This is a genomic window from Vagococcus acidifermentans (assembly GCF_003987655.1).
GTDB classification, from domain to species: domain Bacteria; phylum Bacillota; class Bacilli; order Lactobacillales; family Vagococcaceae; genus Vagococcus_B; species Vagococcus_B acidifermentans.
In genome coordinates this window covers 115,343-173,013 of sequence record NZ_NGKC01000003.1, presented here as the reverse complement: position 1 = coordinate 173,013, position 57,671 = coordinate 115,343, and the positions used below count along the sequence as shown (strand labels likewise).

The window sequence follows — 57,671 nt, the reverse complement described above, 5'->3', positions numbered from 1 at the left end:
TTATCAAAAATAAAGATAAACCAAAATCAGACCAGCGATTGCTGCAAAAATTGTTAGAATAACATATTTCTTTGTCAATTGTCTGCTAGAAATCAGACCATATTTATACCTCAACACCAAGCTAGTCAGTCCGATCAGAAACACATCAAGAATTAAGCTTTCCAATACAAAATTATCCATTGGTATGACTAGAAATCTTAAGGTTATTTTTATCCCAGACATATACATAAATGAAAATTTGTGCCCTATTAGAGCAAAAAGAAGTTGCAAAAGATGTATTAGCAATAGAATCAGCATGCTGACTCCTAAACTGTCAAATACAAGTTTCCGCTCCAATTCATCGTATTTTTTAAACGTAACTTTAAATAAAGAACTGATTAACTGAAAAAAACTAATTAACGTGAATAAGGCCAGACTGCTAAAGATAGTCGCAAAAATAAACGGTGATATCCTCATCATCACTCATCCTTTACTAATCGAAATATCTCCCCAAATTCAACATCAAAATATTCTGCAATAGCCAGAGCCAATTCCAATCTAGGATTATATTTGCCATTTTCAATAGCTGTCATTGTTTGCCTAGAAACACCCAATGACTCAGCCATATCCTCTTGTAATATATTGCGCTCCTCTCTTATTTTTTATCTGATTGTTTACAGCCAAAGTGCTCACTCCCAATTTTATCGAAACGTTAAATAAAAAATTCTTTCTACGCCCTCCCGATTCATATCCCTTATTCAACATCATTAAACGTAAAGCTATCTTTACATAAAAATCAAAAAAGAACTGATAAAGCAAAAACAGCTTTATCAGTTCACAACTTATTGATTAAATATTGTCCGCAGCTATTTCAAACACAAAAGAGTTTAAATCGCCGCGATATTTCGAAATAGAATACTCAATCGGCACCTTGTCATAGGTGAAACCTGTCGTATGGAAGTAAAACAAAGGCGACCCTTCTTCAACATCAAGTAAATCACTGGTCGTTTCATCAGCTGAAATGACATCCAGCTTCCTGATAACACTCTGAATCGGATGATTCATTTCTTTAAAGGTCTGGTAAAGAAGGTGCTGACTAAAATCTATCTCAGACAAGTGTGGAAACAAATACTCAGGGATAAACGATGTAACCAGCACCGTTGGATTCTCACCGGCATATCTCAGACGCATCATTTTGTAGACAGCATCCCCTTCTTTTATATTCAGGTTTTCCGCCACCTCTTCACTGGCAAAATCTTTTTTAAATACGAGAACTTTAGTCTTAGGGATGATGCCTTTACGTTTCATCTCAGAATCATAACTTTCGACGACGCGAGTAAATTCCTGCTGGATTTTAGGTCTTTTGACAATTGTCCCCCGCTTCTTGCGTTTTTCAAGATAGCCTTCATTGACTAATGTCTGAACAGCTTGCCTGACAGTCGGCCGGCTGACACCGTAAGCCTTTGACAGCTCCATCTCCGTGGGAATAATCTGTCCTTCTTCATACGTCCCGTTCTTTATCTTTTTTAACAAATCCTGTTCGATTTTCTTATGCAATGGCAGTTTAATACGAATCACCTCACTACATAAGATTATAGCATCATTCGAAAGCTTTCCACCAGTGAATTAACTAAAATACACCAATGACGACGCCGACTGCTGAAATAACAGTCAAAACCAGAATCACTTTGGTTGCCGACAGTTGTTTAGATGTCAATAAATACCATGCCAGCAACACCATTGCTAGTGGTAAAATTTTAGGGAAGATACCATCCAGAACCTCTTGCAGTTGTTGTGTTTCGTCCCCCATCGGAATTTTCAGCTTTGTGATTAAGGCAATATTTGACGCAGCCAATCCGCCAACTACCATTATCCCTAACACATTAAACGCATCTGTGATACGTTTAGCATTTTCACCGATAATAACATCTATTGCGTTGACCCCTAACTTATATCCGTTCATGAAACTAAAATAGGAAATCAAAGGTCCTGCCAGCCCGTAACAAATAATGTAAAAAATCGGACCGATAGCATTGCCGCCGGCTGCCAACCCCATTGCGATTGAAAGTAGAATCGGCACAATAATCCCCTGAATAATCGAATCACCAATCCCTGCTAAAGGTCCCATCAGAGTGGCTTTAATGTTGATTGGCAATTCTTCCGGTACATCTCCGCCGACAGCTATTTCTTCTTCAAGCGAAGCAACGATGCCGTTTATTACCTGTCCAGTCTGCGGTTCTGTATTATAAAACATCGAATGACGCAACAACAATCTGCGTTTTTTCTCAGGATCATTCGCGTAGTATTTGTTAGCAAACGGCAAGTAAGCAAATGCCCATGCGTGTGCCTGCAATTTTTCATAACTCATGGAAGATAAATGAGTGAATCCCCATCGTCTCCAGATTTGTCTTAATTCCTTTTTTGTTAATTTATTCTGTTCCGCCATTTTAGTACTCCCTTCTTAAAATAAGTCGTCATCTTCAAATGCCGCATTTTTTTCAGGAATCTCGGTTTGAATAGCAGAGCCGCCTGAAACTTGAATTGTGTCGGATGCAGCCAAATATACGATATAAGCGACAAGTGCTGCGATGAATACCAGTGCAATCATATTCAGACCTGCAAAAGCCATCAGTACAAAACCGGCAAAAAAGAAGATTAAGTGCATCTTTTCCTTCACCACAATCCCCATTAACATTGCGATACCAAGTGCCGGCAGCACACCGCCAAGGACAGAAATAATGTCTGTAATGACTTGCGGCACATTGGCAAGAAGCCAATCAACAAGCCCTCTACCAAAGTAAATTGCTAGAAAAATCGGCACAGCTCTTAATAAAAAGGTGGTAATCTGCGGATAAACCACATGATTGAGAACAATGCCCCGGTCATCTAAATCTTCCGCGGCTTTTTGCGCGCGGTTATTCCAGAAAGAATACAAAGCCATACGAGTATTATAAAAGATGAGTCCAAATGTCTGCCCTATCAAAATAGCCAAAGTCACTGCAATTGCCGGATCTTTCGTAGTTGCCATTGCCAAACCGATTCCGCCGTACGCTGCATAAGTTATTTCACTGTTCGTAGCACCACCGGTTGACAAATTGGCAATGAACACGCCCTGAACAGCCAGCCCGCATAAAACACCTGCACGAACATCGCCGAATGCCAATCCTACTAGCAGTCCTGCAACTAGCGGACGACCGACAACATAAAAGCCGCCGCTCATCCCGAACAGCCAGGGTGATTCAATCGCACCTAAATAACAAAATACACCTGTCAATAAAGCTGGGAAAAATAAACTAAGCTCCATATTAATTCCTCCTATCTATAGTGATTCATATTTCTTTCTCATGCTGCTCCAAGATTTGATTTCATCATCCGGCAACAATTGAAATTCAATTTCTATACCTTGACTTTCCATGTAATTGAACGCATCATAATCCTTTTCATCAATGGCAACTGTCCTCCCCAGCACTTTGGCGCCTTCTCTAGTGTTCATCGGTCCAACATTCAATTTACCGCCAAAGTCAACACCTAGTTCTGTCAAACGTGCAAAAGTTTGCGGCGAATCACTGATGAGGAAAAATTTTTTCGATGAATTGACTCCTTTAGGGATGCTTTCTACCGCTTGCTCCACCGTGTAAATACCTAATTTCAGGTTCCCGGCAGCTGCTTTCAAAACCCTTTTTCTTAAATCATCAGACGCAATATTGTCACCAACTACTAAAATCCCTTGAACCGGCCGCATCTTTGTCCATCTTGTTGTAGTTTGACCGTGAATAACGCGGTCGTCTACTCTTGCTAAACTAATTGTCATTTTGCTATCTCCTCTCCCAATTTGTTAAAAATCAATGTCGTCATCCGTGTCTTGAGAAAGTTCCTCAATGCCGGATACAGCTTCTTTCCCAACATTTATCACATCTGCGTACAATTCTGACAAACTCGTCTGACCTTCTAATTTCATACCTAACTCAATCAACATTGGCAAGTTCATGCCAGTCACGACCTTAATATCTTCCGGGTGCTGCAGCAATAGATTGTAGGCTTCATTAAATGGCGTTCCGCCCTTAATGTCCGTTAAAATAAGTGTGACGCGATCTTTTTTGTCTGCCATGTACTGCTGCAAACGTTCTCTAAATAACCCTATGCCTTCATCGGTTAGCCCGATTGCTGATACACGGTCATTTTCACCGACTATCATGTTATAACTGTCAAGCAGTCCTGCAGCCAACTTGCCATGCGATAATAACAGAATATCCAAAATAAAACCTCCTTATGTAATTACATTATACAAATATAGTAAACCCTTCCACTCTATATGTCAACATTTTTTTCTTGACAAACAGTGTAAAACGTTTTATATTCTTATTATGTAATTACAATAAGGAGTGTTACACATGAAAAATTATTCGTTACAAGAATTGGCACAACTGATTGACCACACAAATTTAAAACCGACTGCAACCAAACAAGATATGAAACAGCTGTGTCGGGAAGCTGCTGAGTATCAGTTTAAAATGGTCGCCGTCAACCAAGTCCAATCCCAATTATGCCGCGAGGAACTTAAAGACACTGGCGTCCATGTTGGTGCTGCAATCAGCTTCCCGCTAGGTCAAACAACCATTGAAGCAAAGTTATTCGAAACAGAAAACGCCATTAAATCAGGAGCGACTGAAATCGATTATGTGATTAACTTAACTGAAGTAAAAAATGGCAACTGGGACTATATTGAACAAGAAATGGCACAAATTGTTCAAGTCTGCCGAGAGCACCACGTCATTTCAAAAGTTATTTTCGAAAATGCTTATTTGACAAATGACGAAAAAATCAGTTTATGCCACATTGCGAAAAAGGTCGGGCCTGATTTCATTAAAACATCTACTGGTTTCGGACCAAGCGGTGCAACCGTTGAGGATGTAACGCTGATGAAACGTCACGTTGGTGATGACGTGAAAGTGAAAGCAGCTGGCGGCATTCGTGATGCTGACACGTTTTTAAAAATGATTGCCTCTGGCGCAGAACGAATCGGCACCAGTTCGGGCATCGCCATCATTACTGAACTGGAAAAGCGTTTGAATGAAAATGGCACAGACAATTTCACTATCTAAAAAGACACGATGACTCTGGTATAAAAACCGGTGATTTCCGTTTATCATGCCGATAACCGGAAATCGCCGGCTTTTTTAATGTTGTACATGAGCGTACAACACATAAAAAAATTCAAACATATCACACACTATTCATGCAACCGTCCGCGCCTTCCTCTTCACACGCATTTAGTTATCTTATTATCATTTAAAATATAATAAAATTAGAAAAAACGGTGATATTTTAATATTTAAAGAAAAATGTTTAGTTGAGTCAGAAAAAATATTTGTTTTTTATTGACACTTTTTTTCGAACTCGTTATACTCAGATTAACAAAAATAGAAAGGAGCATCTGATGGAAAATGGCGCTTCAAAAAATTCATTTACCTTTCAACTTCTAAGCAATCTCAAATGCCATACACCGAATACAATTTACATATTGACGTTTATTTACAGCTCTATTCTTATTCTTCTCGGTTTTATGGTCGAACGTCCTGAAAACTTACTGTCAGGACTGTATCAAATCACATTTAATCCAGGCAATCTATTAACAGATTACATTGAAATTGCAAACCTTGGCAGTGCTCTTGTTAACAGCGGATTGACGACAATCGTCAGCATCTTCATCATTTGGTTCTCCAAGGCTCCTCAGACCGGTCTTCTGACAGCTTCACTTTATACTATGTGCGGCTTTTCTTTCTTCGGGAAAAATTTATTAAACTCTCTACCGATCATTCTGGGCGTCTATCTTTTTTCTAAATACAATAAGAAACCTTTTGCCAACTATATTCTGCCAAGTCTGTTCGGCACATCGCTTGCACCTGCCGTCAGCATGCTTGCTTTCGGGTTTGATTTACCAATTGGTTTGGGCTTGTTTGTCGGGATTTTAGCAGGGCTGGCAATCGGATTCATTTTGCCGCCGCTGGCCAATCACTTTGTTGCCTTTCACCGCGGATTTAATTTATTTAATCTCGGCTTTACCGGCGGCATGGTCGGCATGCTCTATGCGGCTATACTCCGTGCCTTTAATCTTGAAATAGGAACTGTCAGCCGGATTTCTTCCGGAAACAATCTTTTTTTGGCAATGCTTTTATCCATCACTTGCCTGTTTCTTTGCCTATTGGGCTTTTATTACAATGACAAAAGTTTCCGTCACTACAACGCACTGTTTGTCAGCCACAAAAACCACATGACCGACTTTACGGTGGATGAAGGTCCCGGACTTGCACTCTTCAATATGGGGACTGTCGGATTGATCGGGATTGCCTATATTTTTCTCGTTGGAGGAAATCTGGATGGTCCTGTCGTCGGTGCACTTTTTACATTAATCGGATTCAGTGCTTATCGTGTGCAGCCATTCAATTATCTGCCCGTCTTGGCTGGTGTCTTTCTCGCATCGCTATTTACCAACGTGGAAACCAGCAGTACCGGTGTGCTGGTAGCCGCCCTGTTCAGCTCGACCCTTGCGCCTATTTCAAGTTATTACGGGATTTTTGCCGGCATCATAGCGGGCGCCTTGAATCTGGTACTTGTCAATAACGTCGGCATTCTCCACGGCGGGGTCAATTTATACAACAACGGTTTTTCCGGAGGGTTCGTCGCTGCCTTTCTCGTACCTGTGCTTGATAAACTGCAGCATAAAAACTGGCGCAAACAGCTTTTCTAACTTAAAAACATCTGCCTAAAGCCAGCAACTGTTACTGGCTTTAGGTAGATGTTTTTGTAAAAGCGCAGCCGTTTCTTCGCTACGTCGGAACATCGCATATTTTTTGGGAGGCAGTACATGAACAAACCATCAACACATCCGATTGCTGACAAATGCCGGTTAATCTGCCGGTTGCAAATAGGCTGTTACACGAGTGCTTTGCTGGCCGGGCTCGCCGGCGGTTTACTAGTTAATTATCTACTGACTGCCGGGGCATTTATTTTGATTGCAGCTGGGCTAGGCGTGCTATTTGCCGCATCGCATCAAGCAAAAAAGAAGCACTAAATAAACTGAAAAAAGCTGCCGCTTGCGTCTTAACGACTCGCGGCAGCTTTTTCTATAAATAACCAGCTTGTTCCAGCAGCGTACGGGCAGATTCATAATGAGCCTCATTTACCAGCACGATTGGCCCGGTACAGCCCATGCCGCTCTCTGCATAGATGTTTTCTTTCCATAAAACCGCCACCGCATCATCCAGTTCCATCACGTCAATACCGGAAATTTCTGAAGTCACTACTTCTTTTTCCGGTGCAGCCGCTTTTGCTTGATGTTCAATAACAACTGGTTGCAAACTTTCACAAATTTGTTTGAGTTTGGCACTATTTGCCTGTTGATACTCAGCTTGACTGATCTTTGGCAACTGCCCCCTTGCCAGTTCATACGCATACATCAATGCACCTGTGATAACCGGCGCACCACTCGCACGGGAAATGATACAAATATTGGCTGAATGATTTTCCCCGATACCCGGACCATAGCCCGAGCCGAGCACTTCGTAGCTGCCGCCGCTATTGAAAGAAGAAAACAGCTTCATGAGAAGATTGCCTGTCAAACTGTCGCAAACCACCACATCAACAGCGCCAGTCAGCAAGTCATTCCCCCGCAAAACGGCACCGCCATCAGCACGGCGGCTTTCCCCGAATATGATGTCATACCCGTTCTTTTTAAGCGTCACTAATGCCCGTTCAACAGTTCTTGCTCCGTCCACATTCAAGATGCCGACGGTCGGATGCGTGATGCCTGTAGCTTTAGCCGCGATGATGCCGTTGACGGCATTCAGTACCATCGCTTCATTACGATTCGCGCTGGCAGTACCTGTTGTGGTCGCAATCAGCACTTCTTTCCCGAAAGCCGGAGTCACGATTCTGCCGACTGTGGACACACCAATCGGAAAATTATAGTGCAGTGTGACACAGCCTTGAATCTCCCCAGTTTCCAGAAGCTCTTCCATCTTACTGTAAGCATCTTTTTGACAATCGGTCGTGGACACATGAATAAACTCATCCGTCCAGTCCGCATCGTCCCCGATAAGGACCAGGTCAAACAAATTCTTTTTCCGGATGGCATACGCCGCCTCTTTCATGACATCCGGCCCCAGTTCGCTGCCGTCAATTGTCAGGCCGATTTTCAGTCTCTTTTCCATGCTGCCCGTATCGATGGCATCTGCTAAATCTTCGAATACTTTTTTAACCGTGTTCTTTACATGATTAGACATGACAGCTCACCCCTAATCTACAGCAAGACTGTCGGCAAATCGTCTCAGTGCTTGAGACACTTCTGCTTTGACAAGTGCTTCCAAATCAGCCTGACTGCTTTGCACTGCCTGGCCGGTATTCCGTTCAATAATTATCGACACCCCGTCAAACAAGTTGGTCATTCTGCCGAGAAACAGCGACCCCTTGCCGACAATCATCGCCCGGTGTTTATTGCCGGCAGTTAAGTCATCTACGGCAAATCCGAGATAAGGCACTCCGCTTGGAATATGTCCTTGAGTCGGCGCCCAGCCGACAAGCGCTTTGTCGTTGACAAAAGCCATCAGCTCTTTTTTCTCAAGTTCTTTTCGCAAAACGCCGATAGCTCCAATCATTTTTAAATTGGAAATCGGTACATCGCCGGCACCGGCGGGTTTGGTGATATCAGGATTTTGCATCTCGACGGAATAGGCATCAATATCGTTGACTGTCAGTCCTGCTTTGTCCAGTGCATCTGCAATCAAAGCTGTCGTTACCGCTTGAGGACTGGAGCCGCTGGATACTTTGTGCATCCCGGTCAAATCATGTCTAAGCAGCGGATGGATACCGTCATTTTCACTGACAAGTGCAGCAAATCCCCCAAGAACGTCCTCTAAAATCGGAAACCCTTTGGCAACATGCGACTTGCCGTTCATGCCTAGTTTTGCTGTTGCACCGCCGGCAACGATTACAACGTTCTTATGCGTCCCCGCCGCCACCAGTGAAGCAGCAGAAATCAGCGCATGCGTCGGTCCTGCACAAAAACTGCGCAAATCACTGCCGGTCGCGTTGACACAGCCGCACAATTCAGCAATTGACTTGGCAAAGTTGCCGCCGCCGCGCTGGTTCATATCACCGCATGCTTCTTCGCTGCATTCGATGACGTAGTCGACATCTGCCGGATTGATGCGGTGTTTAGCCAGCAGATGCCGCAGCGCCAGTATCCCGCTGGCCTTAACAACCAGGTTTTCCAGCATGATATGGGCATTCAGATTGGGGTCAAGCTGGTGTGCGCGGCTGACGCATCCCACCAGTTGTCTGTCGAAGTACAGCCCTTCCCCGTCGTTATCGGCAAGCTCTTTTTCCAGCCATTCAAGCGGTTTAGTATGTTTGATTTTAGCAACATCCTGTTTAAAGAGAGGATGTGCCGCCAGTGCATCACGCACCTGTTCGGCAAACTGCTCTTCCAGATGCACCAACTCAAACACATCTGCGATTTGCAGCAACCCGTAAAATTCAAGTTCCGGCATGATTTCGCCAAAACGACCGTCCCGTACACCGCTGTTCTGCTGATTGACCCACGGCTGGGGAATCTGCTTCAGCTCGTCATAAGTCATATTGCCGATATATGTTTGGTTCGGTGCATAATCGACGACCTCTTCATAGGTTCTGATATGTTGGTACAAATCTTTCAGGTAACTGCTCTCAGGCGTGGTGATTTTTTCGGTTGTCTGTGTTGTCCCGTTATGTTCAATCATATCCGGTGTGTGGACAAGGACATAGCTCGCCCCGCGTAAGATTGAATAATTCATTGACATCCTCCTTTATTGAATAGTTGAGACTTTTGGCGCTGCGGTTTTACAAATGGGTTTTAATCATTGCCTCTATCGCCTCTTTATTGCAGTCGTCTTGACTGAGTTCAGCGACTTTTTCACCATTTTTGTATAGAGAAATAACCGGCAGTCCGAGGATTTTATGCTTGATGCAAAAACGGCGCACCTTTTTTTGCGACGTGTTGAATTTAGTGAAATGAACTGAATCGCCATATTCAGCGGCCAATTCCTCCACAACCGGCATGAGAGCCAGACAATTCTCGCAGGACTCACCCCACCAATCCACCAAAACAGGCAAGGAGTTGTCTGTCACCTCTTCATCAAAATTTTCCAGCGTTAATTCTATCATCCGTGTTGCCTCCTTATTTGATTTTCTCAACATATTTCTGCGCAGAAAAAGCGGCGACAGCACCATCTCCGGCGGCTGTCACGACCTGTCTCAGCACTTTCGGGCGGATATCGCCGGCGGCAAAGACACCGGGAACACTGGTCTTCATCGCCTCGTCGGTCTTCATATACCCATACTCATCCAGTGCAATAAGTCCTTCATACACGCTGGTATTCGGAACAGCTCCGATAAAGACAAAAATGCCGAACAGCCCGTCGTCTTCATCCGCCTCAATTCGAGTCAATGCACCGGTTTGGGTATTTCTGATTGTCATTGCTTCAACCATGCCGTCGCCTTCAATACATTCAACCACAGAGTTGAAGACATACTCGATTTTATCGTTGGCTTTAGCCTGCTCAACGGCTATTGCATCAGCTGTCAAATGGGGAAGATTTTGAATGAGCGTCACTTTTCTGGCAAAGCTGGTAATAAACATAGCTTCTTCTACAGCTGAATTGCCTCCGCCAATGACATAAACTTCCAATTCCTCAAAGAACGCCCCGTCGCACGTCGCACAGTAAGAAACACCTTTGCCGCGGAGTTCACGTTCACCGGGGCAGCCGATTTCTCGCGGGTATGCGCCATTAGCACAGATGACGGCGTAAGTTTCATAAACAGTGCCGTCAGTACAAGTGACCCGTTTGATTGTATCTGACAGCTCTAATGATGACACTTCTTTCCGCAAGGCTATTTCAGCCCCAAATTCTTTGGCTTGCTCGGTCATTCTAGCAATTAGTTCCGGTCCGCTTGTCTCGGTTTCCGGTGTCCTGATTGAACCGGGGAAGTTGGCAATCTCGTGCGTGGAAACAATCTGACCTCCCAGTTTGGTTTGTTCCAGTACGATGACCTTCATTCTTGCCCGTGCATTATACAAAGCAGCTGTCAACCCTGCAGGTCCGCCGCCAATAATCACTACATCATAAATACTCACTTATTCAGCTCCTTTCTTAAACTGCCTGAATGAAACATTCAGGCAGTTCAACTGGTTGTTATTCAAAAACTGTCTGCTCGGCAACTGCTGTTGTCAGAGCAAGCAAGGCTTTTTCGATGATTGTGCGCCGAAGCTTTTTCTCTTCTGCTTTGTCCAGAGCCGGATTGCCCAGCGGATGAGGAATAGCTACTGCAGGGACGATTCGGTTCGCGCCGACTGTCAATGAAATCGGTACGACTGTACAAATATGAACGACAGGGATGCCTGTTTTTTCTATTTCTTTCACCATCGTTGCACCGCAACGTGTGCATGTGCCTCAGGTGGAAGTCAAGATCACCGCATCGACGCCGTCAGCTTGCAGTTTTTTAGAAATTTCTGCTGCATAGGCTCGTGCATTGGCGACCGAGGTGCCGTTGCCGACCGTTGTATAAAAATAGTCATGCAGGCTGCCTATTTCTCCTTCTTTTTCCATGTCGCGCAACACATCTAGCGGAAGCACCCGATTCGGATCTTGATTGGCATAGACCGGGTCATAGCCGCCATGGGCTGTTTCATGCGTAGCCGCACTTAACGCTCCGTATTCAGCAATCGAGTACGTCCCGTATTTGGATGCACTGCTTGATTCAATATGATCCGGATTGCCTTTTGGCACGATACCGCCGGAAGTCACTAACGCAATCTTAGCTTCCGCAAGGTGCGTCAACGCTTCAGACGGCTGGACATTATCAAATTCAGGCATCGGGTATTCGGTAACAAACTGTTCCCCTTTTATTTTTTTAATCAACATGTCTACAGCTCTTTCCGAGCCGCGTTTTGCCGTCATATGGTTCATTCGGTGTCTGACAAAATAAGTGTCAGTTTCCGGTGAGACTTCTTCCTTATTCAGAAGTTTTAATGCTAGTTTTGCCATAACGGGCACAGCTTTTCTCATGCCGGCCGCATTGTTGCGGGTAGGCACGATGTACGCATCCTTTTTGTACATGTCAGCGCCCGGATTCTCTTCATACATCCCGGTAACAGCCGGAATGTTCAATTTCTGCATGACCGCCTTGGCCACAGCGCCGCAAGCCATTCCATACCTGCCCGCATTAAAAGCCGGACCGGCAATCACTAAATCAGGACGATAAGACTCGATGAAGGCAAGGACTTCCTGCTCCGCCGTCTCCAGATTTTCATTAAAATAACTGTCGCCGCAGACCACTGTGCCGACAATCTCAACAGTATCTCCCAGCGCCTCGCTGAATGCCATCCCCGGACCAATAATCTCTGATTTGGCAAACGGTTTTGTGTCGGCTTTTTCTTCACCGCCAATCCCTGCATAGAACTGGTTGATGTAGTGAACCACTCTAAACCTATTTGTCATAGTACGCCTCCTTACTTGAATATACCGCTTGGGTCATCAGTATTTAGAATAGTCATTCCGGATATCGGTCATTTCTGCTGTGATATCGTCCACATCCAATATCATCTCCATCATCCCGACCTGTTCGTCATATACTGTATCATCGACAAGCTCTTTAAATTCTGGTTCAACAACATGGTATACAGCTAAACCTAGCTGCACGTTCGTCAATGGACCTGCATACGTTGGATCACCGTTCGTTACCGTTTCGGCAGCTAAACCTGCGGCTTCGCCTTCTGCTGCACCAATTAGTACAACAACGTTCTCAGCACCGTAAGTTTCTGCTGCTTCTTTCACTCTACGTTGATTTTCCAAATCCATTGCGCCGGCAGCCGTTCAAACAAAGCATTCTGTTGACGAAAAAATCACTTCTGCTCCGGTATTCGCCAGACAAGCTTCAATCGCCTGTCCCGGAACACCGTCACGGTCACCGATAACTAACACTTTTTTATTAGCAAGTTGTAATGTCATCATTCGTTTCCTCCTTATCGTTTGTAAGCGCACTCATTTCTATGCCCTATGCTAAACGCCTCTAGCGGACATATAGTTAAAGCCAAGTTCATTGGTTGAACCGGTAATAGCTTGAATTTCGACTTCGATGGAACCGTCAGCATTCAAACTGCCGTCAAATCCTCCGGCGATAACATCGACATAATCCAGCTGGCCGATAACTTTTGCCATCTTAGGCAGCGTAATCAGCTCATTCGCGTTGCCGCCTGTTACCACGGCGGTTGCCAGTTTGTCAGCATCTGCTAAAGACTGACTGGCGCCATCCCTGCCAGCGTATTCATCGGTCACGATGACTGTTTTAATCCCTTTTTCTTCCACTTTTTTACAGTTCATAATCAAATCTGTATCAGGGTTGCCAAATCCTTCTTGAGAGATGATGACACCATCCAAACCGAGAAATTCCGCCAGTTTTGCCACAAAGTCGCTCGAACGTTGTTTGTCTTTAAGGTAAACAGTCTCATTGGTGATGATAACACCGACAAAGTTGATTTCCTTGCCGTGCTGCTGATACAAGTCTTCTATAATCGGGTTGTTCTGGTGGTGATATGTCGTGTTTTTATCGCAGGCAGAGACACAATTCCCGCTGATAACCGCACCGTCCATGACTTCCGTCGGGTACAGCACTGTCGGGATAATGTGTTTTGCATCCGTGCCGTAAACATACGTATCGTGCAGCAGTCCTTGCGTCTGAAGCATATACACGTAACCGACTTTAGGAAGATCAGGGTACTGCTCGACCTGTTCAAGAAACGGCAGTGTTTCATAAGTTTCCAGTTCGTCAGGAGTGACTGATTGCCCCAGCTTGCCTAGATAATCCGCAACTTTCAGTCCTGCCAGACGGACAGCTTCTTCATATTGATGCGGTTCCACTCCGTCACGGGGCGATATCACCAGACAAATATTGATTAATTTGGAAAAAGGGGTCAGCTCGGCACCAGGTCCGGTCATATCCACAATCCCTTCCTGAAAGCCGACAATTTTCCCGACAGTCATCACACTGCATCCCTTCAAGACATGCGTCCGACCGCTGCCGACTGTATCCACCCGGTTAATGACACCCGGAAATATGCCGCCGGCTGAAGCCACTTTGCATCTTGGCTCAATGACATCTTTCACAGGTGTGATTCTAGTACTGTCACCAGGTTTAGCAATAACTACTTGACAAGAAATCAGACGATCGTCCGCTAAAACCAGATTGCTGATTTCCTCATCATTGATATACAATGTCTGGTTCTCAATTTTTTCATCCCTGCCAACGATGACATCTTGGATTAAAATTTTCCCAAGCTCTAACTTCATTCCTTCACCTCAATTCTTATTTAAACAAACCGTATGAATCATAAACCTCCTTTACCGAATTTGTATCTATATAAACTTTTTTAGACACCTAAGTTTGGACCCCCATCCGTTGAAGCGTATCCGCCATGATACGGTAATCAATTTTAGCAAAATCCAGCAAGACTGAATCAGTCCAGTTTGGACGGGGTTGATTTTTATAAAACGCCTCATACACATCAAGCGCTCTTTCGATGTATGTTAAACTCTCAAGATCAATCCAGTCGCGTGCTTCTTCTGACAGACAGATGGATTTATAATACGTTTCATTCGGCTTGATGCTGCCGCTCAAAGGATGCGTCAGCAAAACCAATTGCTCATCCACGATATACCGCCGTGTTTGCAGGAGAACATCTTTGTATTCCCCATCCACAAACACAATAGATGTTTTTTTAATCGCTTTCATTTTGTCTGGAACTTCCGGATTATTCGTTACGATAATCATAAACTACACCTCTTTTTCAGAAAATAATAAAATGATGTGAAACACAATCCAAAATGTTACTATTTTCACATATTCAAGCAACTGATAACTTAATAGTCAAAACGATTATATATCTCTCTAATAATAAGGTCAATAACTTTTTTTTATGAATGACAGTATTTTTTTTAAAGTAAAAATAACAAGAATATTCTAGCGTCATTTCTATACCGTTTAAACACAATTCAGCATTTTCAACATATTTTCATTTTAACCACGGTTTTTAAAAAGTAAGCGTCAAGTTATTTTAAATTATTTTTATTTTTGTTTTATATGTTATTTTACAACCGTCTTCAGACTTTAACATCTACCTCTCCCACTTCTTCTGTCTCCATCAATATCATTTTCTATTTTGCTGTCTGAAGTCATCAAACGGCCTCTGTGGTACAATGACAGTAAAGCATTGATTTAAGAAAGGCGGAATGGACAATGAAGAAATTTTCAAAAAATAATGTCATTTATACCTTCGAACACGGTTTGACCGAACAATACCGCATGGCTTCCGGGGAAACAGTCATCGTTGAAACAAATGATTGTTTCCATCAGCAAATCACAAGCGATACACAATTGCTGATGGAAATCGACATGGATATCGTGAATCCAGCGACAGGACCGATCTATGTTGAAGGAGCAGAAGCAGGAGATGTGCTGAAAATTGATATTTTGGATATTAGCGTCCCGAATCAGAGCGTCGCAGCTGCTGTCCCGAATGAAGGCGGGTTGCCGGAAGAAGCGACAGCTCCTATCGTCAGCATCATTCCGATTGAGGACGGTTTTGCACATTATCTCGGCAAAAAAATTCCCGTGCGGCCGATGATTGGAGTCATTGGGGTTGCTCCCGCAAAGGCAGACGGCAGCTGGGGCACGCACACACCGTGGAAGCACGGCGGCAATATGGATTCAAAAGTCATCACGAACAATACCACACTTTACTTCCAAGTTAACCAAGAGGGCGCTCAACTGGCACTTGGGGACTGCCACGCCGCGATGGCTGATGGCGAATTGTGCTTTACCGGTCTGGAAATTGCCAGCGAGGTGACTTTACGAGTGACAGTGCTGAAACAGCCGCGGCAACACTTGGCCTGGCCAGTACTGGAATCAGACACAGGGATTAGTGTCATTGCCTCAGGCGACACCTTGGAAGCCGCGATGACGGCAGCCGCCAGTACAGCTGTCGCTTACATCGAAAAGGCCCTTGATGTCAAATGGGAGGAAGCATACGTCCTGGCCAGTCAAGTCATGGATTTACACATCTCGCAAGTCGTCAATCCGATGAAAACCATCCGGGCAGAAATACCGCGTGAGATTCTGTCCATGTCGGATATTCTCTCGCATCCGTAAATAGCTTACCTGATGACTTTCCGGTCAGACAGATGTTTTTGTCTGACCGAGACAAACAAAAAAATCCTCTGCAAAACATTCTTTGTTACACTTAACTGGCAGTTTTAATCTGCCAGTTTTTAGTTAACAGGAGGAGAATTATGAAAGTTATCACACACATGTCGCTTATTAAAAAAATCAGTATCGGCGTTGTTTTAGGAACCGTTCTCGGACTTGTTGCGCCAACATGGACAGCAATTGGCATTTTAGGAAATTTATTTATCGGCGGACTGAAAGCCATCGCCCCGCTGCTGGTGTTTTTATTAATTATTGATTCACTCGGCAAACATCAACACGGCAACAAAACACATCTTAAAACAGTGATTGTGCTATATCTGCTGGCTACCTTTGTTGCGGCACTGGCAGCCGTTTTTGCCAGCTACCTGTTCCCTGTTGCGTTGGCGCTTCCCAATCCTGTCACAGGACATGACGCACCCAGCAATATTCAGGATATTTTAACCGGTATTTTGATGAACGCGGTGATGAATCCTATCGAAGCGGTCACCACCGGCAATTACCTCGCCATCCTAATGTGGGGCTGCCTTCTAGGCATCAGCTTGAGAGTATGTAGTGAAACGACCAAGCAGTTTTTTTCCGACGTTTCCGGTATGGTGACACATGTCGTCCAGTTGGTGATTGAGTTAGCGCCTGTCGGTATCACGGGACTCGTCTTTTCTTCTGTCGCGGAAATCGGACTGGATGGACTGGTAAGTTACGGGCGTCTGATTTTGCTGGTTGTCGGTACAATGCTGTTTGTTTCTTTTATTGTTTATCCGCTCATGATTTTTCTGCTGATTCGGCAAAATCCGTTTCCTTTAACGTTTTGGTGCATGAAAGAAAGCGGCATTCCAGCATTTTTCACAAGAAGCTCGGCAGTCAATATTCCTATCAATATGGCCTTGGCAAAAGAGCTGGGGTTGGACAAAGAATCATATGCGATCTCCATTCCCCTTGGTGCTACGGCCAACAGCGGCGGCGCTGCTATTACGATATCGATTATGACTCTTGCTGCTGCTCAAACACTAGAAATAGCGACACCTTTCTTCCTTGCTTTCCTGTTGTGCCTGCTTGCTGCGATTTCTTCCACCGGTGTGTCCGGTATTGCTGGGGGCAGTCTGCTCCTGATTCCGCTCGCCTGCAGTTTGTTCAATATTTCAAATGACATTGCGATGCAAGTAGTCGCAATCGGATTTATCATCGGTGTGATTCAAGACTCGGTGGAAACGGCGGTCAACTCGGCGAGTGACTTGCTGTTTACCGCGGCAGCAGAATTTTATGATCTGAAACGCGAAGGTGTATCGGTAAATATCACAGAGCGGGTTAAAAACGCCAAACAACTTCATCCGTAATAAAAATAAAAACACTTCGCAAAGACATTGGTACTTGTCTTTACGAAGTGTTTTTGGTTCAGTTCAATTATGATTGGGCTTTTAATGAAGCTAAATCGGATTCGGCGATGACCTGCTTCAGCACAGCCAGCTGTTCGTCTTTTTCTTCCGGCGACCACTGATAATAGTTCGCCATGCCATCTAACACGGGCTGTATGATATCATCCAATGTGTCCCGCATAAACAGCAGGTGATTGGTGCGTCTAAGGAGAAAGTCGACCGGCGTTAAGGTCATTTCATACCTCATGGCATAAAGCAGACTTAATGAGTCCGCGATTGACAGCCCCGGAACCATATCTGCCGTCTCCAGCAGGGACAAGACTTTCGGAGTGTTCGAACCGTAGAGTTCAGCCAAATAAGCTGCATCCGCTTCTGAAAGTCCTTTATCGACGCCTTGTTGCGTGTAGGACAGCAGCGCCTCCGACACAGCAGATGCATCAAATTTCCCGCCCGAAACAGCGTATGTTTTGGAATCAACGGCGGTAAAGCGGCGGTCATGTTCCTCTGCCAGCAGTTTGACAATCAAAGCCATGGCGCCTTCTGCCATTTTACGATAATCGGTGATTTTTCCGCCTGAAAGTGTGACTAAACCATCTGCCTCTCTTTCCAAATGACTGCCCCGGGAAATCGATGACGGCGCACTGGTACTGTCGCCGGCTGACTGTTTTACGTTTTTCAAAACAGTTTCAACTTCTGTACGGGAAGCATCTTTTTTAAGGTAGCTGCCAACTATGTTGACCACTGCATCAAAGCTTTCATCTGTGATGTGTACGCTTTGACCGCCATTGTAATCCGAGCCGCCGCCGGAAGCAATCAGCGGGCGCAGTCCGGCCCAGCTGGCTTCAATATCTGACAGGGTGATGTCGGCATCAGGGAAACGGTAATTAATCACGCTGAGCAGGTAGTCCACATCTTCTTTAGTAACAGTCGGGTGTTTGTAATCACCTGTATAATCTGTGTCGGTCGTTCCGAAATAGGTTTTATTTTCCCGCGGTATGGCAAAAATCATCCGTCCGTCATTTTTACCCGTATCCACATAAGTCGGTTGAGGAACCGGCAGTTTACTGCGGTCTACAACGAGATGCACTCCTTTTGTCGGTCTGATTTGCGGAACCAGTTCATGTGTCTTATCAAGCGCACGCACGTCATCCACCCACGGACCTGCCGTATTGATCACCACACGGGCGCGGATATCAAATGTTTTGCCGGTCAGAACATCCTCAGCCGTGACACCGACGATTTGTTTCGAATCATCATAAATAAAACCGACTGCTTTGGCCCGGCTGACCATATATCCGCCGTCTTCAGCCGCCTGTTTAATGTTTTCGATAACCAGACGGGCATCGTTATTACGGAAATCGAGATATACGCCGCCCCCAAGCAGATTTTCTTTTCTCAAAAACGGCTGTCTTTCCAGCACTTCTTCTTTGGTCAACAGGTAGTTCGTATACCGGCTGTCTGTCACATCTGCCAGGCGGTCGTATAAATCCATCGCCACTTTTAACGAAAACATATCAAAAGTGACTCCCGGTTCATCGTAAACAGGCAGCAGCATAGGGTCCGGTTTCGGGATATGCGGGGCAATTTGCTGAACGACTGCCCGCTCCTGCACGGTATCCGCGACAACGCCGACATCAAACGTTTTCAAATATCTGATGCCGCCATGCACCAGCTTCGTTGAACGGGAAGATGTCCCTTCAGCAAAATCCTGCATCTCAATCAAACCGGTTTTTAATCCGGAGGCGCTGGCCTGAAGCGCCACCCCTGCGCCAGTAATACCGCCGCCGATAATCAGCAAATCCAACTGCTCTGTTGACATTTTTTCGATGTACTGCTGTCGTTGTGCCATTGAAAACTCCATGAACTATTTCCTCCTTGTAAATGATTGATTAGTCACGTTGAACTCTTGAAATGGACCCATCCTTCCTTTCCTTCAAGCGAGTTGAAAACGCTTTTCAAAAATCATTCAGCTCACCTGCTGATAATTGCAAAAACAGGAAGACCAACTGCGTCTTTCATACTTCCATTCTAACAAAAACACTCCAGATACACACATAGTTAGCTTCACTTCCGGATAAACGCGGCAAGCCCGTAAAAAAAGCACTCCGTTTACCCGCTGAATGCTTTCGGCAATTCCTGCAACCGCTGCACGCCTGCTTTTTTAAGGCCATCCCGTCCCTATTTTCTTTTCGACAGCTTTATTATAATCGCCCTGGCTGTCACTAAATCCTGCATGTCTATCCCGACTATTTCAAAAATGCTGATTTCCTCACGTTTTTCCCGGCCGGCAACTAAGCCTAACTGAGCACCTCACCAACATCTCCCGCAAACTTCTCGTGCGTGATTCTGCCTTCTTTCAACGGAATGATACTTTTGCCGGCAGAGACCGGCAAAAAACAAAAATGTACCTTGCCCGTCACCTGCCGGTATGTTAATTCGCTTCTTCCCAGAGCTAAACTTGTGAATAGCTTGAATGGCAGCAGTCATCGAAAAAAGGAGCACTATCTATTCTGGATAAAAGTAACATTTAGTTGAAAAACGATAGACACTTCAATGATAAATCATACCGCCTTAAAATCAGATAAGGGGAAGTGAACCGCAGTACAACTGTCCTAACCGCGACAGAAGATGCCGCCGCCAGAGATTGTGCGCCACTTCCTTTACACCTCAATTCTTAAGATGATAGAATGAATGAAAGGAGGCTACCCCAATGGCTGAAAGATACAAGCAGATTCTTGTCGCTTATGATGGTTCGGAACAAGCCGGCGATGCACTTGAAGAGGCGGCTGTCATTGCTAAGCATGATAACAGCAAGCTCGTCATTTTGTATGTATTTGAATCCGATGCTCTCTTGACATCAACTAACCCGGCTGTTTTGACGGCATTGGAAACTCATCATCAGGAAGAAGTCGAAATGTTAAAAAAAATTTTGCAGAAAAAAATCGAGCGGGCTGCCTTGCCTGAAACGCATACGGTTAAGCTGTTAACGGTGCGGGGACGTGCCAAACACGAAATCCTCACGACAGCCCAAAAAGAAAACGTTGATTTAATAGTCATGGGCGCGACAGGTACACACGCAGTCGAACGGGCTTTTGTCGGATCAACGACGGCTTACGTGGTCAATCATGCCCAATGTCACGTGCTCGTTGTCAGATAAAAACAAATTGCAGCAAGAAGGAGACAATTACCAATGGAATTTACCGATGCATTCACTCATTGCTTTGACAAACTGGGGCAAAAAAAAATCATGGCACTTGCGTCAAGTTTACATGACCACGTCACTGTGCGGAATGTCAGCTGTATCATTCACGAACAGCGTATTTTCTTTAAAACAGATAAACATTTTCGAAAAACCAAGCAGCTGCTCGAAAATCCGAACGTCGCTATTTGCCACTGGGGTGTGCAAATCGAAGGTATCGCCAAAAATCACGGCTTGGTCACAGACGAAGACAACCGGTTCTTCCAGGCGCTTTATGATAAATACTGGCGTACGAGCTATACCGCATATGCCCATGAGGAAACAGAAATCCTGATTGAAGTCATTCCCAAATTTATCGAAGTGTGGGATCAGGACGAAAACAACAACGGCTTTCAACTGTTGATTGATGTCGACAAACAATCAGTGCGCATCAATCCATACGATTAATAAAATGCCGTACCTCTATTTTGCGAGGTACGGCATTTTGTATGTACTTTTTGCTTTACATTTTAACGAATTTCACAACTTGAAACAACGCGTCGCTTGCCGGGACTGAAACAAGATTACCGGCAACAGCAAGTGCTGTCCGGGAATTCATCAGTGTGGCGCTATCCACAGTCAGCCTCAGTTCCGTCAGGTTCAGTTCATGCGGCGCATCTTGGCCGACAAAGGCATAGACCGCGTCAGCTGTTTGGGTAAAGTAAGTGCCGTTCAGTTCTGTAGTTCTGTATGGGCGTGTGCCGTAGATAGCTTCACCAAAATGCGACAACCATGTGCCCAATTCGGACATGAGCGCGAGCGCTTCTTCAGGCAAAGTGCCGTCAGGCTTCGGTCCCACCCCGAAAATCACATTGCCGCCGAGAGAAACTATTTTTACCAGCGATGTCAGTATCTCATCAAATGATTTATACACATCATTCGGTACATACCCCCAATTTTTAGCCAAAGGAATGTTGCTCTCCCATGCCTTTTTAGGGACAACATCCGGAATTTTCCGTTCAGGCGTGACATAGTTTTCATATTGACCACCGATTGTCCGGTCTACAATCAACATGTCCGGCTGATGCCGGCGGACACTCCGGGCAATATCATCCATATCCAAAAATTCATGATTGGCGTGATTGACCCAGCCGCCGTCCAGCCATAAAATATCAATGGCGCCATAATTACTGCTTAATTCAACCAGCTGGTCTTTGACAAATTGATTGTATTTTTCCCACAACTGCGGTTTTTCCAAAGGGTCATAGCTGGCGTAGCGTCCCTTGGGCCGTGCCCCCGGTTCCCAGTAATAGGGACAGTGCCAGTCCGGTTTTGAATAATAGGCGCCGACTGCTATTTCTTCATCGCGGAAAGCTTGCGACAAAGACTTAAACACATCTGCATCCGAACTTGTGTGGAACGGGCATTCTTTAGCTGTTATCTTATAATCAGAAACATGCGTATCATACATTGTAAACCCGTCGTGATGCTTAGTGGTAAAAATCATGTACTTGAACCCCGCCTTGCGACAGGCTGCTGCCCACTCGGCTGCATCAAACCGGCGGGGGTCGAACTGTTTGTTCAGTTCCCAGTAATCATGCCGCAAATCACTTAAATTATCGCGCCAAGGCTCTTTACGTGCCCAAGTGTCTTCTTCCGAAAGCTGCCAGGACTCAACAATACCTGCTGCCGCATACAAGCCCCAGTGAAAAATAACTCCGATTTTCTGGTCTTTAAACCACGCCAGTTTTTGCTGGAGATTTTCCGGCAGTTCCTGATAACCTTCCTGCGCCGTTGCGATGTTTTCTTCGATGTCCAACCGTTCTTTTTTCATTCTCTTTCCGCCCTTTTACGTAATGTCTTGTATGGAGTCTCGCCATAAAATCTCATTTGCTAATTCAATCGTTTTGCCGGAGTATGGCTGTTTGTTCCGGATTTTTTCTAATACTGTTTTTGCTGCCAATTGCCCTAGCTCACCGACAGGCTGTCTGACCATCGTCAATTTAGGGTAAAAAATCTCCCCAATGCCTAAATAGTCGAAAGCCGCAAAGGACATATCCTGCCCGACTATCAGCCCCTGTTCCTGTATTTGCTGGATGGCGCCAAGCGAGGTATTCTGATTGCAGACAAACACCGCAGTTGCATGTTGTTTGATGAATTGCCGCATGCCGGCATAACCGCTCTCACGCGAATAATCATTGACATATACCCACTCGTCCGTCAGCTCAAGTCCTGCTTCTTCAAAGGCTGCCTTTGCACCTGCCAGCCGCTGCCGAGCGACAAAGTCTGTTTGCGGTGCGGAGATGATTCCGATACGTCGGTGTCCACCGGCAATCATGGCAGCGACCACTTTTCTGGTGCATGCTGCGTCGTCAAATAATAGCGAATCAATGCTCTCGAACGTAATTGGTGTAACGAGGGACACTACTGGTATCGCCAGCTCTCTTAAGACCTGCGTCTCCTCCCAGTCTTCTTCCATCGTTGCGACAATCAGTCCGTCAATTCCCCGGTCCGTCAGAAATTCCACTTTGCGGCGTACTTGTTTAGGGTCATCCCGGTAGCCGCTCAGCAGCATGCTGTAACCTTGCTTTTCAAAAAAATCGCCCATCGCTGCCACAACAGCTGAGCTGAAATGACTTAGCAGATTATCCAACAGTACACCGACAGACAGCGTCTGATTGCTTTTCAGCGCTTTGGCAATCATGTTCTCACGGTAATCCAGTACCCTAATTGCCTCTTCAATACGCTTGGCATTATTCGGGCGAAGTTTGTAGCCGTTTAAATACCGGGAAACACTGCCGACTGATACATTGGCATATTTCGCTACTTCCTGAATTGTAACCATCTCGTCTGCCACCTCCTCTGACGACCGTTAAAAAACTTGTTTGTTAAAACTTGAATCGATTCAAGTTGATTATAGCAAGCACTCTCGTCGAAATCAAGCGGATATATGAAGATACTTTTGATAACGTGTACAGCCTTTACAACCGGATAGCGACTATAACCCGCTGTATTTTTTCCATTTTTCAACGCTCCTGTCGTTGAAGAAATCACTCATGGTCTGTGTTTACTTTTTCCGATATGACTTGTCTATGAAAAAAAGATGAAACCATTATATGTGTTTCATCTTTTCCAACGCATTTAATTTTTAACGACTTGAACTTTTTCCGCTTGTTTCAGTCTTTTTTCCGCAAGCCGTCTCTCCTTTTTTCTCAAATGGACATAGCCAAGGGAAACAATAACGAGGGCCCCAATCAGGTCGACAATGATGTCTTTCATCGTATCCCCAAGTGTCGCATGACCGGACAATACAGTCCCGTCAGCAGTCATGAATTTCTGCATATTGGTGCCGAGAATGTGGTCAGCGGTATATTCATATATCTCCCACACAACACCGCAAGTCACTGCAAAACAAAGCGCAAACAAACTGACAAAAAAAGGACTTAAATGGATGTGGCTTTTTTCGCTGTGATTTAAAAAATCGACAATAACAAAACCTAGAGCACCCAGCATTCCCGCACTAAAAGCATGCAGAATCATATCCCAAAACGGGATTCGGTAATAAAAATTTTGTACCTCTCCCAAGTAAATCGCACAAAACAGAAAAATAAAATAAATAATTTCCATGATGTCAGGTATGTCTATTCCAAACTTTTGTTCAACGCGAGAAGGTAAAAAAATCACAATCATACCGACAACGCACTGCAAAATCATTAACACGTAGTCAGTTTTGACATACTCATATTCTTTCTTAGAGACACCTGACGGCGCATTAATCAACATGACAACAGCGTATACGACCGATAAAGCCAACAGAACAAAAACAACTTTAAAAACAAGTGTTTTTCGTTTATCGATGATATTATTTTTGTTAATTTCCGACATAATAATTCCTTTCCATAAAAACTTTGTAGCCTTATTGTAGCACATTCCGTTCTTTTTGCATGACCATCTTTAATTTTTCAAAAAAATGATTAGAGTAACTGCTCCTTATCCTTCTCCGCCTTCAGAAGCGGCAGCCGCAAACTCTTTTATCGCCGTCATGAAATGTTCGCCATATTTTTCCAGTTTTTTCTCCCCTACTCCGCTTATTTTAACAAATTCCTCAGGAGTGACAGGACATCTCCGGGACATTTCCAGCAGTGAGGCGTCATTAAAAATAATATAGGCGGGCAGCCTTTCCTTTGAAGCCAACTCACGCCTGACAAGTCGGAGTTTTTCAAACAGAGGTGATGAATCTGAAGCTGTATCTTGCTGCAGCGGTGTTGTCCGCTCATCTTCTTTGATCAGCTTCATCTGGAGAGAAACATTATTCTTCAATACTTCTAATGCCCGAGGGCCAAGCTGCAACACTGGAAACTGATCATCAGTCTGAATGAGGTATTCTTCAATCAATAAAAAATCAATCATCTGATACAGCTGATTCTTGCTGGTATCTTTCATGATGCCGTATGTCGACAACTCATCCAAGCGGAATTGCCGGATTTTCTGCTGGCGGCTGCCTCTCAGGACATCAATTACTAACGTCACGCCAAAACGCTCATTCATCCGTTTAACGCACGACAGAATTTTTTGAGCGTCAATTGTCATGTCACGGGTTTCGTAATGACGCCGGCAATTACTGCAGTTATCGCAAGCCGGCAGACTCTTATCACCGAAGTAAGTCAAAATAAAATGACGGAGACAGTGCTGAGTGGTGCAATAAAACGTCATTTGTTTTAACCGCTCGATTTCCTGTTCCCTGAAAGCCTGCTTTTCTTCTTCAGTCATTTGCTGATTATCCAAACTATTATCAATAAAATACTGGTTGGTCCGAACATCACGTTTGGCATACAAAAGGATACACTCCCCCGGTGTGCCGTCGCGCCCGGCTCTGCCAGCTTCCTGATAGTAGTTTTCAATGTTTTTAGGCATATTGTAATGCAGCACAAACTTGACATTTGATTTATCAATGCCCATGCCAAATGCATTCGTGGCGACCATCAGCGGCTTTTCGTCAGAAACAAACGCCTCTTGATTGGCCAACCGCTCCTCCGCACTCAACCCGGCATGATAGCGTGTTGCCGGATATCCCTTCATTTGCAGCGAAGCGGTGACTTCTTCCACTGCTTTCCGGGATGAACAATAAATAATGCCGCTCTGCCGACGGTGTGCAGCAAGATAATCATGAACAAATTCAAGCTTATTTTTAGGCTGTTCCACTGAAAAATAAAGATTTTCGCGGTCAAATCCTGTGCGTTGTACCAAAGGCGTATTCAGCGACAGCCGCTTGACAATATCGTCCTGAACGACGGCAGTAGCGGTGGCAGTAAACGCGGCGACAACAGGCCGTGGTCTGCATGTCTGGATAAAAGTATCGATTTGCAGATAGCTCGGACGGAAATCTTGTCCCCATTGTGACACGCAGTGTGCTTCATCAACGGCAACAAGTGATATCAACGCCTTTTGCTGAAAAGCTAAAAAACGTTCGGTCGCAAGCTGCTCGGGGGTGAGATAAAGTAGTTTGTAGTGTTTGGCCAATGCTTTTTCGAGAATAGTCTCTTGTTGGCTGACAGTCAGTGTACTGTTTAAAAACGCACATGAAACGCCGCTCTCTTTTAAGTTCTGCACTTGGTCTTTCATCAGCGAAATAAGGGGCGACACAACGAGCGTCAAGCCTTCTTGAAGCAACGCCGGCACTTGATAACACAATGACTTTCCCGCGCCTGTCGGCATAATCCCCATCACATCCCGACCGTTCAGAATGGCATCCACAACTTCTTCCTGACCTTCCCGAAAACGGCGATACCCGAAGTAGGAAAATAAGACTTCATATTTACTATCCATGTTTCATCCTCTTCTTTTCATTGCTCATGATAATACCATACTATAAAAGCAGGATAAGTGGAACTTTTATACAATAGCCCTGCTGTTCAAAAATTATAGTTTATGCCAGCTTTCCCGGCAAAAAATGAGAACAAATCTCCGCTGGCTTTGCTATAATATGGTTACTGGCGCGACTCTTTCATAAGAGCCTCAACTCTAACTTCCGTTAGATATACCTAATTGATGATGTGTATACCCTACAACACACCTAAACGTCATCTATTAACGTGGAAACATGGTCATGTACCGCTTTGGCGGCTCATGACCATGTTTCTTTTGCGTTTTCAGGTGTCAGTTTTTACAATGTCCGTTCTATTTGTGTGCTGATTTTTTTAATCAACGCCGGCCAGGCGCTTTTTTCGATTTCCGAGCGCACGCCTTCACTTATCCGGTACCCGCTTTTCACCCGTTCAATTTGGCGGATAAGCGCCTCCTTCAGCCGTTCTTTAAATGCAGGCAAATCCTCCTCATACGGTTCATCCTGATTAAATAGACGGGGGAGAGCAATGTATTCAATGGCTCCCGACTGATTGACAGCAGGCCCCAGCTGATGTTGCAATGCGGCAATGTCCGTTGTAACTGTCAATAATCCGCTGGCCAAAGCTTCAATAGCTGTCAAGCCTAGACCCTCATAATAAGAAGGCAGTACAAAAAGATCGCTTTGCCTGAATACTTGCCCTAAAATTTGCTGATTTTTAACATTAAAATATTTGATCTGACGGTGTCGGTTCAAGTATTCTCCGATTATCTGTTCCATTTCCTCATTAGCCGAATTGATTAACGACAAATGGACATCCGGAAAGTTCGGAGCAATCTGGTCAAAAACAGCCAACAGCTCCAAAACGCCTTTTGCCCGGGACAACTTCCCGGCAAAAACCAGTTCAATCGTATCACTTTCCCGACCCACTTGATCAGAGTGAAAAAATATTTCCGGATCATATCCGCCGCCCAACACAGACAGCCGGCTTTCAGGATAATCGTAAATCTTTGAGATATCTGCCAACTGGTCGTCACTCAAGGCAAAGATATGACTGACACCTGACACATCACAATATCTCTCCAACAAATCGGGGTGCTGCTTTGCCTGACGGAGATCTGTCCCGTGGCAAAAGGCAATAATCGGAATATGAGACTTGTACTTCTGACTCACCAATGTGGTTAAAAACCACAGATGATGACATAAAATGACATCAGGTTGAAAGTCTGACACCGCTGCATCAACTTTTTCAGAAAAAACCTGCTGCCACTGTTGAATCATTTCCGTGCTCATTTCACTATATACCGTACTTGGATATGGCATGACATCGCTCATTCCCGGCAAATCGAACGCACATCGCTGATTAGGGAAAGGCACAGCATAATGATTGCTCTCAGCAATCGGTAAAAAATCCACTTCAATATCTGGAATCAGTCCATACACACAGGCGTTATCTTCAGATGATAACCCTTTGACAACATTCGTATAATAGATGCCGCTGCCGGTTTTCGAAGGCAGCTGCGCCAACACATGCAAAATTTTCATTCTCTTAGCTCCAATTCAACATAGTTTTTCGTGACCATGCGAGAAATTTCTCCCGTCATCAGTCAATCTAACACCTTCCACACCCGACTGTACTCTCTCATCCATCGTGTTTTACTTGGTCAACACTCGGGTGATTCATGGAAAGCAACTTCCGAAAAACCAGCCAAAGTCAAAACAGATAATGACAAAATGAAAAAGCATTTTTTGTCATAACTTTCGTGTTCCGCCCATCATTTTCCAAATAAAAAGCAACAAGATGAGTTTTAGTCGTTAATGAAAGTTTTTTAAGAAAACAACATGTTTTCGTCATAAGCACTCATGAGCTGTCATAAACTAACAACGACATCCACTCCCTTCACTTTCAAAAATCAAAAAAATACCTGCTAAAAAAACAAAAAAATAAGTTATCCGGTGCTTTTTGTTTTTTTATGTTTGTTTTTAAAAAGATGGTTATAAAAACGAACCAAAAACCAAATTAAACGTTTCCAATCGAACGAACTTTCCAAAAGATTCGCCTTTTCAATAGATAAAAAGCACCAGTTATACTAACAAGTATACTATTTTACGATTTATCTAACAATAACGAGTTTTCTATTGTTTTTATCTTAAACAAAGTATAAATTTCTAATTATCTTTTTATATTTTCTTAAATGCTCGTAAAGCCTTATTCTATGTGCTTTCGAGTATTTTTACTGTAGGAAGATACTTCACGTTTCTTTGCATATTTCCTCATGTCTTAGCTGTCAGAAGTGGTAAATAAGTAGTAAATTCATTTGTACTACTAAGCAACAAGACGCTCCTGTTGCTTCTCTTTATTCAAGCGTTTCATTTCTGCCATTGCAGAATCGAATGTTGCATGTGCGTAATAGTTCAGCGTCATGGCTATATTAGCATGTCCCATAATGTACTGTAATGCCTTTGGATTCATTCCTGCATTTGCATAGTTGGTACAGAATGTATGTCGCAAACTATGTGGAGTGATGTGTGGCAATTTATCCTCGTTATACTTATTGTATTTCTTAACAAGACCTTTCATCATGCCGTTGTAATCACTTGCCACTTTTGGATAGTTCTTTCTATTAAGAAAGAGGAAATCACTATATCCATCAATCTCAACACGCTTATCATTCTTTCGATTCGCTAACACTCGCTTAAATGCTTGATAGGCTTCTTCAACCATAGGAACTTGACGTTCGCCACTTTTGGTCTTTGGTGTTTCAATGTAGTACCCAATTTCAGTATCTCTCAATAGCTGATGGTCTATATTGACAAGACGATTCTCAAAATCTAAATCTGGAAGTGTCAAACCACCAAACTCTGAAATACGAAGACCTGTTTTTAAGAGTATCAGAATTTCATCATAATTTTTGCTGTAGGTTTTATCAGCTTTTGCAAAGGCTAACAGTTTTTCTTCCTGTTCTTCTGTTAGTACGGTCTTAGGGACAGTATCATCATCAAGAACTGCTTTCAGTTGAAAGTCAAATGGATTCTTCCGAACACAATCATCTTGTATAGCAATATAGAATGAAGCCTTTAAAGAACGTTTGTAGTTATTGATGGTTTGATAAGCATAACCATTTTCACTCATTCTAATAGCCCATTCTTTAGCGTCTGATGGCTTAATACTGTCAATACTTCTTACACCTAACTTGTCTTTCTTCAAAATATCCATAAGATATTTGCGTCCAGTTTCAGTGTTTTTTCTAACCTTTGGTCTTTGAGCGTTCTGTTTTGCGTAAAGCTGGCAGAGTGTCATTTTCTTTCCTACAACATCAATACCATCATGAATGTCTTTCTGTAACTCTGCGATTTTCTCTCTAAGTGAGATACAATCACGCTTTCCTGCTGGTACTCGGTCTGTAGCCACAAGTTTCCACGAGTAAACAAATTGCGGTTCTCCAAATGAATCTATATATTTGTATAAGTATCTTCCGTCTTTTCGTTGGCTCTCTCCAGTCTTTAAGATTCGACCTTTATTGTCACGTCTTTTTTCTGACATGGCATTTGCTCCTTTCCTTTATGGAAAGAGCCTTGATACGACTTAATACTATTTTATCATATACAAGACCCTTTGGCGACGCTAGATTGCGTCCAATGTATCTATAATTTTTTCAAATTGTTTTCGTTTAATCTGAATACGATTGCCATTCATAATCAGCCAATTTGCATTTTTATTTTCCTCTGCCAAGCGTCGTAGCTTGTTTTCGCCAATACGAAAATATTTTGACGCTTCTTCAATGGTTAGGGTATAACGTTCCCAAATAGGAATGTCAGTCTGCTTCATAAAATCCTCCTTTCCAAATCACTTATTTGGATTTCATAAAAGTTGTTTTACCAGCAATCGAACAGCTTTAGCAAAGCTCACGGGAGTTCCACCCCTGCATGGTTCTCATGTAGCCATACTCATTGCCTGCGACGGTTTTATCACGCTCGGACTATTGACTGTATGGGAGTATCATTATCACGATAAGAATGTCGTTGCAGGCAATCCTGCTAAAGATTGCTTCTCGGATCACTAACATGAATCGCTCGCTATCTTTATAAGATAGGTCATGGCGGTTAGTTCCGTTGGCTCTTTTCTTATCGAAACGTATTCGATTACTTTTATTCAGTTTTCAAAGAACAATGGCTCGTTAGCCTATCAAAACACATTGAAAGCTCAATATGCTTTGGTGGAATAACAAACCTCCCTGTTCGGGAAGCGTGGAATGGTTTAGCACGCTTCCACGAAAGGAGAGAGGATATTACTTAATTTCAAATGACAAAATCTTTGTAATCAGTCTGGTTTCCATTCTTCCACGTAAGACTTCATCAACGACCATACTTTGATTGCCATATTCATCTTTCATAAGTCGTAGGGAACGCTTCGTTATGTACCCTCTGTAATGATGTAGAATCTGGTTAATCGCTTCGGTATCGCCATCTGTTGCCTTTACAATGAGAGGAAAGGGAATCATAGGATATTGTGTTTTCATTCTTCAAATTCCTCCATAAACTTTTTAATTAAGGCTAGTCCACTGGTTCTATGCCGATAGACAGTAGAACGGTTCAATTTCAACAGGTCTGCAATTTCTGAATCGCTCATGTCCATAAAGTAAAACAGCAGTAGAATTTCACGTTTCTTGTCTGGCAACTCACGTAATGCTTCACTCAACAAATCATTTTCAACGCCTACTGATAACCCATTGAGTGTAAAAATCTGAAAGTCAGTTGAATAGTTATCTGTTGTCGCAAACTGGCTAACAAGATAATCGCCAACATCCGAAAAGGACACCTCACGCTTTGCAATCCTTGAAAGATAAAGCATATAATTCTTTCGCTCGTCTTCCATAGCACGTTTACAGATATAGTCAAACTGATTTTCTATTGTGGTCTGAAAAGAAGATGGTTTCATGTTTCTCACCCCCTTTCTGTCTAGGAAAGGAAGTGAGCCTTGCTCGTTTATCTCCTTTCACTCTTAGTCCCAATGTGAAAGGGGGATTTGTTGCATTACTGATAAATAAACTTTGTAAAAAAGTTCTGAATAGCCAAAAAAGCATATAAACAGATTTATTTCTCTGTTTACATGCTTCTGTTATTCTATCTATATGATTTATAAAACCACATTGGTGGACGTACTTATCTATTGCAGATAGACGACTTTTTTTGACAAGAACCCAATGTAAGGAAATTTATTGTATATGATGTACTTCATGGCGACGTTGACCTCCAACAAACCGCCATTTGGAAGTAATATAGGTTCTGTTGCAAAGTTTTAAATCTACTATCAAATAAGGTAGAATAATAGAAAAAGATAGCAGGAGGAATGACGATGAATCATTTTAAAGGAAAGCAATTTCAGCAGGATGTGATTATTGTAGCCGTGGGCTACTATCTTCGTTATAACCTTAGCTATCGTGAAGTTCAAGAAATCTTATATGATCGTGGCATTAACGTTTCTCATACGACGATTTATCGTTGGGTGCAAGAATATGGCAAACTACTCTATCAAATTTGGAAAAAGAAAAATAAAAAATCCTTTTATTCATGGAAAATGGATGAAACGTACATCAAAATTAAAGGAAAATGGCATTATTTGTATCGAGCCATCGATGCAGATGGTTTAACCTTGGATATTTGGTTACGTAAAAAACGGGACACACAAGCAGCCTATGCTTTTCTTAAGCGGTTAGTGAAGCAGTTTGATGAACCGAAGGTTGTAGTCACAGATAAAGCCCCCTCTATTACAAGTGCCTTTAAGAAACTAAAAGAATACGGCTTTTATCAAGGGACAGAACATCGTACCATTAAATACCTGAATAATTTGATTGAACAAGACCATCGTCCAGTAAAGAGACGCAATAAATTCTATCGAAGTTTACGCACTGCCTCTACCACGATTAAAGGCATGGAAGCCATTCGAGGATTATATAAGAAAACCCGAAAAGAAGGCACTCTCTTCGGGTTTTCGGTCTGTACTGAAATCAAGGTATTATTGGGAATCCCAGCTTAAATCATAGATACCGTAAGGGATTTTATTCTTTATTTAAAACTTTGCAACAGAACCCCAAATATTCTTTATACCATTGACGTAGTGCACCAACGGATGGATAACCTAATTTTCGAATGGTCGCAGTATAGGAACAATCATATTTTAAAAATAACTGAATCGCTTTTACACGTTCCTCGTGGGAAAACATACGGACATTCCTCCTAAGCTTATTTTTAGTCCAGGTTTATGTCCGCACCCCCGAACCTACAATTTTAAGTTGCCCTTGACATAACTCCCTACTCCTGAAAATGCTCATGCAATGGTTGATAAAGATGATATCCTAGCAGGCAACCGATAAAGTTTAAGAAGATATCACTTATCGCAAATGTGCCAAGGTAAAACACAAACTGTATCATCTCAATCCCCACAATCGTCAGGAGAGCTACGATGACAAACTCCCGATAACGAGCCTTCATCCCATACAAAAGTCCCAGTGGTATGAAGTAGCAAACATTTAGTAGTGCCTCAAGCCAGCTTAGCCTCCCACCCATCAAAAAGTCGATAGTATTCAGAATCAAGGCCTGATAACGGGGAGCCTTGGTGAATAAAACGACGAACAATAAGAACAAATACACACTAAAAAATAGATAAAGATAAACTACGGATAATTTTCCTAAAGACCACTGTAGGTAAAACAACCAAATCACCAATGCAAGAAAACTGATTAACACCAATTCAGTATAGACAAAACGCTCCATCGTCTGGGCAATCCGAGGATACCCCGCTAGAACCGACAGAGCAATAAAGTGGATTAACAGACCACTGACGCCCACCGCAACTAGCAACGCCACCACGTTCTTGATTACTCTCACGTCATCCACTTCCTTTCACAAAAATGGCGCCCCACATCAGGACGCCATTCATCACTATTGGTACTTAAAGGTCCAACTCACCTTTCAAGATGTCTTGCACCCGTTTCAACTCATCTTCGGAAACCCGTTGGTAACTGATATTGTCTTGCATGAAGCCTTCTCCTTGCATCTGCTCTGTCTTCACATTGGTAAAGGCATCCCGATAATTCAAGGCAATCTTCTTCATGTCAGCAAAATGCATATCCGTGGTCACATTGGACTCCATCGCCTCTAAGACTTCTTGATACTTAGTAATCCCATCCATCGACAACAGCTTCTTCACGACACCGACGACGATGGCTCGCTGCCGTTCTTGCCGACCATAGTCTCCTCGAGGATCTTCCTTACGCATCCGGGAAAAGGCAAGTGCCCTATCGCCATCCAACGTGTTTAACCCATGCTTGAAGGTATAGCCACTTTGAGTGAACTCACCACTATTGGAAACCTCCACGCCACCTACCGCATCTACCAGTTCCTTGAGGCCCTTCATGTTAATAGCTACATAATGATCAATCGGAATATCCAGATAACTTTCCACCGTATCCATCGACATCGCCGCCCCACCAAAGGCATAGGCGTGGTTAATCTTATCATCTGTCCCATGACCCACGATCGGCACATAGGTATCTCTGGCAATGCTGACAATCGTAGTCTTCTTATCTTTCGGCTTAACCGTCGCCACCATCATGGTATCCGAACGCCCCTGTTCCGTCCGACCCAAGTCCCCGGTATCGATCCCAAGTAACAAGACTGAAAAAGAATCTTGCTCTTCCAAGTCTACTGCCTGTTCCCGCTTGGCTGGGTTTTTACGTTTAACAGATTCATACGTCTGATCCGCTGACCCTCGGACATCGAAGTAAACCTTGGCACCAAGTCCGACTACTACCAATGTGATTGCAAGAATTAGTCCTACGATTCCTAAAATGATTTTTTTCCCTGTTGACAATGAATGATCCCTCATTTCCCTGACTAAGTTAAACAAAAGTACTGCCTATTTACTCAATAACACGCTATTCTTAATGATAATTAAGTTAGTGGGGGATGTCAAAGTAAATTTGATCTGTGGTGAAATAATAGTGGTTTCCCTAGAAAAAGTTAATCAATAACTTGTCTGTACTTAATTGAGTGAGTTAGCAATTATATTTTTTTGAAAATCGCTAACTACTCTATCCATAATCTGAGTAATTGAAATTTCCGGAGTCCAAGTTAAATAAATTGCCTCAGCCGAATCATTTCTCATATCAAATTTGTCAATAGGAAAAATTGCTTATTCATTTATACTTCTCAACATTCCCGCCAATGCTTCTGTCGCTTGCATGAATCTAATCTCTTCTAAAAAGATCTCTTGTATAAACTTTATCTTTAACTTCTTTCAAGATATCTTCAAAACGATTTGAAACAATTACATCAGAAATTTTCATAAACTCATCAAAATCTTTTACCACACGAGAATTGAAAAAAGTATCAGCATCCAACGTTGGTTCATACACGACTACTTCAATCCCCTTTGCTTTGATACGCTTCATAATACCTTGAATAGAAGAATAACGGAAATTGTCAGAATTAGCTTTCATTGTCAGACGGTATATTCCGACCACCTTAGGATTTTTATTGATAATTTGTTCTGCAATAAAATCTTTCCGTGTTGTATTGGAATCCACAATTGCACCAATGATATTATTTGGCACATGTTCATAATTAGCTCTTAGTTGTTTAGTATCTTTGGGTAAGCAATAACCACCATAACCAAATGAAGGATTATTATAATGAGAACCAATACGTGGATCTAAACCAACACCATCAATTATTTGCTTGCTATCTAGACTGCGAGATTCGGCATAAGTATCTAATTCATTAAAATAAGCCACCCTCAATGCTAAATACGTATTAGAGAAGAGTTTAATTGCTTCTGCTTCAGTTGAATGCGTTAATAAAATTTGAACGTCATCTTCATGCGCATTTTCTTTGAACATATTGGCAACTTCTTCACCACGTTCAGAACACTCTCCAACAACGATACGTGATGGATGCAAATTATCATATAATGCCTTACCTTCTCGTAAAAACTCTGGTGAGAAAATAATATTCTCTGTATTAAACTTCGCTTTAACATCAATCGTATAACCTACTGGAACTGTAGATTTAATAATGAACGTTGCATCTGGTCTAATGGCCAATGCTTTTTCGATGACATCTTCTACCGTAGAGGTATTGAAGTAATTTTTCTTTTCATCATAGTCTGTCGGCGTTGCGATAATTAAGTAATCTGCAAACAATACAGCATCAGAAAAATCCTTAGTAAATTCAACATGTAAATCGGCACGCTCAAGAAATTCATGAACTTCTTTGTCTTCCAAAGGTGATTTTCTCTGCTGCAACATATCAATTTTTTCCTCTACAATATCATAAGCTTTAACTTCTTCTTTTTGACTTAATAATAACGCGTTTGCTAGGCCGACATAGCCTAGGCCAAAAACTGAAACTTTCATAAAAATCTCCTTTTTAATTAAATTCACTTTTTTCAGACTTCCCAGAGTTTGAGATTAAAATAGGCAACGTAATAATAAAAATAGAAAAAAATACGTCTACATACCCGATAGAAAATAAACTAACACTTTCAAAAACTCCCAAGCTTAAAAAACCAAGTAATCGTGCATAAATTATATTTTTATCCACTTTAGCAGCATTATTAACTGCCAGGTATTTAATTACTGATATAATAACAACTGCGGTAAAAAGCAACTCTAAGATTCCACCATTCAATAAAAGTTCAATATAAAAACTATGGAACTGCTCCAACAGAAGGCCTTTTGTTTTAGCAATTCTCAATGCAGTATTTAAACCAAGACCAACTATAAAATTATTTTCAGCCAATACTAATAAGCCAATTAACCAGATACCACTCCTACCCGTAGTACCACTTTCTGGTCGAATTATCATATTTCTTATGAACATAAATAAAGAATTATTGCTCATAAGTACCATTGTCGTTCCATAAATAAATAGAGCTAAAGACAAAACCTTTAATAAAAGCTTACCTCTCTGATTTAAAAATACATATATGAAAAATACTGCCGTAGCTAATATTGCACCTCGTGACATAGTTAGAACGAGATTAACTAAAAAAAGAGCAGAACAAAAATATAAAAAAATGTTCACATTTTTTGATTTGTTTTTATATGCTTCAATTAGTGTTAGTTCAATAAATAGGAAGGATCCGAATTGATTTCTGTTCGAAAAAAAACTTTTTAATGATAGTTCATAGCTACTATTGATAGAAAAAAAATGTAAAATACTATTGAAATTAACTATCATATTGTAAATACAGGCTACTATGCCTAATATAATCATATACTGATAAAATTTGAAGAGTGTTTCCTTTTTCAGATTTATATTCTTCGGTAAACTAAAAAAGAGAAACAAAGTTATTGCTTTCGCAAATACATTAATTAAATCAAATAATTCAATGTTTATTTCCATAAAAATATTCGATATAACAGTTAAAGATAAAATATACAAATAAATTAATGACATCATAATATATTCAAGTCTTATATCATGATTTAATCTGAAAGAGGCATGTAATACAACAACAACCAAAATAATAAATGATGTAGCGAGTAACGGTAACAATAGAGCTTTTTTACCAGTCAAATTGACTATCGTAAAAGGTAAGAGCATCATCACAATTGAAAAAAATAAAGCTCTTATATAGTTAAGTTCATTTTTATCGATAAACATCAGAGTTTCCTTTCCTTGAGAAAAGAATTAAATATTGTAATAATTGTATAGCCCGCGCTATAACACTTGACCATGCAAATCCTTGCAAACCAAAAATATTACTAAAAACTATCGCTAATATAAAAAACACAATTCCATATAGCAAGTTTATATTAATAATTCCTTTTGTTCCTACATCGACTAATACAAAAGTTTTAGAAATTAATGAAGCAATTGATAGGCCTGATGCTATACCAACTGGGAGAATTATAGATTTGGCAAGTTCAAAGTATTGATTATACAGGAAATAAACTCCAAGATATGAGGTAACAATACTTAGAATACAAGATCCAATAAGAATAATGATTTGAAATTTAAAAAAAGTAGTATATGAATATTTTTTTTGTTGCTTTGCCAGCTTCGCGATTAAAACGCTATTTATTGGATTGACCAATAATGATAAAAATTTTGACATGGCAGAAGCACTATAATATATGGCAATAACATTAAGGCCTAACAATGGACCTATAATAAATCTATCTAAATATGATAATCCATTTAGTAGTAGTGAAACCATTGCAAGGTTTAAATAACTGGTATATACGATTTTTTTTTCTTTAATATCTCCACTATCTCGCAGATTTATGTTCCAAATTTTTTCTTTTTGGGAAATAAAAATCAAATAAATTACTGTAACTAATTCACCTATTAGAAAAGAAAAAATGGGATTTCCTGATATGATAAAAAGCAAAACTCCCAAAATAACCCCTACTCCATAAAAAAAATTTCCATATAAAATATATTTAAATTTATTTTCCAATCTAAAATAGGAGCTAAGATACTGTTTAAAGCTACACAAAAAGCAGGTAAGCAGAGCAAGGAGAAACTGTAAAGAATCAGAATAAATAAATAAATAAAGAAAAATACTCAAAGGTAGTGATACAGAAAAAATTTTTATTATCAAAACATTATAAATACTATCTTTAGATACATTATTATCTTCAAGAATTCTGGTATTTCCTAGCTCAGTTCCTATCACTATTGATACGATATTTAAAACGGTCATAAATAGAATTATTTTAGAAAATTCAGACTCAGTAAGAGAACCTGATAACATAGGAACTAAAATAATTTGTTGTATGAAAATATACATACCAAAGGCCATTATATTCGAAATATAATCTCCAAATTTTTTAAAAAAAATATTCATATCATCTTACGTATCCTTTGTATTTCTTTTGTGGCAATTCCAAATAAGTTCCAATTTCTAAATCAGTATCACCTTTAAAATAATTAGCCATCCCGCCCATTGGAGTAAAAGTTAACTCTCCAAATATTACTCTTCCTTTTTCAGAATAAAGATCTACCCTTACAAAAGGAAAATCTTCTGATAATATTTTTGCTGCTTGAATCATATCATCAAGATTTTCTGGTCTTTTAGCATTTTTTAAAACAGTACTTTTTTTCTCATCAATATAGTCCAAATACTCCCACTCTAAATTATAGAAGCCCTTTTTTTTCTTCCCTGTGCCTAGATCTCGTTCGTCAATACATAAAATAAATTTTGGAATTCCATTAAAGCAAAAAAATTTGTAATCTTGAGGTAATGGCAAATCGCTCTCAATGAATTCCTCAATAATTATTGAGGGGTCAATTTTAGAATACTGAAATTCTAAATGCTCCCTACCATAGTCTTCACTGAGCCATGTTTTTAATAATGATTTAGTACTTTTTATATCGATACTTTTTGAATCCCTTACTATAATATTTGTTCCGCAAGAATTTGTAGTTTTAATCACATATTTTTCTGGAAGATTTTTCCAATCAATATCATCAACATTTTTATAGACAGCATATAGTTCTATCAAAGTATGCTTAAGATTTTTTTTTATAACATAGTCTCTAACTAATAACTTATCGGCACAATCACTTATGACTCTTCTTTGCCAGTTAATTTTTAACCACTGTAGTTTTTCATTGAAGCTTGATGGATTTCTTAGATTCAATTTTTTTTTCATTTTTAATCTATAAGCTATTTTTGTAAGCAACTCTTCTGGAAATATATGTGTTAATAAAACAATTATTTTATACTTTATTTTCCTCATCTCAATTACCTACCTCGTACTCTCTGCTTTCTCCCAAAACGGCTTTGACTTACCAGAAATCTCTTTTATTGCTCCAACTAATTGAGCTAAAATAGTCACTATATAATAGGAAAGAAATTTTATATACTTATTTTCTGACTTTCGTCCAAAGAACGAAGTAAAGTAAATTAACAGTTGACCTATTAATAAGATAGTAAAACTTGTATTTTTTGTTGTGATTACCAAAATCAGATTTAATAGAAAAACAACAATATGCATGAAATAAAGATTATTTCTAAGCGTTCTATGAGAGAAATAAAATAATGTAAATAAACCATATTTAAAAAAATTATATTTTTCAAAATCAATAAAATTGATCATGATAATCTTTCGGGACATTCGTACTTTTCTTTGAAATTCATCCTCATCAGTTTCTCCGGCTTTTTCAAAGGCAAGTGCATTTTCATTATAAATTGCCCGTTTACCAGAAATCACAAATTTCGGTGGGAATACACTATCATGACTATAAATTGGATCAATCACCATATAATCTTTCTTCCGAACCGCATAAATACTACCATTACCTGCTGTGATTGAAGATAAACCAGATTCTATTTTCCTCATGTAAAGATCAATATCCCAATAGGAAGATTCAGATTGACTTGTAATATTTTCCTTATCATTTGTGTATATAAGTTTTCCGGCTACATAACCAACATTTTTATCAGATAAAGATAAAACTAATTGATTTGCTGATTCTCTATCTAACATTGAGTTTGCATCTGTAAAGATAATGACTTCTCCAGAAGCATGATTAACTGCTTCATCTTGGGCATTTGTCTTACCTTTTCTATCTCTGACCTTATAAAGACTAACTTTGTGAGGATATTTACTCGCGTATTTCTTCACAATTTCATTAGTACCATCTGTGCTGTTATCTGAAGCAATAATAATATCAAACTTATTATTGGTAAAATTTAGATCAAGTAAGTTTAAAATTTTTTTTTCGATAACTGATTCTTCATTATGTGCAGGCACAATAATTGTTACTGTCGGATTATACGTAGATGTAACCTGTAACTTTTTATGTGGTAATACTTTACTCAAGAATTGTAATAAAATCGGATATCCTATCATGGTGTATATAATTAAAAATGTAAATATCCAAAATAAAACTTTCATACTACTATCCATTTAATCACTATTCCCTTCAAACTTCTCATTCGTAACACTTGTCCCAGAAGATATTCCTTCTTTAACAAATACTTTCTTTATTGTTAAGAAAAAGATTGATAAATCTTGCTTAAAAGTAATATTTTCGACGTATTGACAATCTAGCTTGAACTTTTCAGTCCAACTAATTGCATTCCGTCCATTTACCTGTGCTAAACCTGTTAATCCAGGACGGACTTGATGTCGGTGACGTTGTTCCTCGTTATACAAAGGAAGATATTCTACTAAAAGTGGACGTGGTCCCACAATACTCATATCCCCCTTGAAAATATTCCATAACTCTGGCAACTCATCTAAACTAGTTGCACGCAATAGTTTACCAAAAGTCGTCAATCGAATGTCATCTGGCAATAAATTACCTTGGTTATCTGTTTCCGAAGTCATCGTCCGGAATTTGTACATTGTAAAAATCTGTTCATTTAATCCTGGTCTCTTTTGATTAAAGATTACCGGTGATCCGAGTTTTATTCGAACTAAGATGGCGACAATCAATAATACTGGACTTAGAATAATCAGCGCCAATCCCGATAACAATATATCAATGAGTCTTTTTACAAATCGCGCATAAAAAGTCTTACTTTTCATTGGACAATACTCGCTTAATCGTATTTGTAACTCGATATAACTCTTTATCAGTCATTTTGGTATCTGAAGGTAAGCATACCCCTGTTTCAAATAAGGTTTGGGCTACGTTTCCGCCAATATAATCATATTTTTCAAATACTGGTTGAAGATGCATTGGTTTCCAAATTGGCCGAGATTCGATATTCGCTTTATCTAGCTCATCCATCAAGTAATTAGGATCTACACCATCTAGTAAGATAGAGCTCAACCAAAAGTTTGATTCACTCCAATCATTTTCTGGCATAAATGATATTTGAGGTAGTTCAGCGAGTTCTCGTTTGTAAAACTCATGAATGTTTCGCTTTTTAGTAATCCGATTAGTCAATACTTTCAGTTGTCCACGTCCAATGCCCGCAACAATGTTACTCATGCGATAGTTGTAACCAACCTCACTATGTTGATAATGCCGAGCTTTATCCCGAGCTTGGGTAGACCAAAAACGAACTTTTGCAATCCGTTCTTCGTCCTCGGAAACTAGCATTCCTCCACCAGAAGTCGTGATAATCTTATTTCCATTAAACGAAAAGATCCCATATTTACCAAAAGTACCAGTATACTTTCCTTTATAGGTAGTTCCTAGAGATTCGGCAGCATCTTCAATCAAGGTAACACCAAATTCGCTACAGATTTCCATAATTTCATCTAATTGAGCAGCTAAACCATACAAATGAACAACAACAACAGCTTTTGCATTTGGATATTTTTCCAAAGCTTTTCGCAAAGCCATAGGATCCATATTCCAGGTTTCTAGATTACTATCAACAAACACAGGGATTGCATTTTGGTAGATAATTGGATTGGCCGTTGCTGAAAATGTTAAAGACTGACAAATCACGATATCACCTGAACCAACATCAGCTGCTTTTAAAGCCATATGAATAGCCGAAGTACCAGATACTAGAGCTGCAGCGTGACCAACGCTGACAAACTCAGCAAGCTCTTTTTCAAAGCCATCAACATTTGCTCCAAGTGGTGCAATCCAGTTTGTATCAAAAGCTTCCTTGACATACTCTTTTTCGTATCCTTGATCACTCATATGAGGTGATGCTAACAAAATTCTTTCATTCTTCACTCTCAATCCCAGCTTTCTATTATCTTAGTGGGAACTCCCACACTTTTGGTACCATTTGTGATATTTCGGATAACAACAGAACCAGCTCCAACGATATTGTTATTACCAATTTTGATACTTTGGATAATTTTTGAACCAACACCTATTTCGTTATCATCGCCAATTTTTACCATACCAGAGATATTTACATTTGGATAAATTGCATTGAAATTTCCAATTATTGAATCATGACCAATTGTTGAGCTAATATTTATCATATTAAAATTGCCAATAGATATATCTGCAGTATAAGTAGTATTAGGCATGAGAATATTTCCAATACCCAAATCAACCTCAAGTCCCACGAGTGAAGTAGAATCAATAAGATTTGGGAAAAAAAGATTTGGATTTGCTTTTAATTTTGTATAAATTTCTTTTTTTATTGCAGGCTTGGCAATCCCTATAGCAACACCTATTTTATCTGAATAAGATAGTAAACTATCAATATTACCTAAGACAGGTTTATCAAGGATCATTGGGGCTAAAGTCGTATCATCATCCACAAAACCAATCAATTCAAAATCTGATAATCGCGATACTAGAAAGGCAATTTCTTTTGCAAAGCCACCAGCACCAACTATTACAATTTTCATAGAAGCACCTCTATTTATTCGACTCGTTTGCAAAAGCTAACACTTGCTTTGCCAGCTCATCAACTTTATCTGGTAAATCTGCCACAAAACTCATCACTTCATCCATCGAAAACCCTTGGATATTTCCAACAAAAATCTTTTCAAAGACTTCTTCATCATTTCGTTCTTTATCAAGTAACAACTCTTCATACAGTTTTTCTCCTGGACGGATACCCGATTCGACGATTTCGATATCATCTTCGGTCAATCCGCTGAGACGAATCATGTTTTTCGCAAGATCGACAATCTTCACTGGTTCACTCATGTCCAAAATGAAGATTTCTCCACCTTTAGCCAAAGCACCTGATTGGATGACTAGACGACTGGCTTCTGGGATAGTCATAAAGTAACGAGTCATCCGAAAATCGGTGACAGTGATTGGGCCGCCTTTTGCAATTTGCTTACGAAACAATGGAATAACACTTCCACGTGACCCTAAGACATTACCAAATCGCACGGCTGAGAATTTCGTCTTACCAGCTTCGTTTAAGCTGGTAACAATCATTTCTGCCATTCGTTTGGTAGAACCCATCACACTTGTTGGGTTATTTGCCTTATCAGTGGAAATCATGACAAAGTTTTTCACATTGTTTGCTTTGGCAGCCTCGGCGACATTTTTTGTACCATACACATTATTTTTGACTGCTTCTCTTGGATTGTATTCCATCAACGGTACATGCTTGTGGGCAGCCGCATGATATACGATATCAGGTTGATAGGTTTCCATGATTTCAAAGATTAATTGTCGATCTTGCACATCCGCAATAATTGGGACAAAGATGGTTTGACCGTGACGATGAGTATTGAGCATTTCTTGGTGGATTTGATAGATAGAATTTTCACCATGTCCCAATAGTAACAATTGCTTAGGGTTAAATTTCATCACTTGTCGGCATAGCTCTGAGCCGATAGACCCCCCGGCACCTGTGACCAAGATGACTTTACCTGTAATTTGATCTTTGATGGCATCCATGTCCAGTTTTACTTCTTCTCGACCTAAGAGATCCACGACATCGATTTCTTTCAGGCGGCTGATACTGATTTTACCTGAAGCCATCGCCTCCATTGAAGGCATCGCATTGACTTTGACTGTTGAATCCGTTAATTTTTCGAAGATTTCTTTGAGGCGTGGTTGTGGTAGGGATGGAATGGCGATAGTAACCATATCAATTTGGTGTTCTTTAATTAGCTTGGATAGATCGCCCAAAGTACCTAAAACTTTCTTGCCTGAGAGATATATACCCACCTTATTTGGATCATCATCAACAAAACCAATGATATCGATTTCTCCAGAAGTCGGCGTGCCTATCAAACTATTTTGTAGGATACGTCCGCCTTCACCTGCACCTACAATCAATGTTCGTTCGACCTTGGTGGACTTCCCATTGCGGTGATTCTTACGTTCTATATAGATGCGCCACGTCAAGCGACTGGCAACAATTAGACTGGTGGCAACACAATAGGACAACAGTTCAAAGCGCCGACTGTGGCTACCTTCCCAAATGAAAGAAACTACGAAGAGGCCCACCAGAAACTGACAGGTTGTCGCTAAAAAAATAGCCACAATCTCTCGTAAGTTGGTATAGCGGTTAATACGGGTAAAGACTTTAAAAAATGCTCCAAACCCTAAATACAATATAATAGAAAGACTCATCGAAATCAATAGAAACTGTTGTGTGACATTTACGTACGGTTTCATAAAGAAATAACTTATCACACATGCCAAAGCAATTAACAAACTGTCTAATAAAACTAGTATTTCAATCTTTCTTCTTCTATTAAGAACAAACACTCCAAAATTCCCCCTAAAACAATCCAAATCGTTTCTTCTTTATCTCTGTATATTCTGGAAATGTGACCGCATCCCCATTGATTAGATCTTTCGCCACCTGCTCCATTTCTACAACTTTATTATCACCGAAGTCGTGAGCAATCTGTCGAAAGGCATCTTTCATTGCAAACGTTCTTTTTTTGATACCATGAGCGTCAGACGCCATAATCTGAACGAGGTTATGCTCAACCATCTGTTTTGCCGCCTTTTGGATGTCTTTACCAAAGACACCTATGTAGCTTGGAGCGGTGAGTTGCGCGAGGCACCCCATCTCCAAGTATGGAATCAGGCGATTGGGATCTTCGCGAAACTTCGCATTTCTTTCCGGATGGACGATGACTGGCACCTTTCCCATATTTCGCAGCTTGAAAAAAAGTTGCTCCGTATAGGCTGGGACATCCATCGTAGGAAATTCAATCAAAAGATAGGTATCTGCCAAATCTGTAAACAAAATCTGATCTTGTTGGATTTCTTCTACTAAATCCCCCGTAATCCGCACCTCTTGCCCTTCCAGTAGGGTCAGAGGGAGGTTACGACGATCGAGTTCCGCCTGGAGCTCAGTCACTTTATCGATAACCGCAGCTTTCGGATTCACATATTTCCCATTATTATGATGGGGGGTACACAAGATATGTGTGATGCCTTGGCTGATGGCTTTTTCTGCCATGGCAATGCTATCAGCTAACGTATCTGCCCCATCATCTACTCCCGGTAAGATATGACAATGAAGATCAATCATCCAATCTCCTCCTCAAATCAATTCAACTTAATTACCATAATAATAGTAGTAACCTTGGTCTTTCATATTTTGCGTGCCATTGTATACCACGCCTAATACTCGCGCTTGCACCATTTCCAACAGATTTTTCGCATTGGTTAATGTATCTTTTCGCGTGACGTTTTCTCTAACAACTAGCAGTGTGCCGTCAGCTTTTGACGCCATAATCTGAGCGTCCGTCACGGCGACCACAGGTGGCATATCGAAAATAACAACATCATACAGGTGGCGCGCTTCCTCAATAACTTGGTTCATACGTACAGAGCCTAGTAATTCAGAAGGGTTTGGCGGCTTAGGCCCACTTGGTAAGATGGACAGATTTTCGATTCCGACTGTGCGCGTATTTTCCAAGACGCTTTGATTGGTACTCAAGACGAGGCTCAGACCGGTATCATTACTTAACCCAAATGTTTTGTGAACCGTTGGATTACGCATATCCGCATCCACCAAAAGCACACGTTGACCGGAGCTAGCGAAGACCACGGCAAGATTCGCTGAAGTCGTGGATTTACCATCTGCCGGTCCAGATGATGTCACGACGATGGTCTGAATTTTTTTGTCTGCTGAAGCAAACTGGATATTGGTCCGAATCGTCCGGTACTGTTCTGAGATTGGTGACGTTTTGTCTGCTAGTGTGATGAGACTGACGGCACTAGTTTGTTGGCTATGATGTTTACTGTTTCGTTTTCCCATAATCGATATCTCCCTATACTCGTGAGCGACTGCGACGAGCTTTGTCTTGTTTGGTTGTGGAATTGTCCTGATTTTGCACTGCAGCGATTGATTTTGTGGTCTTCTTAAGCTCTTTATCTGTCATTTGTGGGACTGAGCCAAGGATGGTAAAGCCGAGATTTTCTACTACGAACCGGCTATCTTTGACGGTACGGTCCAACAGTTCCAATAAGAAGGCCAAGCCAACCCCTACCATCATCCCTAGAACCAAGCCGATTGCTAAGTTCAGCTTGTTGTTGGGAGAGACTGGTGTCATGGAGGCTTGTGCATTTGAAATGATTGAAATCTTGTCGACATCCAAAACATCTTTGGCATTTTCTTGGAAGACTTTCGCTGTGGTGTTGGCGATATGTTCCGCATCCACTGGTTTTGTATCGGTTGCTACGATGGAAAACATTTGGGAATTCTGGGATTGTTGGACTTGGATGGCACCTTTGAGTTCACTGACAGTTTTATCCAGATCATATTCTGACTCCAGACGATCTTTGACAGTGCTCATGACCAAGTCGCCAGTAATCATATCTTTATACGTATTAATCATCAATAAGTTCGTATTGACATCCCCCGCATTGGTCGCATCTGTTCGAAGTAGTTTAACAATCAATTGGGCTTGTGAATTGTATTTCGGCGTAATGATAAAAAACGTCGCCACGCTTGCCAGAGCCAAGCCAGCGAACATACTAATCAATATTGCAGCGACATGCTTCTTTAAGATGTCAAATATTTCCTTCAAACTGATTGTCTCTTCCATTAGTGTTCCCACTTTCTCTTTCATTTTCTACAAAGACTGTTTACTGTTCGTCGTCAGGCTCAGCATATTCTTCGGTGAATGCTTCTTCATGAGAATTACCTTCATCAGAAGACTCATTTCCCGACTCACCGCTATCACCTGGTGACAAGGTACCGTATCCTAACTGCTCACTTATGGTGTTCAGTGAGGCTGTAAAGGATTCCTTATAGGTGAGATTACGAACTTGACCGATGCTCTCTGCTAAGGCAATATAGCTTTCATAATTTGCCTTGTCTGTGATTTGACCATTTTTAAGTAAGCTGTCGATGGTTGCTTCAATGTTCTTAATCCTAGTCAACTGTGCATTGGCAAAATCTAGATACTCAGTGATATTTTTTTGCCATTGGTCAGCTAACGTCGACAGTTTCAAGGTTTCTCGAATTTCTCCGATTGATTCGTCTGAAATGTCTTTTTTAATCACTACATCATTAACCGGCTTCTGCCAAGAACTCACAGGATTCTCAAACAAGTTATTGGTCTTTTCTTGAATAGTTAATTTGTCATTGACCAAATTAACTTTTTTCACAAGGGCGTCTTTGGTCTCTTGAATCCCCCCAGCATCGTCTGTTAGGTCTTCTGCTTGAATATGGTATTCTTCAGCATCAACTTTGACAGATTCAAGCTTTCCTCGTACGGCCGCAAGCTCGGACTCCGTCAAATTTTCTCTCAAAAAAATTGATTGACCTTCTTGATAAAACGAATCAATGGTTTTTGTGAGAGTCACTAACTGCTCTTGGCTTTTTGCAATGGTGCTATTGGCGTACTGAACTCGTTGTTCATACTGATGTGTTTTATCGGCTCGGTAACCGATGTAACATATACCCAGTGCTCCGATACCGACGGCTACGACAGCTAGGCCTTTTGCTAAGGGTCTTCCCATCTAACTTTACTCACTCCCAAAAAATTGTTATTTGTCACAATTGTTCATATTATACTATACTCAACTAAATATTTCAAAAGTATCCAAAAAAGTGTTTTTTGAAGCTATTTGCGATAAAGATTCAAAAAAACTAAGCATTGTACACTTTTAACTCTAGTGATGCACCAACTATAGTACGTTTCGCATAAACGATATTTTATCAAATTGGATAGTCAAAATATGACTACCTACTTCGATATGCAAAAAAATATAAAAGTATGAATCTATCAAATTATGCAGCATTCTGGAATAAACTAGTTAGCTGAGTACAAGTCTCTGGCTGTACTTAGTAGATTTTCCTGTTGTTGCTATCGTAGTGGCTGTCTGGATCTAGGTCAATATCTTAGACACATTTTTGTAGAGACTGTCATGCCATCCTAATTTTTTCTTGTCTTTCAAATTCATGCGGTGTTAAATAGTTAATCGAACTATGGATTCGATTACGATTATAAAATCCCTCAATATAACTGAATAAAGCTTGATTGGCTTCCTCAAAGTCTAAGTAACTTGTTGTGTAAACTTCTTCTTTCTTTAATGAAGCATGAAACGATTCAATCCCTGCATTATCATAAGGCGTCCCTTTACGACTATAGGAATGCCTTATTTTATTTGTTGCTAACCACTCTTCATATTCTAAGGAGGTATATTGGCTACCTAAATCGGTATGTAGAATCATTCCCTCTGGAATGTCATAACGCTGTTTAGCTTGACTTAAAGTCTTTAGAACACAATCTACTGTCATACGTTTTGAAAAAGTGTAACTAATAATTTTCTTCGTGTGTAAATCCATAATCGAAGATAGGTAACACCAACCGTTTTTCTTTGTTGGAATATAGGTAATATCAGCTACCCATTTTTCACAAATATTTTTAGTAGAAAAATTTTGATTTAAAATATTTTCTTTTGAAATAATTTGTTTATTAGACAATTGAGGTCTATATTTTTTTACAACAATTGATTTTAAACTTAATTCTTTCATTAGCTTTTGGACATGTTTAAGCGATACTGAAATCCCTTCTTTTAATATCATTTGATGTATTTTGGTTGCACCATAACGCTGTTTACTATCAAAATAGATGGTTGAGATTTTCTTTTTTAACTTGTTATTTCTGATTTCTGTAGCTGTTAGTGGTTTATTTTTATAAAAATAATAGACACTTCTAGGCATTTCTAATAAACGACACAATAAAGAAACAGTGTATTTAGTACACCATCTTTCAATAAATTGAACAATTGACTTTATATCTTTCGAGAGAATATGGCAGCGGCTTTTTTTAATATTTCTAATTCCTCCTTTAAACGAGCATTTTCTTTTCTTAATTCAGCAGTTTCTTTTCCAGTCAATCCTGTGGATTGGTTTAGGGTATATAAGTTTTTCCACTTATAAATAGTTGCTTCAGATAAGCCATATTCTTTCGATAAACCACGAACTGATTGTCCAGTTTGATTAAGTTCTACAATCATTCGTTTAAAATCTTCTTCGTATCGGGTCATAAAAATCATCCTCTCGTAGATAAGTTTAATATATTTCTGTCTCTACGAAAAGTTGTCTAAGATTTGATACTAACACCACACCGAGGACAGGTCTAAATACTGATACTTATTGGGACAAACTTGCTTACGAAGAAGTTTTTGTACCTTTAGCAAAAGATTTCATTCATAGAATAAAATTATTCGAAGGAGAAAACTAACATGACAGATAATGCAAAACCAGGTTTCTTTTCTAAGCAAAAACCTGATAATTCTTATAAAGAGATCCCTAAACCGAAATCAGCATTTACTTCTGACAACACAGATTTACTAGAAAATATTCACCCTGAAGAAGATGTATTAAAGATAAACAACAAGTCTCTTGGTGTACCAGCCATAGTCTGGTGCGAATTTACGGCTTTGCTTGATACAACTGATAATGATTATACCTATGAACTACTCGAAGAATTAATTCACGAAAGAACTGCACGTTTCGATCACAATCAAGAAATAACCTACAAACGAATATTAGAGCGTAAGAAAGATCAGGAAAGAGAACGTATATATAAGAAAGAAAAAAGGAAGAAGATTTAGATCTTCTTCCTTTTTATTTACAATTTATATTTTATAAAATATAAATTGTAAAATATAATTTTGCTTTTAAAATCAATCAATTAAACACTATAATAGATTTTTGTAAATTTTCTTTTATAATTTATTTTCTATATTTTATAATTTATAAATATAATCAGTAAACACTAAATCATAATATTTCACGAGAGTGTAAAATATTATTGAAGAAATAGACTCAGAAATGAAAGGGTTCTGTTGCAAAGTTTTAAATCTACTATCAAATAAGGTAGAATAATAGAAAAAGATAGCAGGAGGAATGACGATGAATCATTTTAAAGGAAAGCAATTTCAGCAGGATGTGATTATTGTAGCCGTGGGCTACTATCTTCGTTATAACCTTAGCTATCGTGAAGTTCAAGAAATCTTATATGATCGTGGCATTAACGTTTCTCATACGACGATTTATCGTTGGGTGCAAGAATATGGCAAACTACTCTATCAAATTTGGAAAAAGAAAAATAAAAAATCCTTTTATTCATGGAAAATGGATGAAACGTACATCAAAATTAAAGGAAAATGGCATTATTTGTATCGAGCCATCGATGCAGATGGTTTAACCTTGGATATTTGGTTACGTAAAAAACGGGACACACAAGCAGCCTATGCTTTTCTTAAGCGGTTAGTGAAGCAGTTTGATGAACCGAAGGTTGTAGTCACAGATAAAGCCCCCTCTATTACAAGTGCCTTTAAGAAACTAAAAGAATACGGCTTTTATCAAGGGACAGAACATCGTACCATTAAATACCTGAATAATTTGATTGAACAAGACCATCGTCCAGTAAAGAGACGCAATAAATTCTATCGAAGTTTACGCACTGCCTCTACCACGATTAAAGGCATGGAAGCCATTCGAGGATTATATAAGAAAACCCGAAAAGAAGGCACTCTCTTCGGGTTTTCGGTCTGTACTGAAATCAAGGTATTATTGGGAATCCCAGCTTAAATCATAGATACCGTAAGGGATTTTATTCTTTATTTAAAACTTTGCAACAGAACCAATTTTTCTTACCTGCTAATAACTTGGTAAAAAGCACCCGACGATTACAGATAGAGAAATACATGGATAGCTTTACAGACAAAGAACTATCCTTAATGGAATCTTTAGCCAGCGGTATCAACGAAGCAAGAAACATCGAAGACTAATTAAAAGAATCCATACATAACGGAAAGAGCCGATAAAATGAGATTGTATTAATCTCATTTTATCGGCTCTGCGTCTTTGCGTCTGGCTCTGTAATCACAGTTACTTTGAACTGCTTTATTTCAATTAAATTTTCTTGTCTGCATTTCGGACAATAGAGGGGGAATTTTTTTAATTCAGTATCTTCCCTTATCTTTAATCGTGTTTTATTTCCACATACAGGACACAATATCCACTTGTAGTTTATAATAACTATCTCCTCCTTTACACTTTAATTCAAATCTTTATTAAAAAATATTTCATCTTATTTAACAAGAAACCATATTTATATAACAACATAAAATACACTAAGTTATTTTATTGAACATATATCGTACTTTATCTATCCGACTATTTGGACGACGGGGCTGGCAAACAGGTTCACCGGTAGTAACATGGTACCCTTTTAACTCTGTTAAACAAACACTACGTCCATTTGTAAAGAAAGTTAAATCACTACGATATTCTTGAATACACCGAGCAGGGATTTCTCCACTAAGAATGACCTCATTATTTTTCAATTGAGTGTCTACGATGTTCGCACAATATTTAGGAGCATCGTTGTATGCTCGTGAAAGATATTCCTGTGGCGCATAAATTTTAAAACTAAGATATGGCTCTAACAATTCTGTTCCAGCTTTTTTTAAGACTTGTTCCAATACAATAGGAGCAAGCATCCGAAAATCTGCTGGAGTACTAACAGGGCTATAGTATAAACCGTACTTAAAACAGATTTTACAATCCGTCACATTCCAACCATATAATCCTTGTTCGCAACCATAGCGTATCCCTTCCATAACTGCATTTTGAAATGATTGATTTAAGTATCCAAGAGAAACCGAGCTCTCATACTGCATTCCACTTCCCAACGGAAGCGGTGATACAGATAAACCAATGGAAGCCCAGAAAGGATTTGGCGGCACTTCGATGTGAATGGTATATTCTGCATTTTTTAACGGTCTCTCCATATAAATGACTGTAGGCTCTTTTAGTTCTATCTCCACATGATACTTTTCTTGCAACAGTGCACTAATCACTTCCATTTGTACTTTCCCTAAGAAAGAAAGTATAATTTCATGTGTCGTAGAATCCACGTAATATCGTAGAAGCGGATCACTATCTGAGATTTCCAAAAGGGCATCAAGCAACATTTCTCTCTGTTCAGGTTTACTCGGTTCAACAGTTGTTTGTAGTAGAGGGTGCGGATTTTCAATCTTTTTTCTCTGTGGCAATAGTTTTGTATCTCCAAGAACACTATTTAACTTCAAAAACTCATTTTGCAAAATAACAATTTCTCCAGAATAAGCTCTATCAATCTTACATAATTCACCATTTATTGAAGTATACATTTCTGTAACTTTTATTTTTTCTTTTTCTGATACTCTAACCGAATCTCGTAAATGTAGTACTCCACTATAAAGGCGTATATATGCAAGACGTTGTCTTTTTTTTGTATATTCAATTTTGAAAACATTTCCGCAAAGTTCAGACGGACCTCGATGTGTTGATGAATAAAATTTATTAGTAATAACTTCTATAAGGTTATCAATCCCTATATTACTTTTTGCACTTCCATGATAAAGAGGGAACAGAGAACAATTCTGAAATCTTATGCTTTCCTCTTGTTCGAGTTCCAATGCTTCTAATGATTTACCGGACATATATTTCTCTAAAAGGTCATCGTTTCCCTCTATTACCGTATCCCATTGTTCAGATTCGGTAAAGTTCGTCACACACATATTAGGATACAGTTCTACCTTCTGTTTGATTACAATTTCGGCAGAAAGTTTCTCTTTAATATCCTGATAAACCGTTGATAAATCAATTCCATTTTGGTCAATCTTATTGATAAAAAAGATTGTGGGAATCCCCATTTTCCTAAGTGCATGAAATAATATACGAGTTTGTGCTTGTACGCCATCTTTTGCAGAAATCAGTAGAATTGCCCCATCTAAAACTGATAATGAACGATATACTTCTGCTAAGAAATCCATATGTCCTGGCGTGTCTATGATGTTCACCTTCGTATTTTCCCACTGAAAAGAGGTTATTCCTGTCTGAATTGTAATTCCTCTCTGACGTTCTAAAAGCGTATTATCCGTCCTCGTTGTACCTTTGTCCACGCTTCCTAATTCTGTAATCGCTCCACTGTTATATAATAAGCTTTCTGTTAAGGTAGTTTTTCCTGCATCAACATGAGCTAAAACTCCAATATTAATAATTTTCATGTGATTTTCCTCCATTCAAAAACCCAAAAGGGCATAAAAATCCCAGTGATAAATACTTTTATCACTGGGATTTTTATGCATAACCATAGGTATACAAAGCATACAGATATTCTCTGGATACTTTAGAATCACATGATAAAGGTATTCTTAAACTGGGTACAAAAAACTAAGCCCTCCTAAAAAAGGACATCTAATTATTTGTTCCCGCTATCAAATTGACAGTTTATTTAAGAATACCTTGCCGCATATTTATTAACTCCTTTTAAATAGTCACTTAAATAATAGCACGTAAGAGCATATTTGTAAAGGAATCTCCAATTTTTTATCAAAGAGAGTACGTGATTACAAAATAGCTGTAATAATGTACCAATATTTGTTATTCTATAATCTTCCAATTACTCCCGTTCTTTTCAAGTACCAAATCAAATTGAGATACCTGCGTTGCTTTGGTCTGCTGGTCGATATACTCCACTGTCAGCGATACCGTGACTTGATTATCCTTACGATTGTGAATAGGATTTACCAGTTCTTGAAAGATGTACTCTTTTCCGATTGGTTTTAATATCCCGTCATTCACATAGTAGGAAAGTTCACTGGCTGTCGCTGTAGGATAGAGCTTGAAGAACGTCGTTAAAAACTCATTGATTTCATTGGTTGTAATGGAATCAACCGTCCCCTCACTTTCAATGGCTTTTGGTTTATAACTTGATTTCTTAGGTATGTTGGTAATGGTCGGATTCTTAACCAGTACCATATTTCCAGAACCATCTACATAGACACTCACTATATAAGCAGAGTGGACGGTCTTTGTATTTTCTCCCTCTGTAATGAGCTGGTCTACACTGTAGGTTACATTAAACTCATTGTCGCCAGTTGGCTCTACCGTCCATATCTGAAATCCTCTTACAGAAGACGATACAGGAATATCTTTGCGTACTGTATCAACATTGAGAGCTTGAAGTTCATCTGTCAGATAGCCTTTTAGACTTTCCATTCGATTATCAATGGACTTATCGGATTGCTCCCATGAATAGTAGACTTTCGCAAAGTTCTCTACAAAATTTTCTACATGATGAGTATCAACGTATTCCTTTTCTATGATAGTTGTTTCGTGAATAGTATGAGTATCTATAGCTGTAAAGTGCTTGAATATCGCAAAGCTGAAACTAAGCCCTAAAAGTACCCACAAGGCAATCACAACCTTTTTATGAGGATTGACCTTATAGTAGACACGAGGTTTCTTTTCCTTTGGTATCTGTTTTTCTTTATTCTGATTTTTTCTAAATTTCATCATTAAATCTTCCTTTCTCATTGTTTGATTCGTCCTGCTCCCACTAAATGCTGTTGCCAGTAGGGGCTTGTTAAGTCGGCATAACCGATTGGGTCGCCTGCATGAAACATACGGTTATTGCCAAGGTATATCCCAACATGAGTAATATAAGAGCCAGCGTTATAGGTAGAATGAAAGAAAACCAAATCGCCAGCTTGTGCTTCCGATAGTGGGATATGCTGGGTCACATCATATTGCTGTTGTGCGGTTCGTGGTAAGTTAATTCCAGCTTTTCCATACGTCCATTGTGTCAGTCCGCTACAATCAAAAGAAGTAGTCGGGGAAGCTCCACCGTAAACGTATCGCCAGCCCTCATATTTCAGTGCTTCGTCCATGATGGCTTGTACCGTATCATCATCAAACTCTGTTGTGACAAGATACTGCGTTACCAGTTGCACATAAAACATATTGCCATAGTTGTATCGCCAGCCCCCATTGATAGGTATGGCTATGGGATTGGGGTAAGACACTTTTTCGCCACCTGAATACTCTTTTGAGAAACTTTGAGCCAGTTCAAAGGTATATTTATTTCCACGATTAGCCACATACCCTAAGAAACCACCACCATAATTGTAGGACTGGATAACCGATTCTAAATCTACACTGAGCCTTTCGCTACTGGCTAATAATTCACTGAAATACTTCACACCTTGCTTAATGGATTCTTCTGTACTCAATGAATTAGGTGGAAGACCGAGGGATTCCGAGGACTGCATAACATCTTCCGCAGTACCGCCCGATTCCACCTGTATAATCGCAAGAAGTATGTTGACATATTCTTCAACGCCATATTCTTTGGCATATTTTTCTACCATAGGCTTATGAGCCAGCACTTCTGCGGAAACATTCACACCTCCATAATGAATATTGGAAATTCCGCTGTCCTGTTCATCTGAAAATAAAATGGCAACAAACAGAAGCAGTGAGAAGACCATCAAGAATAATCCAGAACCACCAATCACTAAAGTTTTCAACTTCATGGTTTCTTACCGACTTTCTTAATGGTGGCGGTTTTGATTGGTGGTCTACTTCTTGTATTTTGTAGTGGTACTCTTTGAACAGTAGACGGACGTTCTTTTGTGATTGGACGTTGTGAAGTTCTATCTGCTGTAGTGGTTGAAGTTGCTGGCTTTTGAACGGTTTTTTCTTGAACGGTATTGCCTTGGCGTTCCACTTTTGGACTTGAAAAATCGGACTTAACTGCTGGACGCTCTTGTTTGGCTTGTTGAGATTCCTTATATGAAGTCTGAATATTAGACTGTTTTGAGGTCTGTTCATCATGATATTGTTCTTGTCTTGTAGTCGGTCTTTCATGAACAGAAGAAGCAGGCTGTTTTTTCTGTTTGACCTGTTCCATTTCAGAGCGACGCTTCGCAATGGTTTTTCGCCTTTGTTCCTGCTGTTCCTTGCGTCCACTGGCTCTGTCCGCTTTGGTTTGAGAAATACTACTGGTTAAATCACGGACATTCTCTTTTACTTTGGATTTTCCTTGATATACTGCATATCTTGCATTGGTCGGCAAATCTTTAACCTGTTCTTTCAAACCACTAGCAGTGTCTACCATTCTGTCTTTGGTATCAGCTACTGTACCGATGGTTTGACCGATACGTTTTCCAAGTGTTGATTTTTCCTTTCCGTCTGGTCGGGAGTGATCTGCTTGTGTCCTTGCAGAACTCCCCGAACCCGACTGTCCTTTTTTACCTGTAACAATGGCAGACCCAGCCCCTAGAGTAGTCATGGAACGTCCAAGTTTCCGCTGTAGACGGTGCATGTGAGCGTGCATAAGCATACGAGGTTTTCTCATCACACGACTTCCCACACTTTGAGAATCGTTACTCTGTAGAGAAAACATACTCATTAAATCGCCCAGCTTGAAGTAGATTCCTGCAAAGGTCACAATCTGTAGAAAAGCAATCAAAAAGAACGGATAACCAGCCGATAAGGTATAGAGCATGGTTGAAATACTAAATGCTGTCGTAATAATCAATGTGATTCCAGCTCGTGTCAAAATGGTATTAAAGAGCTTTGTTATGGCTCGTTTTGACATACCATCAAATGATGGAATCATGCTTAAAATAAAGCTCACAGGCAGAAACATAGCATAGATGATAAAAAGTACCTGCGAGAAAATCATGATTCCTGTTAATAGGAATACAAATATGGAAATCCCAATATTGAAGACAAATAGGAAGAAGACTGTACCTAAACGGTTAATGGTCTTTGTAATGGTTAGATTGGTATTGCTTCTGTCTTCAATTTCTTCCGCAACAATTTTTTCTCTGTCTTCGCCATTGTTGGAATCTGGGCTGGTGGAGAGCAGGCTTTCCACACGGTCAATACCGATACTTTCAATGTCTGAACTGTTGTATTGAAGCAGTAGCCACGGTTGCTGAACCTGTATGGAAAACAGGCTATCTCTGATTAAGTCCACGCTGTCCTTGCCTTGACTATCGGAATGGGGCATGACAATCTTCGTGCCAAGTGATAAACTGGCATTACTGATGTCTGATGAAAAGTCATTGATTTTTTTAATGTAGTCGGGAGCGTAGGCAATAAAGGAAGCCGATAGGATAAACACCAGCACAAAATTCATAATGGCATGAATTGCCTTTGTGGTTTCTCTCTTTATCAGTCCCGTATAGGCAACATAAACCCCAAGAACCAAAATCAAGAGTAAGAGGAATCCAACATAGAAACCCTCTGTTGAAAATCCGTTTGCACTCACACCAGCTAAGGTCTGCATATTCTTACCAATGGAATCTGCTGTAGCGGAAATGAAGTCTA

The 57,671-nt window shown here is 40.4% G+C and carries 56 protein-coding genes and 2 pseudogenes (1 of these 58 cut by a window edge); 11 read left to right on the top strand and 47 right to left on the bottom strand.

The genetic code is table 11. From position 1 onward, the window contains the following. Positions 1-458: 458 nt before the first annotated feature. From CBF27_RS04335 to CBF27_RS04310, 6 genes are all read right to left on the bottom strand, one after another. Positions 459-638 (bottom strand): helix-turn-helix transcriptional regulator, encoded by a 180-nt coding sequence (locus tag CBF27_RS04335; RefSeq protein ID WP_425469919.1) that lies wholly within the window; start codon positions 636-638, stop codon positions 459-461. 190 nt (positions 639-828) lie between these two features. Continuing rightward, positions 829-1,548, bottom strand: coding sequence for a GntR family transcriptional regulator (locus tag CBF27_RS04330; protein WP_126812855.1), 720 nt, complete (start codon positions 1,546-1,548; stop codon positions 829-831). Between the two features lie 61 nt (positions 1,549-1,609). Next, on the bottom strand, positions 1,610-2,425 hold the full coding sequence (locus tag CBF27_RS04325; protein WP_126812733.1) for a PTS system mannose/fructose/sorbose family transporter subunit IID: 816 nt from the start codon (positions 2,423-2,425) through the stop codon (positions 1,610-1,612). Between the two features lie 15 nt (positions 2,426-2,440). Next, the gene (locus CBF27_RS04320; protein WP_126812731.1) at positions 2,441-3,283 is read right to left on the bottom strand and encodes a PTS mannose/fructose/sorbose/N-acetylgalactosamine transporter subunit IIC; all 843 of its coding nucleotides are present in this window, start codon (positions 3,281-3,283) and stop codon (positions 2,441-2,443) included. A gap of 15 nt (positions 3,284-3,298) precedes the next feature. After that, the gene (locus CBF27_RS04315; RefSeq protein WP_126812729.1) at positions 3,299-3,790 is read right to left on the bottom strand and encodes a PTS sugar transporter subunit IIB; all 492 of its coding nucleotides are present in this window, start codon (positions 3,788-3,790) and stop codon (positions 3,299-3,301) included. Between the two features lie 24 nt (positions 3,791-3,814). After that, the gene (locus CBF27_RS04310; RefSeq protein ID WP_170174998.1) at positions 3,815-4,234 is read right to left on the bottom strand and encodes a PTS sugar transporter subunit IIA; all 420 of its coding nucleotides are present in this window, start codon (positions 4,232-4,234) and stop codon (positions 3,815-3,817) included. A gap of 136 nt (positions 4,235-4,370) precedes the next feature. On the opposite strand from CBF27_RS04310, the gene deoC reads away from it, so the two are divergent. The 3 genes from deoC (at position 4,371) to CBF27_RS04295 (ending at position 7,051) form a co-directional block, all read left to right on the top strand. After that, complete coding sequence (gene deoC, locus CBF27_RS04305; protein WP_126812725.1) at positions 4,371-5,081, top strand: deoxyribose-phosphate aldolase; 711 nt, start codon at positions 4,371-4,373, stop codon at positions 5,079-5,081. 335 nt (positions 5,082-5,416) lie between these two features. Then, positions 5,417-6,727 carry a DUF1576 domain-containing protein gene (locus tag CBF27_RS04300; protein ID WP_126812723.1) on the top strand — a complete coding sequence of 437 codons (1,311 nt, stop codon included), beginning with the start codon at positions 5,417-5,419 and terminating at the stop codon, positions 6,725-6,727. A gap of 117 nt (positions 6,728-6,844) precedes the next feature. Then, positions 6,845-7,051, top strand: a complete 207-nt coding sequence (locus tag CBF27_RS04295; RefSeq protein ID WP_126812721.1) for a hypothetical protein — start codon at positions 6,845-6,847, stop codon at positions 7,049-7,051. Positions 7,052-7,103: 52 nt separating this feature from the next. On the opposite strand, the gene grdD is transcribed toward CBF27_RS04295, so the two are convergent. From grdD to CBF27_RS04255, 8 genes are all read right to left on the bottom strand, one after another. Beyond that, entirely contained in the window at positions 7,104-8,261 is a 1,158-nt protein-coding gene (gene grdD / locus CBF27_RS04290) for a glycine/sarcosine/betaine reductase complex component C subunit alpha (RefSeq protein WP_126812719.1), read from the bottom strand. Positions 8,262-8,273: 12 nt separating this feature from the next. Beyond that, entirely contained in the window at positions 8,274-9,809 is a 1,536-nt protein-coding gene (gene grdC / locus CBF27_RS04285; RefSeq protein WP_126812717.1) for a glycine/sarcosine/betaine reductase complex component C subunit beta, read from the bottom strand. A gap of 46 nt (positions 9,810-9,855) precedes the next feature. Further along, complete coding sequence (trxA, locus tag CBF27_RS04280) at positions 9,856-10,179, bottom strand: thioredoxin TrxA (RefSeq protein WP_126812715.1); 324 nt, start codon at positions 10,177-10,179, stop codon at positions 9,856-9,858. A gap of 13 nt (positions 10,180-10,192) precedes the next feature. After that, entirely contained in the window at positions 10,193-11,149 is a 957-nt protein-coding gene (locus tag CBF27_RS04275; protein WP_245985948.1) for an NAD(P)/FAD-dependent oxidoreductase, read from the bottom strand. A gap of 58 nt (positions 11,150-11,207) precedes the next feature. Continuing rightward, complete coding sequence (gene grdB, locus CBF27_RS04270; RefSeq protein ID WP_126812713.1) at positions 11,208-12,512, bottom strand: glycine reductase complex selenoprotein B; 1,305 nt, start codon at positions 12,510-12,512, stop codon at positions 11,208-11,210. A gap of 36 nt (positions 12,513-12,548) precedes the next feature. Continuing rightward, the gene (gene grdA / locus CBF27_RS14340; protein WP_126812851.1) at positions 12,549-13,022 is read right to left on the bottom strand and encodes a glycine/sarcosine/betaine reductase complex selenoprotein A; all 474 of its coding nucleotides are present in this window, start codon (positions 13,020-13,022) and stop codon (positions 12,549-12,551) included. A 51-nt stretch (positions 13,023-13,073) separates the two neighbouring features. Further along, positions 13,074-14,360: a glycine/sarcosine/betaine reductase component B subunit gene (locus tag CBF27_RS04260; protein ID WP_126812711.1), complete on the bottom strand. Its 1,287-nt coding sequence runs from the start codon at positions 14,358-14,360 to the stop codon at positions 13,074-13,076. 88 nt (positions 14,361-14,448) lie between these two features. Continuing rightward, complete coding sequence (locus CBF27_RS04255) at positions 14,449-14,841, bottom strand: GrdX family protein (RefSeq protein WP_126812710.1); 393 nt, start codon at positions 14,839-14,841, stop codon at positions 14,449-14,451. 465 nt (positions 14,842-15,306) lie between these two features. Between CBF27_RS04255 and CBF27_RS04250 the strand changes: the two genes are divergently transcribed. Then, positions 15,307-16,218, top strand: coding sequence for an acetamidase/formamidase family protein (locus CBF27_RS04250; RefSeq protein WP_126812708.1), 912 nt, complete (start codon positions 15,307-15,309; stop codon positions 16,216-16,218). A 137-nt stretch (positions 16,219-16,355) separates the two neighbouring features. Next, complete coding sequence (sstT, locus tag CBF27_RS04245) at positions 16,356-17,606, top strand: serine/threonine transporter SstT (protein WP_425469918.1); 1,251 nt, start codon at positions 16,356-16,358, stop codon at positions 17,604-17,606. 67 nt (positions 17,607-17,673) lie between these two features. Here the strand turns inward: sstT and glpO are convergent, their stop codons facing one another. Beyond that, a complete protein-coding gene (gene glpO, locus CBF27_RS04240; RefSeq protein ID WP_126812704.1) occupies positions 17,674-19,506 on the bottom strand; it encodes a type 1 glycerol-3-phosphate oxidase in 1,833 nt (610 codons plus the stop codon). A gap of 849 nt (positions 19,507-20,355) precedes the next feature. On the opposite strand from glpO, the gene CBF27_RS04230 reads away from it, so the two are divergent. Further along, positions 20,356-20,802: a universal stress protein gene (locus CBF27_RS04230; protein WP_126812701.1), complete on the top strand. Its 447-nt coding sequence runs from the start codon at positions 20,356-20,358 to the stop codon at positions 20,800-20,802. 33 nt (positions 20,803-20,835) lie between these two features. Then, positions 20,836-21,291, top strand: a complete 456-nt coding sequence (locus CBF27_RS04225; RefSeq protein ID WP_126812699.1) for a pyridoxamine 5'-phosphate oxidase family protein — start codon at positions 20,836-20,838, stop codon at positions 21,289-21,291. A 55-nt stretch (positions 21,292-21,346) separates the two neighbouring features. Here the strand turns inward: CBF27_RS04225 and CBF27_RS04220 are convergent, their stop codons facing one another. The 9 genes from CBF27_RS04220 to CBF27_RS04175 form a co-directional block, all read right to left on the bottom strand. Beyond that, a complete protein-coding gene (locus CBF27_RS04220; RefSeq protein WP_126812697.1) occupies positions 21,347-22,657 on the bottom strand; it encodes an alpha-L-fucosidase in 1,311 nt (436 codons plus the stop codon). Between the two features lie 15 nt (positions 22,658-22,672). After that, on the bottom strand, positions 22,673-23,668 hold the full coding sequence (locus CBF27_RS04215) for a LacI family DNA-binding transcriptional regulator (RefSeq protein WP_126812695.1): 996 nt from the start codon (positions 23,666-23,668) through the stop codon (positions 22,673-22,675). 296 nt (positions 23,669-23,964) lie between these two features. Beyond that, positions 23,965-24,708 carry a DUF2238 domain-containing protein gene (locus tag CBF27_RS04210; RefSeq protein WP_126812693.1) on the bottom strand — a complete coding sequence of 248 codons (744 nt, stop codon included), beginning with the start codon at positions 24,706-24,708 and terminating at the stop codon, positions 23,965-23,967. A 105-nt stretch (positions 24,709-24,813) separates the two neighbouring features. Next, positions 24,814-26,649 carry a DNA helicase RecQ gene (gene recQ / locus CBF27_RS04205; RefSeq protein ID WP_126812690.1) on the bottom strand — a complete coding sequence of 612 codons (1,836 nt, stop codon included), beginning with the start codon at positions 26,647-26,649 and terminating at the stop codon, positions 24,814-24,816. Positions 26,650-26,986: 337 nt separating this feature from the next. Next, entirely contained in the window at positions 26,987-28,210 is a 1,224-nt protein-coding gene (locus CBF27_RS04200) for a glycosyltransferase family 4 protein (protein ID WP_126812688.1), read from the bottom strand. Between the two features lie 781 nt (positions 28,211-28,991). Continuing rightward, positions 28,992-30,209: a tyrosine-type recombinase/integrase gene (locus CBF27_RS04195; RefSeq protein WP_001291561.1), complete on the bottom strand. Its 1,218-nt coding sequence runs from the start codon at positions 30,207-30,209 to the stop codon at positions 28,992-28,994. A gap of 81 nt (positions 30,210-30,290) precedes the next feature. Further along, complete coding sequence (locus tag CBF27_RS04190; protein ID WP_000814511.1) at positions 30,291-30,494, bottom strand: excisionase; 204 nt, start codon at positions 30,492-30,494, stop codon at positions 30,291-30,293. Positions 30,495-30,954: 460 nt separating this feature from the next. After that, on the bottom strand, positions 30,955-31,185 hold the full coding sequence (locus CBF27_RS04180) for a helix-turn-helix domain-containing protein (RefSeq protein ID WP_000857133.1): 231 nt from the start codon (positions 31,183-31,185) through the stop codon (positions 30,955-30,957). Then, positions 31,182-31,604, bottom strand: coding sequence for a sigma-70 family RNA polymerase sigma factor (locus tag CBF27_RS04175; protein ID WP_000804885.1), 423 nt, complete (start codon positions 31,602-31,604; stop codon positions 31,182-31,184). Before CBF27_RS04175 ends, CBF27_RS04180 begins: the two co-directional genes overlap by 4 nt. A gap of 417 nt (positions 31,605-32,021) precedes the next feature. Between CBF27_RS04175 and CBF27_RS04165 the strand changes: the two genes are divergently transcribed. Beyond that, positions 32,022-32,702: an IS6-like element IS1216 family transposase gene (locus CBF27_RS04165; RefSeq protein WP_001015311.1), complete on the top strand. Its 681-nt coding sequence runs from the start codon at positions 32,022-32,024 to the stop codon at positions 32,700-32,702. 22 nt (positions 32,703-32,724) lie between these two features. Here CBF27_RS04165 and CBF27_RS04160 read toward each other — a convergent pair whose 3' ends face one another. From CBF27_RS04160 to CBF27_RS04080, 17 genes are all read right to left on the bottom strand, one after another. Beyond that, a complete protein-coding gene (locus tag CBF27_RS04160) occupies positions 32,725-32,889 on the bottom strand; it encodes a transposase (RefSeq protein WP_126812686.1) in 165 nt (54 codons plus the stop codon). 88 nt (positions 32,890-32,977) lie between these two features. Next, complete coding sequence (locus CBF27_RS04155; protein WP_126812684.1) at positions 32,978-33,553, bottom strand: VanZ family protein; 576 nt, start codon at positions 33,551-33,553, stop codon at positions 32,978-32,980. 64 nt (positions 33,554-33,617) lie between these two features. Next, positions 33,618-34,553 carry an LCP family glycopolymer transferase gene (locus CBF27_RS04150; protein WP_211334602.1) on the bottom strand — a complete coding sequence of 312 codons (936 nt, stop codon included), beginning with the start codon at positions 34,551-34,553 and terminating at the stop codon, positions 33,618-33,620. A gap of 361 nt (positions 34,554-34,914) precedes the next feature. After that, positions 34,915-36,081, bottom strand: a complete 1,167-nt coding sequence (locus tag CBF27_RS04145) for a nucleotide sugar dehydrogenase (protein WP_126812680.1) — start codon at positions 36,079-36,081, stop codon at positions 34,915-34,917. 13 nt (positions 36,082-36,094) lie between these two features. After that, positions 36,095-37,333, bottom strand: coding sequence for an O-antigen ligase family protein (locus tag CBF27_RS04140; RefSeq protein WP_126812678.1), 1,239 nt, complete (start codon positions 37,331-37,333; stop codon positions 36,095-36,097). Next, complete coding sequence (locus tag CBF27_RS04135) at positions 37,320-38,522, bottom strand: lipopolysaccharide biosynthesis protein (protein ID WP_126812676.1); 1,203 nt, start codon at positions 38,520-38,522, stop codon at positions 37,320-37,322. Before CBF27_RS04135 ends, CBF27_RS04140 begins: the two co-directional genes overlap by 14 nt. Position 38,523: 1 nt before the next feature. Continuing rightward, positions 38,524-39,417 carry an ATP-grasp fold amidoligase family protein gene (locus CBF27_RS04130; protein ID WP_126812674.1) on the bottom strand — a complete coding sequence of 298 codons (894 nt, stop codon included), beginning with the start codon at positions 39,415-39,417 and terminating at the stop codon, positions 38,524-38,526. Positions 39,418-39,426: 9 nt separating this feature from the next. Then, positions 39,427-40,590, bottom strand: coding sequence for a glycosyltransferase (locus tag CBF27_RS04125; RefSeq protein WP_245985946.1), 1,164 nt, complete (start codon positions 40,588-40,590; stop codon positions 39,427-39,429). Beyond that, complete coding sequence (locus CBF27_RS04120) at positions 40,591-41,214, bottom strand: sugar transferase (protein WP_126812672.1); 624 nt, start codon at positions 41,212-41,214, stop codon at positions 40,591-40,593. After that, entirely contained in the window at positions 41,204-42,325 is a 1,122-nt protein-coding gene (locus CBF27_RS04115) for a DegT/DnrJ/EryC1/StrS family aminotransferase (RefSeq protein ID WP_126812670.1), read from the bottom strand. Before CBF27_RS04115 ends, CBF27_RS04120 begins: the two co-directional genes overlap by 11 nt. Before the next feature lie 2 nt (positions 42,326-42,327). Further along, entirely contained in the window at positions 42,328-42,957 is a 630-nt protein-coding gene (locus CBF27_RS04110) for a NeuD/PglB/VioB family sugar acetyltransferase (RefSeq protein ID WP_126812668.1), read from the bottom strand. Positions 42,958-42,967: 10 nt separating this feature from the next. Further along, positions 42,968-44,788, bottom strand: coding sequence for a polysaccharide biosynthesis protein (locus tag CBF27_RS04105; protein WP_126812666.1), 1,821 nt, complete (start codon positions 44,786-44,788; stop codon positions 42,968-42,970). A 13-nt stretch (positions 44,789-44,801) separates the two neighbouring features. Beyond that, the gene (locus tag CBF27_RS04100) at positions 44,802-45,566 is read right to left on the bottom strand and encodes a tyrosine-protein phosphatase (RefSeq protein WP_126812664.1); all 765 of its coding nucleotides are present in this window, start codon (positions 45,564-45,566) and stop codon (positions 44,802-44,804) included. A gap of 27 nt (positions 45,567-45,593) precedes the next feature. Beyond that, positions 45,594-46,298 (bottom strand): CpsD/CapB family tyrosine-protein kinase, encoded by a 705-nt coding sequence (locus CBF27_RS04095; protein ID WP_126812662.1) that lies wholly within the window; start codon positions 46,296-46,298, stop codon positions 45,594-45,596. Positions 46,299-46,311: 13 nt separating this feature from the next. After that, on the bottom strand, positions 46,312-47,088 hold the full coding sequence (locus CBF27_RS04090; protein WP_126812845.1) for a YveK family protein: 777 nt from the start codon (positions 47,086-47,088) through the stop codon (positions 46,312-46,314). 40 nt (positions 47,089-47,128) lie between these two features. Next, positions 47,129-48,007: a hypothetical protein gene (locus CBF27_RS04085; protein ID WP_049142179.1), complete on the bottom strand. Its 879-nt coding sequence runs from the start codon at positions 48,005-48,007 to the stop codon at positions 47,129-47,131. 406 nt (positions 48,008-48,413) lie between these two features. Continuing rightward, positions 48,414-49,540, bottom strand: a protein-coding gene (locus CBF27_RS04080; RefSeq protein WP_425469916.1) for an IS3 family transposase whose coding sequence is annotated in 2 segments (ribosomal slippage) — positions 48,414-49,309 and positions 49,309-49,540 — 1,128 coding nt in all. Because the reading frame shifts where the segments join, the coding sequence is not laid out codon by codon here. A gap of 198 nt (positions 49,541-49,738) precedes the next feature. Between CBF27_RS04080 and CBF27_RS04070 the strand changes: the two genes are divergently transcribed. From CBF27_RS04070 to CBF27_RS04060, 3 genes and pseudogenes are all read left to right on the top strand, one after another. Continuing rightward, positions 49,739-50,110 (top strand): hypothetical protein, encoded by a 372-nt coding sequence (locus tag CBF27_RS04070; RefSeq protein ID WP_016629602.1) that lies wholly within the window; start codon positions 49,739-49,741, stop codon positions 50,108-50,110. A gap of 301 nt (positions 50,111-50,411) precedes the next feature. Further along, positions 50,412-51,092: an IS6-like element IS1216 family transposase gene (locus CBF27_RS04065; protein ID WP_001015311.1), complete on the top strand. Its 681-nt coding sequence runs from the start codon at positions 50,412-50,414 to the stop codon at positions 51,090-51,092. Positions 51,093-51,142: 50 nt separating this feature from the next. Then, positions 51,143-51,292, top strand: a pseudogene (locus CBF27_RS04060) (XRE family transcriptional regulator); the annotation flags it as partial. A 59-nt stretch (positions 51,293-51,351) separates the two neighbouring features. Here the strand turns inward: CBF27_RS04060 and CBF27_RS04055 are convergent. From CBF27_RS04055 to CBF27_RS04025, 6 genes and pseudogenes are all read right to left on the bottom strand, one after another. Further along, entirely contained in the window at positions 51,352-51,519 is a 168-nt protein-coding gene (locus CBF27_RS04055; protein WP_000336323.1) for a cysteine-rich KTR domain-containing protein, read from the bottom strand. 118 nt (positions 51,520-51,637) lie between these two features. Continuing rightward, positions 51,638-53,557, bottom strand: a complete 1,920-nt coding sequence (gene tet(M) / locus CBF27_RS04050; RefSeq protein ID WP_000691736.1) for a tetracycline resistance ribosomal protection protein Tet(M) — start codon at positions 53,555-53,557, stop codon at positions 51,638-51,640. A gap of 15 nt (positions 53,558-53,572) precedes the next feature. Next, positions 53,573-53,620, bottom strand: a pseudogene (locus CBF27_RS14585) (hypothetical protein); the annotation flags it as partial. 313 nt (positions 53,621-53,933) lie between these two features. Further along, positions 53,934-54,869 carry a conjugal transfer protein gene (locus CBF27_RS04035; RefSeq protein ID WP_001224320.1) on the bottom strand — a complete coding sequence of 312 codons (936 nt, stop codon included), beginning with the start codon at positions 54,867-54,869 and terminating at the stop codon, positions 53,934-53,936. Further along, positions 54,866-55,867, bottom strand: a complete 1,002-nt coding sequence (locus CBF27_RS04030; RefSeq protein ID WP_000769868.1) for a bifunctional lytic transglycosylase/C40 family peptidase — start codon at positions 55,865-55,867, stop codon at positions 54,866-54,868. The genes CBF27_RS04035 and CBF27_RS04030 overlap by 4 nt, the downstream gene beginning before the upstream one ends. Further along, on the bottom strand, positions 55,864-57,671 hold the 3' portion of the coding sequence (locus CBF27_RS04025) for a CD3337/EF1877 family mobilome membrane protein (RefSeq protein WP_000804748.1). The gene runs 370 nt beyond the window's last position; the window shows 1,808 of its 2,178 coding nt (coding positions 371-2,178); its start codon lies beyond the right edge, outside the window; it ends in the stop codon at positions 55,864-55,866. The genes CBF27_RS04030 and CBF27_RS04025 overlap by 4 nt, the downstream gene beginning before the upstream one ends.

Bases quoted from the DNA above. Each gene is read 5' to 3' on its own strand.
- CBF27_RS04325 (WP_126812733.1), bottom strand. From the start codon at position 2,425: ATGGCGGAACAGAATAAATTAACAAAAAAGGAATTAAGACAAATCTGG.
- CBF27_RS04320 (WP_126812731.1), bottom strand. From the start codon at position 3,283: ATGGAGCTTAGTTTATTTTTCCCAGCTTTATTGACAGGTGTATTTTGT.
- CBF27_RS04315 (WP_126812729.1), bottom strand. From the start codon at position 3,790: ATGACAATTAGTTTAGCAAGAGTAGACGACCGCGTTATTCACGGTCAA.
- deoC (WP_126812725.1), top strand. From the start codon at position 4,371: ATGAAAAATTATTCGTTACAAGAATTGGCACAACTGATTGACCACACA.
- CBF27_RS04300 (WP_126812723.1), top strand. From the start codon at position 5,417: ATGGAAAATGGCGCTTCAAAAAATTCATTTACCTTTCAACTTCTAAGC.
- CBF27_RS04295 (WP_126812721.1), top strand. From the start codon at position 6,845: ATGAACAAACCATCAACACATCCGATTGCTGACAAATGCCGGTTAATC.
- grdD (WP_126812719.1), bottom strand. From the start codon at position 8,261: ATGTCTAATCATGTAAAGAACACGGTTAAAAAAGTATTCGAAGATTTA.
- grdC (WP_126812717.1), bottom strand. From the start codon at position 9,809: ATGAATTATTCAATCTTACGCGGGGCGAGCTATGTCCTTGTCCACACA.
- trxA (WP_126812715.1), bottom strand. From the start codon at position 10,179: ATGATAGAATTAACGCTGGAAAATTTTGATGAAGAGGTGACAGACAAC.
- CBF27_RS04260 (WP_126812711.1), bottom strand. From the start codon at position 14,360: ATGAAGTTAGAGCTTGGGAAAATTTTAATCCAAGATGTCATCGTTGGC.
- CBF27_RS04255 (WP_126812710.1), bottom strand. From the start codon at position 14,841: ATGATTATCGTAACGAATAATCCGGAAGTTCCAGACAAAATGAAAGCG.
- CBF27_RS04250 (WP_126812708.1), top strand. From the start codon at position 15,307: ATGAAGAAATTTTCAAAAAATAATGTCATTTATACCTTCGAACACGGT.
- glpO (WP_126812704.1), bottom strand. From the start codon at position 19,506: ATGGAGTTTTCAATGGCACAACGACAGCAGTACATCGAAAAAATGTCA.
- CBF27_RS04230 (WP_126812701.1), top strand. From the start codon at position 20,356: ATGGCTGAAAGATACAAGCAGATTCTTGTCGCTTATGATGGTTCGGAA.
- CBF27_RS04225 (WP_126812699.1), top strand. From the start codon at position 20,836: ATGGAATTTACCGATGCATTCACTCATTGCTTTGACAAACTGGGGCAA.
- CBF27_RS04220 (WP_126812697.1), bottom strand. From the start codon at position 22,657: ATGAAAAAAGAACGGTTGGACATCGAAGAAAACATCGCAACGGCGCAG.
- CBF27_RS04215 (WP_126812695.1), bottom strand. From the start codon at position 23,668: ATGGTTACAATTCAGGAAGTAGCGAAATATGCCAATGTATCAGTCGGC.
- CBF27_RS04210 (WP_126812693.1), bottom strand. From the start codon at position 24,708: ATGTCGGAAATTAACAAAAATAATATCATCGATAAACGAAAAACACTT.
- recQ (WP_126812690.1), bottom strand. From the start codon at position 26,649: ATGGATAGTAAATATGAAGTCTTATTTTCCTACTTCGGGTATCGCCGT.
- CBF27_RS04200 (WP_126812688.1), bottom strand. From the start codon at position 28,210: ATGAAAATTTTGCATGTGTTGGCGCAGCTGCCTTCGAAAACCGGCAGC.
- CBF27_RS04195 (WP_001291561.1), bottom strand. From the start codon at position 30,209: ATGTCAGAAAAAAGACGTGACAATAAAGGTCGAATCTTAAAGACTGGA.
- CBF27_RS04190 (WP_000814511.1), bottom strand. From the start codon at position 30,494: ATGAAGCAGACTGACATTCCTATTTGGGAACGTTATACCCTAACCATT.
- CBF27_RS04180 (WP_000857133.1), bottom strand. From the start codon at position 31,185: ATGAAAACACAATATCCTATGATTCCCTTTCCTCTCATTGTAAAGGCA.
- CBF27_RS04175 (WP_000804885.1), bottom strand. From the start codon at position 31,604: ATGAAACCATCTTCTTTTCAGACCACAATAGAAAATCAGTTTGACTAT.
- CBF27_RS04165 (WP_001015311.1), top strand. From the start codon at position 32,022: ATGAATCATTTTAAAGGAAAGCAATTTCAGCAGGATGTGATTATTGTA.
- CBF27_RS04160 (WP_126812686.1), bottom strand. From the start codon at position 32,889: ATGTTTTCCCACGAGGAACGTGTAAAAGCGATTCAGTTATTTTTAAAA.
- CBF27_RS04150 (WP_211334602.1), bottom strand. From the start codon at position 34,553: ATGAGGGATCATTCATTGTCAACAGGGAAAAAAATCATTTTAGGAATC.
- CBF27_RS04145 (WP_126812680.1), bottom strand. From the start codon at position 36,081: ATGAAAGTTTCAGTTTTTGGCCTAGGCTATGTCGGCCTAGCAAACGCG.
- CBF27_RS04140 (WP_126812678.1), bottom strand. From the start codon at position 37,333: ATGTTTATCGATAAAAATGAACTTAACTATATAAGAGCTTTATTTTTT.
- CBF27_RS04135 (WP_126812676.1), bottom strand. From the start codon at position 38,522: ATGAATATTTTTTTTAAAAAATTTGGAGATTATATTTCGAATATAATG.
- CBF27_RS04130 (WP_126812674.1), bottom strand. From the start codon at position 39,417: ATGAGGAAAATAAAGTATAAAATAATTGTTTTATTAACACATATATTT.
- CBF27_RS04125 (WP_245985946.1), bottom strand. From the start codon at position 40,590: ATGGATAGTAGTATGAAAGTTTTATTTTGGATATTTACATTTTTAATT.
- CBF27_RS04120 (WP_126812672.1), bottom strand. From the start codon at position 41,214: ATGAAAAGTAAGACTTTTTATGCGCGATTTGTAAAAAGACTCATTGAT.
- CBF27_RS04110 (WP_126812668.1), bottom strand. From the start codon at position 42,957: ATGAAAATTGTAATAGTTGGTGCTGGTGGCTTTGCAAAAGAAATTGCC.
- CBF27_RS04100 (WP_126812664.1), bottom strand. From the start codon at position 45,566: ATGATTGATCTTCATTGTCATATCTTACCGGGAGTAGATGATGGGGCA.
- CBF27_RS04095 (WP_126812662.1), bottom strand. From the start codon at position 46,298: ATGGGAAAACGAAACAGTAAACATCATAGCCAACAAACTAGTGCCGTC.
- CBF27_RS04090 (WP_126812845.1), bottom strand. From the start codon at position 47,088: ATGGAAGAGACAATCAGTTTGAAGGAAATATTTGACATCTTAAAGAAG.
- CBF27_RS04085 (WP_049142179.1), bottom strand. From the start codon at position 48,007: ATGGGAAGACCCTTAGCAAAAGGCCTAGCTGTCGTAGCCGTCGGTATC.
- CBF27_RS04070 (WP_016629602.1), top strand. From the start codon at position 49,739: ATGACAGATAATGCAAAACCAGGTTTCTTTTCTAAGCAAAAACCTGAT.
- CBF27_RS04065 (WP_001015311.1), top strand. From the start codon at position 50,412: ATGAATCATTTTAAAGGAAAGCAATTTCAGCAGGATGTGATTATTGTA.
- CBF27_RS04035 (WP_001224320.1), bottom strand. From the start codon at position 54,869: ATGAGAAAGGAAGATTTAATGATGAAATTTAGAAAAAATCAGAATAAA.
- CBF27_RS04030 (WP_000769868.1), bottom strand. From the start codon at position 55,867: ATGAAGTTGAAAACTTTAGTGATTGGTGGTTCTGGATTATTCTTGATG.